The organism is Dehalococcoidia bacterium, assembly GCA_041649635.1.
In the GTDB taxonomy this organism is placed as follows: Bacteria; Chloroflexota; Dehalococcoidia; order E44-bin15; family E44-bin15; genus JAYEHL01.
The window spans coordinates 1-57,671 of the sequence record JBAZMV010000003.1 but is presented as its reverse complement, the minus strand read 5'-3'; the positions used below and the strand labels follow the sequence as shown (position 1 = coordinate 57,671).

The window sequence follows — 57,671 nt, the reverse complement described above, 5'->3', positions numbered from 1 at the left end:
GCGGCATCAGCGGATTCGGCAAATCAATCGACCCGGAGAGTCTGAGGAAGAAATCCGTGCGCAACGCCCTGTTCGAGATCGCGGCCATGAACGACGGCGTGCTGGTGGCGGCCAACGCCACGCAGATACTACTGGAGGCGGGTATCTCAAAAGACCGCGAACACATCCGCGGGTTGATATATTCGACAATCTATCACAACAAGCGCTTCTTCAAAAAAGAACGCCCGGGACATTATAGAGTGGCGTCGGTGCCGGATGCATCTTCAAATCCTGAGTAGGGGCGAGGTCATCTCGCCCGCCTTTTTTACCGCGTAGGGATTGATTCGCACTACCCATGAATCATCATTAGTGGGCGTTACCCGCCAGACCGTCTTTCTTAGGCACCCGCCAGACATGCAAATACCAGTAGAAGGGAAAGACGAAGAAGTTTCCAAAGAAAAATAACGCTATCCAGAGGTATTTCCCATCCTTAGCGATGTACTTATTCCTACAAACGTGAATAAAGTAGAGAATAGGTGCTCCAAAAACTGAAATAGCTGCTAATATGATCAGTATTGTAAAGAATAAGGCCGTGCTTATCTCACCAGGCTCAAGCATTATGGAGAAGCATGCGGCACAAATGAATGGAAACAGCCCAAATAGTAATAAAGCAATCTTAGCCGTTTTTTTAACTAATATAATTTTTCTTTCCATCGATGTTGTCCAAACGCTGCGAAATTTTAGCTCGGCGTGTCCTTCCATGATCAACATTGTATGGAAGGATTCACCGCGCCGGGATATATGAGAATTATTGAAAAGGGTAACTATATGGATTTTATTATAACACGATCATAATCTCCGTAGGGGCAATTCATGAATTGCCCCTGCACGATTGAATCGATGGTCGACAGTTATTGAAGGTTTGTCCAAAACGGTTGACAACATTTCGCACCTCGGTTATCATATCCGCTACCTGACCCGTTTCATCCCGACCGTCACAGGCCGCATTAATTATCGACATTAAATATGCGGTGGCGGTGAGACAAAAGTCGCATACATGGTCGGCGACACATTATAGACTTACTCCCGTAAGCTTGAATTTTACCAGAAAACTGCTGTATGTAAGGAGGCTATAATGGCTAAAGAGGTAAAGGTCTATTCAACCCCCACGTGTCCCTGGTGCAAGAAGGCCAAGCAGTGGCTTGACGCCAACAAGATCGCCTATCAGGATTTCAATGTGGCGCAGGATCACGCCGCGCGCGATGAGATGGTCAAGAAGTCTTCACAGACCGCGGTGCCTACCATTTTCATCGACGGTGAGATAGTGGTTGGCTTCAACGAGCCGGCATTGAAAGAGAAGCTGGGCATCGCGTAATCAAATCGAAATAATTATCGGTGAAACTATGCATGAGTTGTTAATAATAGGCGGCGGGCCCGCGGGCATGACCGCGGCGGTGTACGCGGCGCGTAAGCGGCTGGACGCAGTGCTGATAAGCAAGGATATAGGCGGCCAGCCCATGTGGACGGGTCGCATTGAGAACTACATGGGCTATCAGTATATCGAGGGGTTCGAGTTGATGGACAAGTTCGAACAGCAGGTCAAGCAGTTCCCGCTCGAGCAAAGGATAGGCATGCAGGTAGCGTCGCTTGCGCGTATCGACGGCGGTTTCGAGGTTGTCGTTGACGGCGGCGAGAAGTTCCAGGGCAAGGCTGTCATCGTCGCCTCTGGCAAGAGGCCGCGCCAGCTCGGCGTCCCCGGGGAGGAGCAGTTCAAGGGGAAGGGGGTCACCTATTGCTCGGTGTGCGACGGCCCTGTTTTCTCCGGGCAGAAGGTGGCGGTCATCGGGGGCGGCAACGCGGCGCTGGAGGCTATCGACGATATGGTGAAAATCGCCGAGCATGTTTATGTAATATCGGTCACGCCGTTCACCGGCGATCAGATATTGATCGACAGGGTGCGGTCTGCCAAGAACTTGACTGAATTTCTGGAATACGAGGTATTGTCTATATCGGGTGATAAGCTGGTCAACGGCATCGAGATAAGGGACTTGAAGACCGGGGAGAAGAAGAAGCTCGATCTCAGCGGCATATTCGTCGAAATTGGATTGAACCCGAACTCGGAACTGGTCAAGGGCATAACGAAACTGAACGAGCAGGGTGAGATAGTGGTCAACTGTCGTAACGAGACCGACGTGCCGGGGCTCTTCGCCGCAGGGGATGTGACCAACGTGCCGGAGAAACAGATAGTGATATCTGCGGGAGAGGGCGCCAAGGCCGCGCTGCAGGCGCATAAATATCTACAGCGATTATGATATCGTTGCTTTTATTGAGAAGTTCAACGGAGTACGGATGAAAGTTCTGGGAATCATGGGCAGCCCGCGTGTCGGGGGCAATACGGATATTCTCATGGACGAGGCGCTCAGGGGCGCGCGCGAAGCCGGAGCCTTTGCCGAGAAGATCGTCGTCGATGAGCTCGATATCTCTCCCTGCCGCGAGTTCAACGACTGCATGAAGAGCGGCAACTGCGCCATCCGCGACGACATGGACGATATATATCTCAGCCTGGAGGAAGCCGATGCGGTTATCATCGGCGCTCCGGTCTTCTTCTACGGTCTGCCGGCACAGCTCAAAGCCCTGGTGGATCGTTGCCAGGTGTTCTGGGCTAGGAAGTATATCCTGAAGGAAGTGCCGGAGAGGCAGGGGCGGAAGGGAGCGTTCATCGCAGTGGGGGGTACAAAAGGCGGCGACCTGTTCGATGGATCGAAACAAACGGTGAAATGTATGTTCGATGTCATGGGTGTCGATTACTCTGATGAGCTGTTTGTCCGCGGGGTCGATAGTAAGGGCGAAATAAAGAAGCACTCTACAGCTTTAGAGGATGCTTACGAGCTGGGGAAAAGGATGGCTGAATAGTCATCGCAGGAGGGAATATGAGCACAGTAATCGGTTCGCTGAACACAATGTATAACATAGAGAGGGCGGCTACCGCGATCTACAAAGCGCAGGCGGGGGCTTTTCGCAGCGCCCCGGCTTATTATGAAATATTGAAAGAGGCCACGGCCAACGAACAGGAGCATGCGGACGGCTTAAAGGCCAGGGTCGCCGAGCTTAAGGGGAAGGGCTCATTCATGGGGTGGTTCTTCGCGCTGGGCGGCATGATGATAGGACTGACAACCCGGATCATGGGCAAGAAACGGATCATGAAAACCAATATCTGGGTTGAGCAGAAAGCGGTTAAAGACTACGGCGCTTTTTTGGAAAAGGTTAATTTCGATGACAAGTCCGCGGCTCTTATCAAGAAGAATATCGGCGATGAGCAGCGGCATGTGAATAACTGGACGCGTATACTCGGCGAATTGAACAAATAGAAATAATAGAGAAATTCAAGGAGGTAGTTATGTCCTACGCTGCTAAAGAGTATGAGAAGCTGATAGGGATGAGCGGCTTCAGCGAGGCGCTGCTCAAGAACCACTTCGCACTCTATCAGGGATATGTTACAAATACCAATAAGGTCTGGGAACTGCTGCAGGCGCTGCTCAAGGATGGCAAGGCGGCTACACCGGAGTACGCTGAGCTCAAGCGCCGTTTCGGCTGGGAGTTCAACGGCATGCGGCTGCACGAGCTTTATTTCGAGAACCTGGGCGGGAAGGGTGCTATGAGCAAGGCGGGGAAGCTGGTCGGGCTGCTGCCAGGGGCGTACGGCAGCGTGGAGGCGTGGGAGAAGGATTTCAGGGCCACCGGCGCCATGCGCGGCATCGGCTGGGTGGTGCTGTATCAGGACGATACCAACGGCTGGCTGTTCAACCAGTGGATCAACGAGCACGACGTAGGGCACCCGACGGGCTGTCGTCCGATTCTCGTGATGGATGTCTTTGAGCATGCCTTCATGCTGGACTACGGACTGAAGAAAGCCGACTACATTGATGCGTTCTTCAAGAATATAGATTGGGCTGCGGTCGAAGCGCGGGTAAAATAGGGACGAGCCCTCGCCCTTATGGATTCCGGCCTACGCCGGAATGACGGATGAGAGAGCAGGAGATATTCTCCTGACGGGGTTCTAGGGGTGTCCCCTATCTCTTTTTTAAATTCCCCCATGATTGGGGGATAGCAGGGGGTTGATGCAGCTTAGTGATGAGCAGCATCTAATGGAAAAGGAGTTGTAATGGATACAAAGGCTTTATACCTGATCAGCTACGGCATGTATATCGTATGTTCCAAGAAGGGCGATAAGATCAACGGCCAGACGGCCAACACCGTGATCCAGGTCGCCTCCGAGCCTCCGATTATATCGGTGTGCATCAACAAGCAGAACCTGACACACGAGTTCATAACGGAAAGCAAGGTCTTCACCGCCTCCATCGTCGCGCAGACAGCGCCGCTGAAGCTGATAGGCGGCTTCGGTTTCAAGTCGGGACGGGACGTGAACAAGTTCGAGGGCGTGAATTACAGGCTGGGGCAGAACGGCGCCCCTGTTATCCTCGATAATACGCTCGGTTATGTAGAGGCGAAAGTAATCGGTTCTGTCGACGCGAAAACACATACCGTATTTATCGGCGAGGTCACCAACGCCGAGGTGCTGGCGGAGGGCGAGCCGATGACCTATGCGTATTATCATCAGGTCAAGCGCGGCACAACACCCAAGTCCGCACCTCATTATCAGAAGGATTAAGGAAGGAGATCACAGGAAATGGCCAAATATAAATGCGGCGTTTGCGGATATGTTTACGATCCGGAGCTCGGAGATCCCGAGAGCGATATTCCTCCCGGAACCGCATTTGAGAAGCTGCCCGAGGATTGGGTGTGCCCCGTATGCGGAGCCGGCAAAGACGAGTTCGAAAAGGTATAGTGTTCAAGTTTCGATAGGAGGTGGCGCATATGGCTAAGAAAACGTGTCCTGCCTGCGGCTGCGTTATCGCTTCCGAGGGCTACGAGACGGGCGGCATAACGTTCTGCTGCGAACCTTGTGCCATCGGCAGTGAGAAGAAGAAGCCGGTAAAGAAGCCCAAGAAGAAGTGCAAGAAGTAGATTTTTCATTCACCGTTTAGCTTAGAAAAAGAGGTGCAGGATTCTTCCTGCCGGGGTTCTAGGGGTGTCCCCTAACCTCTTAAAAATCCCCCAAGAGTGGGGGATTGCAGGGGGTTGATTAGCTCCGACCGGAAAATTCACATATTCAAAGAGGTTTTATTATGACTAAAGTTCAACTGGCACAAGGCGTTTACTGGGTGGGCGCCATAGACTGGAACGTACGGAACTTTCACGGGTATTCTACTCATCTCGGAACCACATACAACGCGTATCTTATCATCGATGAGAAGGTCGCCCTGATCGATACGGTCAAGGCGCCTTTCTACGATGAGATGGCGGCGCGGGTTCGGGAGATCGTATCATTCGATAAAATCGACTACGTTATATCGAACCATGTGGAGATGGATCACTCCGGCTCCCTGCCGATGGCATTGCGGGACGCGAAGAACGCTAAACTGGTCACGCTGGAGAAGTTCGGAGAGAACGGGCTGGCCAAGTCCTACCATCAGAACTGGAATCCGATCGCAGTGAAAGAGGGCAGCACGGTCGATCTTGGCAAGCGCAAACTCAGCTTCATCCCGACGCCGATGCTGCACTGGCCCGATTCCATGTGCACCTACCTTGCCGAGGATAAGATATTGTTCTCCATGGACGCCTTCGGCCAGCACATAGCAACCTCCCAGCGCTTCGATGACGAGGTCGATATGGGGATAGTAATGCAAGAGGCGGCCAAGTACTACGCCAACATTTTGATGCCCTTCGGGGATCTCATCGTCAAGGCGGCGAACAAGCTCGGCGGCATACCGATAGATATGATCGCTCCGAGCCACGGCATTATCTGGCGCTCGCATATAAAGGACATCGTAGATTCCTACGTGAAATGGGGTAGGGGCGAGACTGCGGCCAGGGCGCTGGTTATTTACGACACCATGTGGGGCAGCACCCAGAAGATGGCGAATGCGATTGTGAAGGGCTTGATGGAGGAAGGAATCGACACGAAGCTCTTCAACCTGACGGCATCGGATAAGAGCGATGTTATAAAGGAAGTACTCGAGGCCAAAGCCCTCATCATCGGCTCTCCCACACTGAACAACGGCATGTTCCCCTCCGTCGCCGAGTTCCTTTGCTACCTCAAGGGGCTCAAACCGAAGAACAAGATCGGGGCGGCTTTCGGCTCGCACGGCTGGGGAGGCGGTGGGGTCAAGGCCGTGCAGCAGGAGATGGAACAGGCCGGCATCGAGTTGGTCGATTCCAAGCTGGCGTTCAAGTTCGTGCCGGACGAGGGCGAGATACAGAAGTGTGTCGACTTCGGCAGGGAGATAGCGGCGAGGATTAAGTAACTCGCTCGAAGCAAGCTTGAAGCGGGAGCAGAATATTTATCGGCCCCCGCTTTTTTGTTTTATTTCCTGAGAGAAGAGGAATTTTTTTGACAATCACGCCGCGTGAGTAACGGCATTTCACGCAGCTAAATATTGATAAAATAATATAAATAAATGAATTGACAGAGCATAGCATTATTCGATATACTATCCCAATATTTTAAAAAGTTGCAGGACAAGTCTATATTTTATGTATTTTTATCAGGAATGGAATAATTAGTTGAGTAAAACAGTAGTTGTTTATTGCGGAGAATGTGGAAACAAGTTGTATAGCCTTACGGGCATTGCACAAGATAAAAAGAATCCCTGTCCCCATTGCAAATCCAGAAGCCGATCCTATGTTATGTATGGAGCTCCCCGCGAGCATAACGCGATGAACGCCTATACATCAAGCGTGTTAAGGAATCAAGCTCCAGAAGAGCCTTGTGCCTGAGAAGCGGTTTCCTTAATATTACCCCTGATGCCTATAACCACTTCTTTCAATGGAATCTCTTTCCCGCTGATTTCCAGGGCTTGTTTTGCCATAGCGGTCAACCCGGAGCAGCAGGGCACCTCCATGCGTGCCACGGTTATGCTTTTGATGGTCGAACCGCGCAGTATCGAAGTCAGTTTTTGTATATGAGCCCGAGCGTCGTCGAGCTTGGGACAGGCCACAAGTACGGATCTGCCGTTGAGGAAATCGCGATGGAAGTCGGCGTAGGCGAAGGGCACACAGTCCGATACCAGAAGCAGGTCCGTCCCTTCCAGGAACGGCGCGCCGGGAGGGACCAGCGCCAGCTGCACCGGCCAGTGTCCTAGCATGGATGGGTTGTGTTCGTGGTTACCCGCGATGCCGGACTTCCTCTGAACCTGCTCTATACGCATGGAAGGGCAGCTGCATTTCTCAGTCTCGGCAGGCTTCTCTTGCGCTTTATGATAATCGGCGCTGTCGTCATACGGCTCCGCACATTTCTCTTCCAGAGTGATCGCTCCACGCGGGCACTCCCCTATGCAGGCGCCGAGCCCGTCGCAGTGAGCCTCGTTAATAAGCCTGGCCTTGCCGTCGACCATCTGAATCGCCCCTTCCGCGCATGCCTCCGCGCACAGGCCGCAGCCGTCGCACTTATCTTCATCGATACGGACTATCTTCCTGACTGTTTCCATCTTTTCTCTCCTAGACACTCCCGCGCCGACGCGCACCACTCAGCACAGGATGGGATCTTGTCTTTATATACCATCGAGCCGCATATATGGCATTTCACCTTGGTCTCGTTGGAGAATATTTCGACATCGGCGCCGCAGTCCGGGCATTGGTTTATTTGCGCACTCAGCTTCCTGAAATCCTGTCCCGGGCATCTTTGTTTCATTATCACGCGCTCCTTCTTCGATGTCTTCCAGAATAATAAACGATGGACGAAATGGCAGCTATGACTTAGGTCACAAACGGGAGAGAGTTACTTATCAACGTTCAATCGACGGATTCGCCATGTGAATTTAAGCCGCCATGGTCGTTGCACACACATGCCAATTGGTGTCTTTCGATGCGCTACCTCTTGACTTATTCCTATTTTACTGCTAATCTCTTGCCAAATACAGTTAGAGGAGGGACTAAATGCAGGCTTATTGCATGAAGTGCAGGAAAAAGGTGGAGATCAAGAGTCCGACGCAGATCAAGATGAAGAACGGTCGGCCGGCGACCAAGGGCTCGTGTCCTAGCTGTGGAACAAAGGTCTTTCGCATCGGTAAGTAAGACGATCAGGCAGAATACAAAGAATAGAGCCACATAACGTGGCTCTATTTGTTTTTTCAAGACAGCCCTTATCGTAACAGCGACTATATCTGGTGTAATATGTTAGTAGGAGTGCTCGTAAATGTCGAACAGTGTTGATATTACGATAATCGGCGCCGGAGTTATCGGGCTGGCGTTGGCTGCCGAAGTAACACGCCGCGGCAGGAGTGTGTACGTGCTTGAGAAGAATGAGACGTTCGGGCGTGAGTCCAGCAGCAGGAACAGCGGCGTTATCCACGCCGGTATCTATTACCCCGAAGGCTCGCTCAAGGCCGGGCTATGTGTCGAAGGAAATCGCATGATGTATGAGACATGCGAACGTTATGGTATTCCGCATAGACGCACGGGCAAGCTTATCGTGGCTGTGAACAACAACGAGATCGCTCAGCTTGAGTCGCTGCTGGATAATGGCCTGCGCAACGGAGTCGAAGGATTACGCATGGTGTCGCGGAGAGAATTGAAGTCTCTCGAACCGGAAGTGGAAGGTGTCGCCGCGTTGTTTTCTCCAACGACGGGCGTGATGGACGCCCACGCGCTGATGCGTTACTTCCTGTCGATGGTTCAGGATGCGGGCGCGCACATCGCGTTCAACACAGAGGTTGTCGCCGTCGAGCGAGCCGTTGATGGATATCGGGTATCGATAAAAGACGAAGCAGGCCGCTTCTCGATTGAATCGGAGATAGTGATAAACTGTGCCGGACTGAATAGCGATAAAATCGCTGCGATGGCAGATATCGATATCGACGCCGCGGGATACCGACTGCACTACTGCAAGGGAGAGTACTTTAACGTGAGCGGCGGCAAGTCGAAGTTGATTAGTCATCTCGTCTACCCGGTGCCGCTGCCGAAGATTACCGGCGTCGGCATTCACGCCACACTGGATATGGATGGGCGCATGCTGCTTGGGCCCAGCGCCAAGTACGTCGATAAAGTCGATTATGCTATAGATGACCGCAATCAGCAGCTTTTTTACGAGTCGGTGAAGCCGTTCCTGCCGTTCATCGAATACGAAGACCTCTCTCCTGAGATGGCGGGGGTGCGCCCCAAGCTGCAGGGCCCTGGGGAGGATATCCGCGATTTCATTATCCGCGAGGAGGGCGATAAGGGCTTGTTTGGTTTCATCAACCTCATCGGCATCGAATCACCGGGATTAACCGCGTCGCCGTCGATAGCAAAGCTAGTGGCAGCTATAGTCGATGGCATACTATAAGCCTGGAGTTATTATATTTTCGGCTTGGTGTGCTATGATATTTAGGTAAGGTTCGACGATAAAATCATGTTCCAGTGGTCTACAATATTGGATACACTAGTCAGCGGTAAGACGAGTCGGGAGGATTTTCCCAGCTATACTCCCTGTGCCGACCACCTGGAATTTCCCCAATTGAAATCGTGGTCCCAAGGTAAGATCTCCGCCGAGTTCCATATTTCAGAGAAGTACCACAACAGCCGCGGCCACCTCTTCGGAGGCTACTTTGGCGTGCTGGCCGATATGACGTTCTGTTATACGGTGATGACGGTATTGAAAGACGAAGGTTATAGCACAAGTGATCTCCGCATTACCTACTTCCGGCCGGTGTCGAGCGGGACGTTGCACATCGAAGGGCGGGTTCTGCACCGCAGCAAGAAATCGGTTCATGTAGAAGCATTGTTCAATGATGATGAAGGACGGCTTGTGGCCAAAGCCGATGGCGTCATGTCAATCATACCGATGTCCACAATATATCCCAAGAAAGAATAACGTTGAACTGCTCTTATCCGTATCGCTGGATTGCCTTTTCGTATAACCATATTTCGTTCTAAAGGTAACCCTTATTTCATATTCACTTTTATTAATCGTATTTTCCTGTTCAACGAAAAGTTATTGCCTAATGCCTGTGATGCTGTTATACTGCTATAACTTTTTAAAGGGGGTCAAATGAAGGCAGCTATAATTCACGGCCCGCGCGATATTCGATTGGAATCCGTCGACATGCCTGTCATAGGTGACGGCGACGTTCTGGTAAAGGTTAAAGCCTGCGGCATCTGCGGCACCGATCTTCATGCCTATCGCACCGGTATTGTGCCGAGCCGTATCCTCGGCCATGAGTTCAGCGGCGAGGTAGTTGAGATCGGTAAGGACGTGAAAGGGTTGAAAAAAGGGGACAGGGTTCTGGGCACCGGCTATCAGATCGACAGCAAAGGTGTGGCCGTTCCCGGCGAGGGTCTCGATGGCGCCATGGCGGAATATGTGGCCGTGCCAAATCCTCTCGTCGGCGATTCATTCCTTCATATCCCTGACAACATGGACTGGGAGGAGGCGGCCACCGTGGAGCCGACATCGATCGCCTGTTACGCCTTCGAGCAGGCGAATCTCAAGCATGACGATATAGTGGTGATACTTGGATCGGGGATGATCGGGCTCGGGCTGGTGCAGGCGTGCAAGGCCTTCGGCATTCCCAAAGTCATCGTCAGCGAGCCGTCTAAGGGGCGCAGGGAGATGGCGGCAAAGGTCGGGGCCGACGTGGTCATCGACCCGTCGAGCGTCGACGCCGTATCCGCCGTCATAGAGGCTACCGGTGGATGGAAGGCCAACGTCGTCTTCGAGTGCTCGGGCTCGCCCGTGGCTTTCACCCAGGCGCCGCGCATGCTTAAGTTCCTCGGCACCGTGATGCAGGTCGGCTTCTTCGAGCAGGGAGTCGAGATGAGCCGGGAGCTGATCAGCGAGGTTGTCATCTGGCATAACCTCACCATAAGAGGCTGCGGCGGCCAGAAATGGGATATGGCTACGGAGCTTATGCATCAGGGCAAGATCAAGACTAAGGAAATGATATCTTACAGGTTCCCTCTCGATGAAGTGAAAGAGGCCTTTGAAACACAACTGAGATCGAACGACGTGATAAAAGTAATGCTGGAAATATAGTTTCCGGAGGTGGTTCGATGACCGGTGGGAACGAAGCGCTCGCCCAGCTTAATGACAGGTTTCTCGACCTTGATATGGAAGGCACGATTGAGGTCGCGGCGTCTCTAGCCGACGGAAGTCACGATATAGATGCCAGGAAGGCGATAGCAGTGGTGTCCGGCGCTCTTGACACGGTAGGTAAAAGATTTCAGAGCGGCGAGTGGTATCTGGCGGAGCTGGTATATGCGGGGGAGATCGCCGGCAAGGTATTGAAAATCCTTTCGCCGCTGATGACCGGAGAGGCTTCCGATCAGATCGGCACTATCGTTGTCGGCACCGTGGCCGGCGACCTTCACGACCTTGGAAAGAATATCTTCATCAACCACGCGCGCAGCGTCGGGTTCAATATTATCGACCTCGGTATCGATGTTCCGACCGCCAAGTTCATCGCTGCAATAAAAGAGCACAAGCCTGAAGTTCTGGGCATGTCCTGCATCATGACCACGATGACTAAAAGCCTGGAAAAGGTCGTCCGTGAAATGGAGAAGGAACTCTTGAGGAGCAGCGTTAAGATAATCATCGGCGGCGCGGCCATGACGGAGAAGTACGCGAAGGAAGTAGGCGTAGATGCCTTCGCTCCCGATGCGGTTACCGGCACGGATATAGTAAAGGGTTGGATGGCGGGGCGATGAATTTTAAGGAGCGGATTTTAACCGCTATGAACCACGAGGAGCCGGATCAGGTGCCCGTTATGGGGCTGATCATGGATCCTTCCACCGTTAACCAAATAAAGGGTAAAAAGCCCGTCGACTTCGCCGGCCTGCTGAAGAAGCCCGTGCTGGGGCAGGTGGTCAAGGGACTCATGAACGCCAACTGGTTCTGGAGCCGGATGTACGGCGGCAACTTCGCCGGCGCCCTCGAGTGTGCTATTCAACTGGGTTTTGACGCCAACTGGATCATATATGCGTTCATGCAGCTTCACAGGGATGCCGAGAGTTCGCTGGGATTGGTTTGGCATGACGTCTACGGCCGCGTCTGGGAGCTGGGAACAGCCGAAGATGGCGGACTGACGGTAAACTACAGCCGCGCGCTGTGTCCGACCGAGGAGCAATGGGATAGGTGGGTCGAGGAGAACGCGCCGCTATGCGACAGGCTTGTGCAAAACGTGGCCGACTTTCATAAGAAGCTGACCGAGCGTTACGGCGACAAGATACTTCCTATCGGCTACGCCGCTCCGGGGATATTCGAGAACAGCTGGCAGCCAATCGGTTTCGTGAATTTCACTAGCCTTGTTTATCAGAAGCCTGAGTTTGTTAAGAAGGTTATCGAATATCAGACCGATCTGTATATCAGGTGTCTGGAAGCGGTAATGGAATGCGACGTCGATATAGTGCTCGGCGGCGATGACCTGGGACAGAAGACCGGCCCGATGATGCGTCCCGAAATGATAGAGAAGTTGTTGGGCGAGAGCTACAGGCGTGTCTCTGAACTGGTGCACAAGAGAAATAAGAAGCTAATCTGGCACTCATGCGGAAACATCTACAAGCTGCTGGACATGTTCATCGATTGGGGATTCGACGGTATCATAACGATGGAGCCGACGGCGGGCATGGAACTGGGAAGGGTGAGGGAGCAGGTGGGGCACAAGCTGGTTCTTGTCGGCAACCTGGACGTATCTTACCTGCTGGTGCGGGGGACACGGGAGGAGATCGAAGAAGCCGTGAAACAGGCGCTGAAGGATGCGGCCAGGGGCGGCGGATACATTTTATCGGCGAGCCACTCTCATCCCTATGTAGATGGCGACAGGCTCGGGTGGATGGTCGAGGCGGTGCACAAGTACGGAAGATATCCGATCTCCGTCTAAATTAATCGTCCGGAATATACGGGCCTCGCTTGACGCCTTTATCCACCGGCGATATCATGCCGGTATTATCGGGCAATCCAAAGGCATGTTCGATTGGCACTATAATGAAAAAAACAGGCATATTCTTCCACTATCAAGACGGCGAGCGTCTGCGCGATTTCCCCGACGCGCTCGAAGGCATTTTGTCCCGGGACAACGTCCTCTATTACGACGCGTTCTACCCGGGCAAGCCGCCGACCGATTACGATCTTGAACTCGTTCCGCTCGACCTGGTGCGCCGGGTGCACAGCGACAGGATGGTCGAGAGCGTCAGGCGCACGCATGATTTCGACGGCGTCATGCTCTCCGTGTCGGGCACGGTGGCCGCGGCGCGTCGCATATGGAGCGGCGAGATAGACAACGCCTTCGTTTTCACCGGCTACGGCGATCATCATGCGGGTTTCGATTCCTTCGGCGGGGGCTGCTATTTCAACGGAGCCGCCATCGCCATAAGCGACCTTCGCGCCCTTTTCAACGCTAAACGTTTCGCCGTTATCGATACCGATGCGCATCACGGCGACGGCTCGTGGGAGATATTTAAGGATGACATCAATGTGCTGTATATGTGCCTGTGCCACGGCGGCGATTTCGAGGAGAACAATAATGTGAACGTCAACGTATCGTGGCAAGTAAGCGACGCACAATACGTCGACCTTGTAAAAAAGAACTTCGCACCGCGCGCCGCCGCGTTCAGGCCGGAGATCATCTTCTGGAACTGGGGCTACGACGGTACGCAGGGCGAGTACGGCGATATGGGGCTGAGCACCGGGGCGCATACGATGATGGCGCAAGAGCTTAAACGTATCTCTAATGAAGTTTGTCGCGGGAGGCTCATCGTCGTGCTGTGCGGAGGCAGCCGCCGCGATATGGCACAGAGCCTAATCCCGCCGCTGATCAGGGTGCTGGCAGGGGAGTGAACCGTTGCTTGTCCTGTCGATTCTATGTACAATACGTCTCAGAATCGTCTTTTACCCGCGATGAATGTAGAAATGGAGAGAATCAAGATGAAATCCGACGTTGTTAGCGCTGACGAGGCTTTAAAGAGGCTGTCCGAGGGAAACCAGAGGTACGTCGTCGGCAAGTTCATAAGGCCCCATCAGACGTCCGTGCGCCGGGCGGAGTTGATTGAGGGGCAGCATCCGTTTGCTATAGTCCTGGGCTGCTCCGATTCGCGGATACCGGTCGAATTAGTTTTTGACCAGGGTGTCGGCGATATCTTTGTGGTCAGGAACGCGGGTAATATAGCCGATGACGTTTCGCTCGCCAGCATCGAGTATGCCGCCGCGCACCTGCACGTATCCCTGGTCGTCGTGCTGGGACATGGCAGCTGCGGGGCCATCACCGCCACAGCCGCGGGCGGGGAGATGGAGGGGCACCTGCCGGCCATCGCCTCGGTTATCCGCCCCGCTGTCGAGAAGGTAAAGGATCAGCAGGGAGACCTGGTGAACAATGCGGCCCGGGCTAACGCCGTCATGGTTGCCGAAAAGTTGAAGTCCAGCAAGCCGGTGCTCTCCGAGCTGGTGAAATCCGGCAAACTGACGGTATCCGCCGCCTTCTACGATATCAAAAGCGGCAAGGTGGAATTTATCTAAGAATCGAAGATTGGTCTCTTACAAAAGATTTCTATGAAGATAGTTAAGTCCTCTATAGCTCTGCTACTAGTGTTGTTGCTTGTTACCACTTTCGCGTGTGGTGGCTCGGGGCCACAATCGAATCCGACGCCTCTGCCTGGTTGGTCTACATATTCCAATAGTAGTCTTGGCATAAGCATGCAGTATCGTCAGGATTGGACGAAGGTGGAAGGACAGTTTGATGTCGTAGAATTTTTCTCCCCATTGACTGGTGAATCTAGCCCACAAGGAGTACTTATGATATATGTTCACGATGCACTAAATATGACATTGAGTGAACGTGTTGATGAATGGATTAGTTATCGGGAAAAATCAGTTCAAGACTTCAATCTTTCTGAGTCGAATGTGACGACTATCGCTGGTATACCTGCCCATAAGGTTGTTTACACTTGGGAGGATGAAGATTATGGCTTTCTTATGAAGAATATGGAGATTCATGCTATCAAGGATAGTACAGAATACATAATAATCTATATGGTATATGAGAGCGCTTATGCCAATTATTTGGATACTGCGCAGCAGATGATTGACTCGTTTGTAATCTACTAATCTTTATCTTCTCTTACTGTCTTGACATCTGCTCCGTTATCAACTATATTATCCTCCTCTTACTGTATTGCACTCGTAAACCAGGGGTTGTGTCGGATATAAAGTGAAAGCCGAAGCATATCGGGCAAAATATGCAAAAGGAGGCATCATTATGAAGGCAGGGATTTTTTTTACAGGCTCGGGTCCCATCTTGATTCTGGCTTCTTATGAGTCACTGACGGACCACAACTTCATCAAGAAGCTGGCGGTTAAAGGTATAGAGAAGTTCATCGCCTATGAAGTTCCCCTGGCTATCGCGGAGGAGAAGTACGTAACCCGCTTCAAATCGGTAGCGAACGACCTTCAGGATAAGGACGACCTGCGTGTCCTTGATTGGGACGGACATCATGTCTTCTCCAACTTCTCCATTAAAGACCTGGGAGCGCCCATTTACCACGAACCTTAGGATGAGTTTCACTAAACTTATCCGATATGTCGCAGCAGGCGGGTGTCGCCCTATGGCCCTCGCCTGTTGCTTTCGGGTATGAGTTGTTGTAATATCCCCTGAGCAGTTGTCTAAGCCAAAGTCGATTTCTGAATTACCAGTCGCGGAATGTGAATAACCAATGAAGATTACTATTACCCTCGGCCAGATGAAAGTCCTGCGCGGCCGGCCCGAGGCTAACGTTGAACGCGTGCGTGAGTGGACGCGCGAAGCGGCAAAACGGGGCTCGTCGCTTGTGCTTTTCCCGGAGCTATGGCATTCCGGCTACGACCTGGAGCATCGGGAGCGATACGCGGCTCGCGTTGGCGAGGGTATTTTCGCTCAAACAAGCGAGCTGGCCCGCGAGCATAAGATCGCTATCGGCGGTTCGATGATCGAGGAGCGCGAAGGCAGGTTCTATAATTCATTCCCTCTCTTCGATGCGGAGGGCCGGTGCCTGGCCGTCTACAGCAAGACGCATCTCTTTTCCCTGATGAACGAGGTGCAGTGGCTCACGCCCGGCGAGCGCTTCGTCACGGCGGATGCGCCCTGGGGGCCAACCGGATTGAGCATCTGCTACGATATACGTTTCCCGGAGGTCTTCCGCCACTACGCCTTCTCCGGCGCGCGCATAGTGCTGATGGTCGCCGAGTGGCCGGTGCGCCGCATCGAGCACTGGAAGACGCTTCTTCTGACGCGGGCTGTAGAGAACCAGATGTTCATTGCGGCTTGCAACTGTCTCGGCGAGTTTAAAGATGAGAAGTTCGGCGGCTGCTCGGCGATAGTGGACCCGTGGGGTAGATATGTTGTCGAGTCCGGCGACGAGGAAGCGCTGCTCACCGCCGATATCGACCTCGACTTGGTCGAAAAAACCCGCCGGCAGTTTCCCTTCTTAAAGGACAGCCGAAGAGATTTGTATTAGAACCGACCGCACCCGTTGTTATAGCGTCTCAAGATATACTTAGTCGTCGCGTTTTATTTCCTTCATCTCATGAAAGAACACTTGACCGGAACGGCGGACTATTATACAATTAGAAAACTATTAAGGGTCATTATAATATAGCAATAGTTGCTACACTCGATAATATTTATTAGTTATATCAATATAAATAAAGGGTAGATAGCAGGTGTCTGCTAAAAATAATAAGGGGGTTGGCAAAGTGACGGAACTTGATCGCGCGTTTGAGACTATTCTGGAATGGAAGGCCAGGAAACTTTTGGGGTCGGATTACAGGGAGAAGGTTTTCATCGACTCCGACGAAATGTCGTTCAAGCTCGGTGCCATCGATGCCATGATATATGATATGGCGTCGCTGGTCGGCCTGACCAAGAACAGCGATGAGCATAACTGCTGGACCGCCCGCGCCGTGAGAAAGCAGTTCCTGGCGAGGATAGCTGACGGTTCAAACAGGGTACAGGCGGCGGTTCCCGAGCCGGAAGTAGCGCAAAGCCCTGAAAATAACTGAGCGGTTCGGCTTTAGTAGTTCGGGTAATTTAAGAAATAGCTCACGGCCAGCATGATGAATCGCGGCGGCAGTTTCGCAATGGACTCCCGCCGCGATGTCTACATAAAGAGTGGCTTCATCTTTCGTGAATCCATCACGTCTCTCGACACGAGAAGTTCCTCTTGTGCCTAAGTTAACGTCAACTGGGCCTAATCGATATTAATTTCAGCCATTGTTCGCACTGTCTGTTTAGGGGTGGTCGTTGGGCTTTGTGTTGACTGAGTTGTCGGAATCATATACAATATGGCACTCAGAAGAGTTATCATGCTGCAATCATGGAGGAACATAGTGAGCGATATTGATAGCAAGGAAGTCGTGGCACATTTGAACAAGATGCCATATACGCCCAAGAGCTGCAAATTCTGCGGCGCCAATGACTGGGCTGTAGTCGATAAGGTGTTTGAGTTAAGAGAGTTTCAAAATAATGCCGCCGGGTCACCCATTATTCCTGTAATACCCGTTACCTGCAACCAGTGCGGCAATCTTCTGCTGTTCAATGGTATTGCAGCGAAGCTGGTTAAGTAGAAGAAACGTTCAATTTTCACGACCCGTGGGTCGGCCTGTTTCACACCTGATTATCAAAAATTAAGGGGCGTGCACAATGGGTTTATCGCGAGAATTTGTTTTGTGCCGATTGCGGCAGCCGCTGGCAGGGAAGCTTTGGGCGTAGAGGTCCGAGTGCATGCCCGCAATGCGGGGGCGCGAAAATTCAGAAACTGGCGCAGGGCAAGGGGTGGGCCAGATTCCGCAAGGGAAGCAGCAGAGACACGGGGCGGAGGTGGATACGATAAGGCAGTTTTTCTCGTGATTATCGATTAAGCGCTATTCTCTACTTCAGACGCTTAACGTAGATCAGCATGTCATCGCCCGGCGAGTAGAAATCAGCGATGCGTCCCACATTCTCGTATCCCCTGGATTCATGGAAGCGCCTTGTCTGTTCGTAGTTGGGTTTTGAAGACGTCTCGATGACAGCCAGCCTGCCGCCGTCATCCTTGATATCGTCCTCGGCTTTCTCCCACAGCGCTTTTCCGATACCCTTGCCGCGCATCTTGCGAGAGACGGCGGCCCAGTAGAGGTCCCATGTTCCCTGCGTCAGCGGCGTCGGCCCGTAGCATATGTAGCCGCAGACGGAGGAAGCTTCTTCAGCGACAAGTATCCTGTAACCGGAGCCTATAGGGTCGTCGAGATAGCTGTCTATGAGCTCCTCTGCGATAACAACCTCGGGTGGGGTGAACTCCGGGGTGTCGCGCAGTATGCTCATGAGCGAGGCCTTATCCCGCTTCGCCATTTTCCTGATTCTAGTTGCCATGCGACTCCTCTACGGCGATGCTGATGATACGCTCTATGAACTGGTTGTACGAGAGCCCGGATACCTCGGCCTGACAGGCGGCTCCGGCATCAGGGGAGATGTCGGGATTTGGGTTTACATCGATGACATTAAGCGTTCCCCGAGAATCTTCTCGGAAATCCACGCGCGCGTAGCCCGACCCGATGCACAAATTAAAAACCGACAGGGTCATGTCCGCGACGGCGCGCCTGATTTCTTCTTCCACCTCGGCCGGGCATTGGCGTGAGGCGCAATTGTAGTAGTCGTTCTCGGGATCCCATTTTGAGGCATAGGTCAATATGCGAGGTTTGCCTTCCGGTGTGGTGAATATAATCTCGGATATGGGGAATACTTCTGTCTTGCTTTTACCCATAACGAGGGCGTTGAACTCCCTGCCGTCCGCGTATTCCTCGACCAGGGCCTCGCCGCCGAAGAGGCAACTCACCTTCGCCGACTGGATCTCAAGCTGCCTCATATTATGTACTACGCTGTCCTCCGACATGCCGTGGCTAGCGTGCTCGGAGCGTGTCTTAACGATGCAGGGGAACGTTAAATCGAATGAAGGGGGCGGTTTGCCGCTGACGAGCAGGTGACGGGGTGCTTTTATGCCGTTAGCCGCGAGGATATCCTTGACCCTGATCTTGTCGGTGCACAGCCTTATCGCGTCAGCCGTGCAGCCAGTAAAAGGAAGGCGTGTTTCCGAAAGCATTCCAGCGATTGCAGCCTCTGTTTCCGGCTGCCCGTCGAACCCTTCAAACAGGTTGAAAACCAGCTCGGCTTTAAGGTTACTTATGATATCGCGGACACGATTCATCGGAGGTGATAAAGGAACGCGGAAACAATCGTACCCGAGTTCTGCCAGGGCTTTTTCAACGGCGTCAACTTCTTCGAGCACACCCGCGATGGCAGCCCCCTCGCCCATGTCGGCATATCGGCTGCGTTCCGGCTGATTATAGACTATAGCTACTTTAGCGCACATTCAGGGTACCTCGACAAGGCGGCGTTCAGCGCTGCCGCGATAAGTTCCTGATATTTATATCCCATCTTACCCGCCATTATCGGCAAATCCCCGCTGTGGGGATTAAGCCCCGGCAGCGGATTTATCTCCAGAAAGAAGGGAGTACCCTCAGCATTAACCCTGAAGTCGACCCTGGAAATATCGCGGCAGCCGAGCACTTTGAATATCTTCAAAGCCTCATCGGTTACGGTTTGAATAGCGGCTTCGCTCAGTTTGGCGGGACATTCGTATTCCACCAGCCGCTCCCAATCGCGCTTGACCTCCAGCGAGTATATAAAATGGTCCGTTTTTTGACGGGGTGCTACCCTCATGATTCCCACTATTGCGGGCGGATGGTTACCTACTATGCCGACAGTAACTTCATCGCCGTCGATATATTCCTCAATCAGAACCGGCTGGTTGTAGCGTTCGAGCAGATTTATCACAGGTTCCCGTATCATCTTTTGTTCCGTTACCCTGCAGCCGCCGAGAATGCCCTTGCTGGAGCCCTCATATGCCGGTTTTACGAAAGCGGGAAAACGAAAGCCTTTCCAGTCGATATATTCCATATCCTCTCTGTTCGAGACTACTCTCCAATTGGGGGTGCTTATGCCCGCGTTCGATACTATTGTCTTGGTCAGCGGCTTATCCAGACATACGGCCAGGCATTGCGGATCGGAACCAAAATATGGAACGGACAGCATTTCCAGTATCGATGGTATCTGGGCCTCCCTGCTCCTGTAGCTGCCCCGGCCCTCGGCGATGTTGAAGACAAATTCGACATGTTCACGCAGGATATTACCGATGAACTCTTTCCCGCCGCCGAGGGGGAGAACCTGATGCCCCAGCGAACTTATGGCGTCGGCCAGGGCATCAACCGTTTCCTGCGAGTCGTATTCTTCAAGACGGTCGTCTGCGCCGGAGGTTCCGATCTCATTGCGCACCGCCTCTTTGAGGTCGTATGCAAGCCCTATCCTCAAATCAGGCACCTACTGGCAGAGCCATTTGTAATGCCTTCTCAGAATGCTGATGGGACGAGCCGTTTTTCCGCTTTCCGTTCTTGTGGCCGTTCCCGTTGCCGGACTTGCCCTTGGGATTCCGGTACTGGAAGATATGGCCCTGATAGTTCCTAAGCAGAAACCCATCGTCATTGAAAGACATCACGTAGTTAGGCTGCAACGGTATCTTGCCGCCGCCATCGGGAAGGTCGATCACGAAGGTTGGGACGGCCAATCCGGAGGTGTGTCCGCGCATTCCTTCCAGTATCTTCAACCCGGTCTCTACGGGTGTGCGCAGGTGCTCCGTGCCCTGTACCTCGTCGCACTGGTACAGGTAGTACGGACGCACTTTTATCTTCAGAAGCGCGTGGCACAGTTTCAGTTGTGTCTCCACAGTGTCGTTTATGCCCTTGAGCAGAACAGACTGGTTGTTCACCGGCACGCCGGCGCGCAGCAGACGGTCGCAGGCCTTAGCGGCCTCCGGCGTTATCTCGCGCGGGTGGTTGAAGTGGGTGTTAAGCCAGATAGGGCCGTATTTGGAAAGCATCTCGCACAACTCGTCGTCGATTCGCTGCGGCAACACCACGGGGAACCGTGAGCCGATACGTATTATCTCGACGTGGTCGATCTGTCTCAGTTTGGCGATGACTTTCTCCAAACGCTTCGTCGATAGTGTCAGCGGGTCGCCGCCGGAGATGACTACATCTCTCACGGTCTTGTTGCCGCGGATGTACCCGATCATCGCGTCGATCTCTTCGTTGCTGCGGACCCAGCCGCCGTTGTGCCACTCCCTCTTCCTGGTGCAATGGCGGCACAGCATGGGACATATGTCGGTCAGCACCATGAGTACGCGGTCGGGATACCGGTGTACGAGGCCGGGCATGACGGATTCCCTCTGTTCCGCCAGAGGATCCTCATAACCGATATCGTTCATGGATATCTCTTGAAACGAAGGCACAGCCTGTTTCATTATGGGGTCTTCTGTGTCAAAGGGATTAATCAGCGAAAAGTAATAAGGAGTAATAGAGAGCGGATACTTCTGCGCTACCTGTTTCAACTTACCCTGCTCTTCAGCCGTCAAGGGAATCAGGCTGGAGAGCTGTCCAACCGTAGTGATCCTATTGCGGAAATGCCATGTCCAGTTGTTCCAATTGCTTTCGGACACATTGGCGAAGAACCTCCGCCCTTGTTCGGACGGGATTCGGCCTGGAGGATCCTCCTCTTCCTTCTGGGAGAAGGACTGGTGTGGAGGTTCCTCCTCCAGTATGCTTGAGACTTCTGTCTCTGCTCCTGACACTGTATTCGTCTTCATCTTCCTTCCTTATCTGTAGTTTCCGGTTTTTGCTTTCTTCTAAACACAAACGGAGTGACACAACACTCCGCACTCAAATTATTCTTCCATCAAATTAATCACTTTATTCTGTCACAAATGTAGGCCATTTTTTCTCGCTTGTCAATAGGTTTTCAGGGCAATTTATCCACAATTTAAAATGTATTTTTCCTAAGGCCGATTTACGTCGTTTTTTATATTGACTGATATAGCAGTCGATTACGGTTGCAACGCTGGTCTGACGGCCGGATAATAAGGCAATGAGATGTCTATCAACGGAGGCGTATATTTGACCGGGCTTTATGTCCATGTGCCGTTTTGTGTAGAGAAGTGCGCGTACTGCGATTTCTACTCCGTACCGTCGCGGTTAGGAAATATCGAATCATATGTCGATGCGGTGCTTGCCGAATGCGGGGCGTACGGTCATCTGTCGTTCCATACGCTATACCTCGGAGGCGGCACTCCGAGTATCCTCGGTGCCCATAGTCTGAAGAGACTTATCGAAGGGCTGCGCCGGGCATTTGATCTATCGCGGCTTGAGGAAGCTACCTTTGAGGCCAACCCTGAATCGGCTACCGAAGATTTTCTTGCGGCGGCGCTGCTCTCGGGGTTCAACCGCATATCGATAGGCGTACAGTCGCTCTCAGATGACGAGCTTAAAGCTGTCGGCAGGATTCATAACGCGGAGCAGGCGGTCGCCGCGATCGAATTGGCAAAGAGTATCGGCTTCAGGAATGTTTCAGTAGACCTTATCGCCGGTCTTCCCGGCCAGACATGGGACTCGCTGCATAACTCGATCGACAGGCTGATATCGCTCGGTATCGCCCATCTCTCGCTGTACTGCCTTTCGCTGGAGAAAGGAACTCCGCTGGCTCAGAACCCGCCGGCAAACCTGCCGTCGGACGACGAGCAGGCCGAGCTGTTCGAATCGGCGCGGTCGTTGCTTATCGGCTCTGGGTTCATCCATTACGAGATATCCAACTTCGCCGCCGCCGGACGCGAGTGTCTGCACAATCTGAACTACTGGCGCGGCGGCGAGTACCTCGGCCTCGGGCCGGCGGCGGCCTCGCACCTGGGGGGCAAACGTTTCAAGAACCGCGCCGACCTTAAGTCTTATCTCGAGAATCCGGCGGGAGTCGTCGAGGAAATCGAGGAGCTAAATGCAGAGGAGAAGGCGGCTGAGGAGGCCATGCTGCGTCTGCGGCTGCTGGAGGAAGGGCTCGACATCGACGAGTTTACCAGGCGGCATGGACAGGAAAACATTCGTCGCCTACTGGCAAGGCTTGACAGGCTGTCGCGGGAAGGATCATTACTCTTCGACGGCGCGAAATATCGGTTGGAGCCGTCGCTGGTGATGACATCGAATCCGATACTGGCGCGGGTGTTAAGGGACTAGAAGAGATCGTCGAAGAAATCGCAGCTACTACTGGCTTGCTGCAGCAGGCCGCTGACGCTTTTTCACCTTGATTCTTTTACGCACGGATCGTTTCTGAGCCGCCGGCCCAGCCGCTTTGCCGAACTCCTTCACGCTTACGTCCATTCCGCGCGTCCAGCCCAGCTTCCTGACCCAGAGCCATACCAGATATGTAGATATGATGGTCGACCCCGCCAAGAGCACGATATACCACCACATGTCCTCCGTCTGCAAATCGAAAGCGGAGCTGCTCATTATCGTGGCTATGGTGTTAGGCACCAGCAGGGCCGTGCCGGCCACCGTGAGATAGGCCATCACGCGCGCCAGTCTGTTGTTCAGCGCCTGGAGCTGGTTATTGTATATCGTCTGCAACACCTCGAGCCCCGACGCCATCACGTCCGACATGTGCTCGGCCAGTGAGATTTGATGGTTGACGTCATCGGCCTGCAGGCTCATACGGTGCAGGAGGCGCACGTTATCAGTTATGAGATCGGCGTCTCCGTAACGCAGGGCATGAAAGACATCGACGGTCTGCCACAGTGCGTTCAGATAGACCACCAGGGCATGCTTCATCTCGTAGATCTTCGGCCCGAGCGTCTCCCGCGGAGTGGCCGGGTCCATCATATCCTTGTTGAGCTCGTCGCTATAGTCCTCGATCTGACGAAGGTGCTCAAAGTTCCTCTCATTGGTTTCGTCCGTGATTCGCAGCAGGAGCATAGTGATACGGTCCTCCGGGACGGCGGCGATCGGTATTTTCTTGAGGAAGGCGTTGGCGTATCTGCGCAGGCGCATGAACCTGCGGTCTATGCTGCGCGGGTGTATGGTCAAAATGAACGTCTTGTTGATCAGAAGAAGCAGGGGGTGTATGGTGACATCGAACTGCTTGACCTGGACCGAGGCCATCTTTATCCCCATCTCAACGCCGAAGTCCTGGTAATTCTCAAGCGTCTGGCTCACCAGAGGCCCCACCATCTCTTTGCTGAAGCCAAGCTGTACGGCTGCATCGATGGCGTTCTTATCAAAGTCATCCGTCCAGCAGTCGACCCACGCGATAACTGCATCGTTTAATATATCCCTGAAAGATTCCGGGGACTCCGCATCCTTGCGATATGTTGTTCCCGAAGGTAGCAGGGCGGCGCAGAACCAGTGCCTTGTATATATATCGGGCTCCACTGCCTGTCCTGTAGAATTGGCCGAGACGGCGTTGTTCTTTATCTCTTCCATTAATTAGACCTTATCTCAAACGTATCATTAATAGGAAATTAGCTATTCTACTCCCTTTTTTGCATTTTGTTAATACCCCCGATAGATATAAACAGATAAACTGGTCTGGGGTTTGTTGCATGATTGGCGAGAAGAGTTCGCATAGTGTCGGAATCCCGGCGGCATTTACGGCGAGGTATTGGTTGTTACGAGGTCACCTTATTCCTGCGATTGCGGATTACCGATGCGACTATGGCGAAAACTATCACTACGGCGACCACGCCCAGCGCGATGCCCGTCGGTATGTGATAATGCTGCGCCAGCAGCATCTTGATGCCAACGAATATAAGGACGACGACGAGGCCGTATTTGAGGTAATGGAACAGCGGCATGATGCCGGCCAGCGCAAAGTAGAGCGAACGCAGGCCGAGGATGGCGAAGATGTTGGACGTGTAAACTATGAACTTATCCAGTGTTATGGAGAAGGCCGCAGGTATTGAGTCCACGGCAAAGACCACGTCCGTGGTCTCGATGACAATCACCGCGATAAACAGCGGCGTAGCCACGTACTTGCCGCACCTCTTCACAAAGAACCTGTCGCCCTCATAGTTGTCCGTGGTGCCGAATATTTTGCAAAAGACCTTGAGCACGGGGTTTTTCTCCGGGTGCATCTCCTTCTCTTTCTGTAAGGCCATCCTCAGGGCGGCGATGATGAGAAAGGCGCCGAAGATATAGAAGACCCAGTCGAAATTCTCAAGCAGCGTCGCGCCGAGTTCGATAAAAGCCAGGCGCATAAATATCGCGCCGATGATGCCCCAGAAGAGGACTTTGTGCTGGTAAGCGGCGGGCACGGCGAAGAAGGAGAAGACCATGAGAAAGACAAAGAGGTTGTCGATGCTGAGCGACTTCTCGATGAGGTAGCAGGTGAGGTATTCCGTCGCCGGCACGGGGCCCTTCCATATGAAAATTCCCAGGTTGAAGAGGAGAGCCAGGACTATCCAGAATGCGGTCCACAGCAGCGATTGCTTTATCGTAATGACGCCGGACTTGCGGTGGAAGACCTTCATGTCCAGCACCAGCAACACGGCGACAATTGCGCCGAAGGCCAGCCACGCCCACAGCGGCATCTGGGTTGAGGTTACAGCTTCAGCAGGCATAGTATATCTGTATTAGCAATTTCGACAATTATGGATTATTCCGGGCGGAATGGCAAGGTGAGTTGAACTCGCAATGTTCATGAGATTTCGTGTCGGCGTCCCGTGCTGCTAAGGTCGACTTGAATTGGAGGCGGAAACAAAGAGCGCGTTTTTTAGCGACATAATTAATATCAGCCTGTTTCAAGATAACATCAAAGCTTTAACTCGATTGTCTCTCCCGGTTTAAGAGTATAATTTGTATCCCTGAAAGTGAACTCAACTGGTGTAGTGTTGCGGCGGCGGGTGTTTATCCTGAGGTGTTCACTGGTTATCTCAAAGTCGAGCCAGTGCCGGCGGTAGACGATATTGAAGCGCATACTTTTGAGCTTTTCGGGCAGACAGGGGTTAACTATGAGCCTGTCCTGGCGTGTTTCGATGCCGGTGTAACAGCGCTGAATGATATCAACCGTGCCTGACATGGCGCCCAGGTGGATGCCCTCGGAGGTTGTGCCTCCCTGTACGTCGGATATGTCGCTCTCAAGGGCCTCTTGAAAGAAACGCCAAGATTCCTCTCGAAGGGAGCGGGCCAGTACCCATGCGTGAACCACCCCGCTGAGAGTAGAGCCGTGTGATGTGCGCGCCAGATAGTACTCGGTGTTTCTGCGAACAGCATCATAATCGAAAGGATAGCCAAGCTGGCAGAACAGTTCACACAGCTCGTCGGCGGAAAGCAGGTAGAAGAGCATAAGCACGTCCGCCTGCTTGGACACCTTGTAACGGTTGGGCGTATCACCCTCCGCCTCAAGGATGCGGTCCAGCCTGTGTATATCGCCGTATTTATTGCGGTATCCCTCCCAGTCAAATTCATCGAGCTTATCATAGCCCTCGAACTGACTGATGATATTATCGTCGTGGAAAAATATGCACATCTTATGGCTCATATCGTCCCACCGCTCCATCTCTTCTTTGCTCAGTCCGAGTTTCTCGCGGATGGCTTTGCGGCGGTCGTCGGGAAGAATGTTGATTACATCGAGAGCACGGCAGAAAGTCCATGCCGCCATCACGTTTGTATAGGCGTTATTGTTGAGGCCGGGTTCATCCGCATCTGGATAAGAATCATGGTATTCATCCGGCCCCATAACCCTGAGTATCTCATAGCGATTCATTGATTGGTTGTAGCGTGTTGCACTGGCCCAGAACCTGGCTATCTCGATGATCATCTCTGCTCCGTAGAAAGAGAGGAAATTGATATCCGCTGTGGCCTGATAATACAGCCAGATATTGTAGGCAATAGCGATGTTGATGTGGCGCTGGAGGTGCGAATTGTCCGGCAACCATCGCCCGGATTTAGGGTTAAGGTGAAGCGTTTGTGTTTCCTCGCGGCCGTCGCTGCCGCTTTGCCAGGGGTACATGGCGCCTTCATATCCTGCCTGCTTTGCGGCCCAGCGCGCCTCGGGTAGGCGACGGTAACGGTATAGCAGAAAGGCGCGGGAGATATCCGGGATGCGCAGATTAAGTGAGGGAAAAACGAACAGTTCATCCCAGAAGATATGGCCGCGGTAAGCCTCTCCGTGCAGACCGCGGGCAGGCACGCCGGCATCGCGATCTATTGTATTTAGCGATAGCGTTTGTAACAGGTGAAAGATATGCAGATTCAGGATCAGAGAGGTGCGATGGGCATCCTCGATGTCGATGCCGCAGCGGCGCCAGAGATGGCTCCATCGGAGTACATGGTGTTCCTGCATCAAGTCGAATCCGGGAGCGCGCTCGATCTTTTTTATCGCCTCAAGGCCGCTTTCCGAAATAGCGCGGTCTCTGGAGGTGGTAATGGAGACGATCTTCTCAACCGTTATTGCCTTGCCTTTCTCCGCCGGTACCGAAAACTCCTGACCGATATAGTCGCGAGATCTGGTCAATTTACGCTTAGCTTTAATCTCTTCGCCGTCCCGAAGTAACCTCGTTCTCGCCGCCTCCGCAATCCGTATACGCGACTGGCTGGTTTCCATCTGCAAAAAAACAGTGTTTGCGTTCACCTGTCGGCTTTTAACCGGAAGCAGGTGTTTATTGTTCAGCTGGCGGTAACGCTTTACACCGCTGTTGGTCACTTGTCCATCAAGCGCGGAAAGTATATCCAGTTGCCCCGACCAGTTTTCCGGAATGATTGTAGTTTCCAGCCCGGCCAGCCCGGAGTCAGCCATATCGATAAGGCGGCGCTCGAACACCTTTGTCTTCCGTCCCTGCTCGTCACTGAAGTATATATATCGTCTGAGTATGCCGCGGCTCAAGTCAAGCTCCTGCCGGTAGCTGAGCAGCTCCGCCTCCCTTGGGTTGAACCAGTTTCCTCCTTCTAAACGGAATGTGAGCGGCAGCCAGTTCGGCATATTCACCATGCATTCGTTTTCGACTACTCTGCCGGCGATTTCGGTTTTTAGCCGGTTATAGCAGCCGGCGATGTAGGTTCCCGGATAGTGAACGCCATCAGCCCTGGATTCGGGGGCGGCGCCGCGGGTGGCAAAGCACCCATTCCCCAGCGTGCAGAGGGCCTCCCTTAGCTGCTCCTGTTCCGGATCGAAACCTTTATAGACCAGAGTCCATGCCGCGGTCATCAGGCCCTTTTCAACCAGGAACTCGAGGAATTCCCTTACTTCATCGGGGTCGCGCAATACATACTGCGCCACGGTCGGGCGGTCTTCGCATCCGACGATGATGCTCACTCCCCTGTCCTCAATAGCGCGGAAGGCATCTTCATCTGTGGTATCGTCGCCGATGAAAAGAGGAACGATCTTTCTGCTATCGACAAACAGCGTGTCAAGCAGTGAAAGCAGCGCTTCTCCCTTGTTCCATTTGATGTTGGGCACGAACTCAAAAATCTTTTTACCGGTCGATTTGCGCAGTTCCGGCTCCCGGGCAAAAATACGATCGACCCTCTCCTCCAGCACGCCGAGCAGTGAATCGTCGACCTGCCGGTAATGCACCGCTATGGCGAAACGCTTTCGCTCGACACGGGCGCCCGGTATATCCGCCAGCGTTTCATACAGTTCCGCCTCGACACGGTCAAGATGCGGCAGGAAGCGCTGCCCGATATCGTTTTCCTGTTTCACTATAGAGGGGCCGACTATGTCGAAGCCGTGGCTGCCGGCGTAGACGATATCATCGATTCTGACCATTTTGCGCACGTCGGGCAGGTCGCGGCCGCTCAGGATAGTTACAGTCCATTGCTCGGCAAGCCGCTTCACCACCCTGCGGGTCTCTTCTTTCAATATGGCGTCTTCGGGATGGCTTACGATTGGTGTCAGCGTTCCGTCATAATCGAGAAAGATGGCCGGGGTTCCCCTGTGCAGGAATTCAAAGATCTCAGCTCTATTTTCCAGCGCGGAGGGAAGGTCGCAGAGGTTTTTCGCCGCGGCTTTCTTAGTACCCGCTTTCTCCGGCCAGCGGATTTTCAACCCGGAAAGATCGCTTACTACAACGTTGGCGCCCATGACCTTCAGTTCCTCGGCCTGTCCCACCCTGTCCACTCCTATAACCAGACGGAAACCGCCGAGTCGGCCGGCTTCGACCCCAGACTGTGCGTCCTCTACTATCGCAGCGTTGCCCGGTTCGACGCCGAGGAGGCGGGCGGCTTCAAGGAAGAAGGCGGGGTCGGGCTTGCCTTTGAGCCCGAGACGCGATGCGTATGTGCCATCGACTTTGATTTTAAACAGGTCTCCCAAGCCTGCCGCACCCATTATCTCATCGTAGTTAAGGCTCGACGTTATGACGGCGGTGGCCAGTCCGTGCTCTCTCAATTCATGTACCAGGTCTACCGTGGAACTATATACATCTACTCCCTGGCTTTTAATCATTTCCAGGAAATAGCGGTTCTTGAGATTGCCAAGGCCACAAACCGTTTCCCTGCCCGCCCTGTCGCCCGGCTTTCCGTACGGCAGCGAGATGCCGCGCGATTCGAGAAAGCTCATTACTCCATCCTGGCGGGGCTTGCCGTCCACATAGCGGTTATAATCCGTGTGGATGTCAAATGCGCGAAATTTAGTTCCTGAAGAGGAGGCGTGTTTCTTCAGATAATCATCGAACATCCGTTTCCACGCCCCGGCATGGGTCCCTGCCGTATCCGTGACAACGCCGTCCATATCGAATATGACCGCGTTTATGCCTTCAAAGTCCACGGTGATTTTGCGACTTCTGCTCATACAGCACTCCTTCTTAGCCGTGTTTTTCCCCTGGCTGCGGCATCCGGAGTAATAAAGTCGTAAATCGGATAACCAGGTTCATTATAACAATGGCGTCAGGATTATGTAACACTTACATGGGACAGCGGTATAAATCGTCGTTCTGTGAATAGCTAACTGCGACTCGCCGGGTATGCGCAGCAGAAGACTATTGATGCCGGGCTTTGAGGTCAATAGGGAATTCTAATGAATGTGTGAATGGGTCGATATGCATTGTCGAAGCCTACGGCATGAAGATAACTGGTGGAGCGGACGGTACAAAACGCAGAATTTTTCTGCTCGCCTTCGATTTGACCTTCTAGATCACGATTCTCGGCTTCCCGCCATAGCTTTATATATTCTAAGTAAAAGTGCAATCATGAGCAATTCAGATCACATCTTGTGTATCAAAGCATATTACCTAATAATCTGTGAAGGGCATCTAATGACAGATAGCAGAGTGCAGCAGCTCAAAACGGTTACTTGATGAGTTTCTTCAAATATTCCCGTAGTTCACTTAATGTAAACATGCAATCAGAATGCAGACCATAACCAGCAAAACTTGAAACAAAGAATCTGAGATCAAAAAATTCAGAGTCTCCGTATGCGATTACTTCCTTGTTTTCTAAAATTGAGCGTAGTTTCTTGCTTCTTGGATTGTGATTAGCCAGGACAAATATTACCTCTGGTTTACCTTTAGTATTTATTTTTACACTTGTCCCTTTACTGCTCCGTTTAAAATTCAGCAGGCCGAGTTGATCCAACTGGTTGAACTGGGCTTCCATTACTAGCAACAATTCTTTGTAACGGTCACTATTCATAATGAGTGCACTTATATCTTCAAGGTGTTTAAGCAATCCGGCGCTGCCATCAAGAGCGCCATCGCCGTACTTCATTTCAATAAACGCGGCTCGACACTTGCCGCCATCTCTGCGCTGTGATGCCGGCCAGCGTATTGCCAGCATGTCAAAACGGGCACCAAGGTTCGCATCTGACGCTTCAATGTCTGAAGCGAAATACTCAGTTTCGTTTGAAATGGTCGAGTGATTGTTTTCACGCGCGACGAGCTGCTGAAATTCACGCTCGGGCTTGCTATTAATTGAGAAGGAAATATCCATGGTTTGCTTCAATATAGGAAGCGCATTTATCCATTTCTCTACGAGGTCAGAAGTGTTAATAGATTGCTGCAAATCAGGTAGACTTATCGCAGTCTTTATATATCTTTTATCAAAATAAGCCTGATACAATCCTTTCTTTCTTTCTTTAAGTTTTAGAATATTGCCGCCGCGATAGTAGATATTGATGTAGTTATCGCGAATAGCAAGCATAAGAGTATCGTCTTGTCGTACACGTTCAAGTAAAGACTTGAGCAATCCTCCCTTTAAGTCGTCAATAAAATTCTCTGACAGAGCTCTCATTTATACCTCCAACGTTTGGCCATCGTTAAGCAGAACCACATTCGGGAATAGTTCCTTAAATTGATCAGGATGGAAAGTGTGAATCGGAATGACTTTTCTCGGGTTTAAAGCTGTGACAAATCTCTTCAAATCTTGAGGACTCGCATGGCCCGAAGTATGTATGCTTATCTTTGGAATACCACGTTTTATCAACCATTCACGCAAGTAAGCATATGGCTCCTTTTCCCAATATCCCTCCCACTGTGAATAGATATATACGGCTTCCTTTATACAATCAGCTTTTTCAAGGTCACGAATATGCAAAGGACGAAACAGTAATACAGACTGATTTGCGATGTTCTGTAAATCTTCGATGAATATTCTATTCTTTGAGTGCCTCTTCAAGGGCTCAAAATACTCAAGTTTCTTTATCTTGATACGTTGAGAGTTGGGAACATAAAGAGATATCTCCGGCCAATAAGATTGAGGCAAGTTGAGATTCCCGGTAGCTTCAAGTACAACAGCTGTATAGAGGTCAATTATCAGCCTTCTCCCTGTTTTTTTACATGCTCTGAAAACAGATACGATGCGGTCAATATTCTGAGATGATGCATGAACCATTACGAGTCCTGTGCTTGTTTTAAATGTATTTACCAGGTACTGCTCCACATCGGATTCGCTGGGGAAATTATCGTCATGTTCCAGTCTGCCGAGAGAAGAACCCTCAAGCAACATAGCATCGATATGCGCTGGCGGATTCGACATTAGCCGCTCAAGCAACTTAGACTTTCGTCCATGCATTCTAAAATCACCGCTGTAAAAAAGCCTCTTCCCATCAGCATCTACCATCAGAGCATAAGCGTCGTAGGCGGCATGATCTATGAGAAATGGAGTGATTGTAAACGGGTCTAGTTCCACCGATGTCTCGTTTTTGAAATCTCCACCGATAGAGGGCACAGGCCAGTTACTTGGAAGAAACGGGGAGGCGGATTCTATCATATGACGTGCATCAGCACCCATATAAACAGGTATGCTTTTATTGATGTGTTCGAGCAGTCCGAAGTGATCCAGGTGTGAATGCGAGATAAGTATAGCCAGCAGAGATTCATCGTCTCCATCCAGGCCGCAGATTGACGGAAGATACTTTTTATCGTTGTCTTCAGCATCCAGTGGCAATCCGATATCCAGAATGAGCCGTTTACCGCTGGACTCTATTTCCACACAGCTTCCGCCTATTTCATGTGTGCCGCGATGAATGACTAATTTCATTTAGCCTATTCCCATTTGCCAATCGGGCGGAGGGTCAACTTTCTCATCCTCCCCCGGCCATCAAATTCCCATCCCCACGCCTTTCCATCGGCCTCTATGCTATGCAGCACTATACGTCCGCCCTTCTCAGAATACTGTTTCATCCAGCAGGCGATCTGCTCTGCTTCATACCACTTCCCATATAAAGCGGGCACTGTTCCGTCATCCGTATCTGGTACATACGGATCCAAGCCATCATCACTCGATTTAAATACCAGAAAACCATCGCTGTTGAGCATAGCTCTTCCCAGAAAATACCGAATGGGAGCCAGACTGTGTCCACTCCTTGTTTTCAGCACCCGAGTTACTTCAGCTACAGAGTCAGCTTTAATCTTCACGTCTATCAAGTGTAATGAACTTTCATATCCCATGGAATGCTCCTATCTCTTATAGCCGTTGATTCAGTGCCCATTTTCTAAGTCTATTATCCTGATCTCAGTAAACTTTCCGGTTGACATTATATGTTCTCCTATGAACACAGGGCAGACATATAATAAAATTCTTGCATAGTATCCTGCATCTTCAATTCCTGTAGCGCTCACTTTCCAGATGGGCCGCCGATTAGTCCCTCTGTGGCTAGCTTGTCATAGAATGCTCCTTCATTTACACAATCATATTTATCTCTCATAGTCACATATCCTCCGAATCGATAACGGCGCCAACACTTAATCCCGTCAATAAATACAGGATTATCGCCACAGTCATCCATAGAGTCCCAATATGGTTTTTCGCCAGTTTCTGTAACTGCTTTTGCAGAACAATTGCGGCATACGCGGTTAGGCCAGCCTATATCACTCATTAGACTAGAATCAGACTGATGACAGATACTGCATTCGTTTTTCATCACATCATCACCTAAATCATCTTCTTGTCTCATCAAGTATTTGAAACAGCCTGACCATGGCCTCGGTATCCCGCCCGCAGTACGCCAGCAGGTTCTTGCGTATCTCCCTGCGCCGCTTCGCGCTGGTCTCCGGCTTGATCATCTCGGAGTAAGCCAGAGACGCCATACTGCCCTCCTGAATCTCCAGATCCCCATAGCCCAGCCCGGGTACCAGCGCGGGGAGCACGGCTTTGATGGAGAATGAGCCGTGGAAATCGGGATGATAGCAGTTGGCCTTGATTATCTTCAGCAAATCCACAATGCGGCCGTTCAGCACCGCGGAAAGCTCATACGACAGATGCGGCAGGTCTCTGATAAGGCCTTTTATTTGACTAGCCTCGAACGAGGAGTAGACGACTATGGAGCCGCTATCATTCAGAACGTCGATGAGACTCTCCGCGAACGGCTCGCGCGGGTCGTCGGAGCCGTCGTGCAGGAACTCCTCGTGACTGAGCTTGCCCTTCTTGTCCATGATGTGGCAGGACCACTGTATGGGCAGCACCTGGTACGGGCGTGTGCCGACATACAGCGGCAGCGCCGGGTTGAAGGTCTCGAAATCGAGGAAATAGACGGGATACTGAATACCAGCAAGCTGCCCGCTCAGTTCAGGACCCATGAAGACGCAGCCGTCCACGACGCAGTCACGCACCCGCTGCTGCAGCGGATTGAGGCCGATGAAATCATTAGGTATATTCCTGATATCGTCTACGCCGGCCTCTGCCAGCACTCTGAGCAGCTTCTCCCTTGCACCGGGCAGCTGGCCCACATAATGCTCTGGGAACACCCGAAAACAGTGGCCGCAGAACTCGCAGTCATACGGCTTGGAGCAGTGTTTGCCCGGCGCTATGTCCGGCGGCTCGGATAACGCCAGCGCCGCCCGCATTTCAGCCAGCATCTCCGGCACATCTGGCAGGAACTCCCGCACATCATCCGTTACGTCCTCCACCACGAACAGCTCCTGCAGGTCGTATTCCCCGCCCGGATAGATGTATTCCTTGTTGAGGTGCGCCAGGCAGGCCTTTCGCACACGGATTCCGCAGCCCTCAAGCACCCAGACCTGTACAGCCGCGTCCGGGATATGCTCCGGCTTTACGCTGTTGCCCGATTTGACCTCGACGAGGTCGAACATGCCCCTGCCAGCCCTGACCAGGATATCCGCGCGGATACGCACATCATCGTGCATGAACGCGGCCTCGTAGAGCGCCGGTATCTTTTTATCCTTGAGCAGCTCCACCGTTTGAGCCATCGCTTCCTTGTGATGCATGTAGTCCTGGTCAAGCAGCACGCCGCCGGGAAAAATACCACGGGCCAGCACGCCGACCTCAGCGCCTGCGTCAAATATCGCCTGCTTAGCCTCGCCGATCTCATCAGCCAGCTCCGGCTGGAACAGCATCAGATAGAGCCGCTTGTGGCATTGCAGCCCGGCCATGAAGCGAGATTTGGATAGTAAGGGCAATTTTTCTATCATATTTCTCCCAGTAATTTCCTAATTTAGTAGCTTATCCGTCTTAGGATATTGGCTCAAAAGTTCTTGTGCTAATTTGTTATATTCTAAACAAGCTTTCTGCCCTATTTGTTTATTATGGTCTGGCCAATACTTGGATACAAATTGACCCCAGACTCCACGAGATATAAATAATTTCCTATACAGTGCTCTGATGTACTTGCGCCATTTTTTTGGCCTACTACCAGGATAGTTAAATTTAACTATATTACGAAAACTCTCTATCTCAGCTACTTCTTTGCCATAACCTTTGGATAAAGCAAAAGACTTGGCTTCACGCATGGGTAACCAGGCTGATTTCTTAGATGGCAATGTATTTGTAACCGCTTGGCGAGTTTTCCTGGTTGTGTTGGTCGAAACTGAGTATAAACGACATTTGTCGAATACCCTTACTAGTGTAGTGTATTCATCCGTATCCAACTTGAGCAAACCTCTAGTATTGCCCCAAGCCTGTAGTTCTTGCAGACAGCAAAGCATAGCTTCATCCCAATAAGTATCAAAGTTATTATATTGCCACCTTTTCTTGCGATAACCATTGTGCCATAGGGCTTCGGCCATAACACTATCTAATATCACAAACAAATTTGGATAAAGTAAATGCATTATCTTGGTTGCCCCAACACAGAATGAATTACCATTTGCAGATAATCCCCCTGGTCCAGGTGAAGACAAATGATCATATAACTGTTTAGCGTCTTTTCGATACGATGTTATATTAACCGAAAGTATATCAACGTTTGTAAATTTTATTAAGATTGACTGGACATTATTATCTGTTAACTTTACTTCCAGCCTAGAAGTGAATCCTTCTCTTGTTCCCATTACACCAAACTTGTTCATTCCTAAGTAGTATCTAAGAGCCTTATATATAAGTTGAAGGTTTGAATCACTCACGTTACCTTTACTATCTACAAGTGTCTGAGGCTTCCCTGCAGCCACAAGACAATCGAGGTAATATTTTCTATTCGGAGATTTCTGTGAATTGTAGCTCTGCAATTTCTGTTTTGCACCGTTAAGAATTCGTGTACTATTCAAAACTCTCTCCTAATCTCTCTCTCAGCACCTTCAGATTCTTCACATCTTCCTCGTTGTACTTGAGCAGCGTCCTCAGCGCATCCATATCGTTGTCATTTACGTATCTCCACCATAGTATAACCGCCTGGAAACCATCCACCCCCCTCAGCTCCCTCCCTATCCCCAGCTGCTGCTCCACCGCCTTGAGCCCCCCGAAGAGTTTTCTCCTCCAGCAATCATACATCAGGTCGTGATGTTGATAGGAGGCGGAGATATCCACCCCAACGCGCGAGTCGATGAACGGCAGGTCGAAGCGGCTACCGTTGTAGGTATAGACGGTTTCGACATCCTTGAGAGCGTTGAGCAGGTTCTCCTCGCTGACAGCATCGCCGACGAGCTGGATCAGCCTCTCTTCGCACTCGTTGACCAGATAGACGCCGATAACGGTGACGTCATCGATATACCTGGAGAGGCCCGTCGTCTCTATGTCGAGGTATGCATCGTACATGACAGTTTCTTGTTAATCGATATGTACGTATTGTCGCATATATGCGTGACAGCGTTCTGTCATTTTCATCTGATACTCTAAATCTTATAGATCCCGGCCATGGCCTTGACGGCTGCCTTCACCCGGTCCTTGAGCTCACGGGGCGCCAGAACCTCAACCTGCTCACCCCAGCCCAGAACCCAGTTGACCAGCTCAACACCCGGCACCACCTTCATCGTCAGGATCAGCCACCCGTCCTTGCGCGTCTCAACCTTCTGCGTGGGATGATATACGGCCTCGCTGAACAGCTGCGCCACGTCGGGGCTGAACTTCAGCTTCACTGTCTTAACCTCTCCACCAGCGATGACCCCGAATGCCGGAGCCAGGTACTCGTCGGCGTTGAAATCCTCCCGTATCTTGTACTTCTTAGCGGTTATCTGGAGCGATTTAATCCTCTCTATTCGGAAAACCCGGACCTCCTTGTGAGTGTGGCAGTAGGCGATGAGATAGCTGGCATGTCCCACATCCGTGGGCTGGATGAAATAGGGGTCCACCTCGCGATAACCGGGCTCTTTGCCGTATGTCTGGTAGTTCATCCTGACCGTGCGCCCGTCCGCCCAGGCCTCGGCCAGCAGCTCTACGTGTCGCGTGAGCTTGTCGTTGCGGGGCAGCTTCTCCATCCACTCCAGCGTGTTCAATATCTGCTCCTTGATCGGGCTGGGAACCACGCAATTCAGCTTGTAGAATGCGGACTTGATATACTGGTCGGAGCGGCTTGCATAATGAACCATGAGGCGCACCGCGAGGAATATGCTTATAGCCTCGGGGCGGCTGAAACGCACCGGCGGCAGATAGTACGCCTGATTAACGCACCACTTATCGCCGTTCTTGTAGACGGGAACGCCGGCGTCTTCGATGGCCTTCAGGTCCCGCCGCGTCGTCCTCTGGTCGACATCGCATTTGTCCGCAATCTCTTCCAGGGTCCAGCCGTACCTCTTCTGAAACAGCAGGTGCTCAACCAGGTAGAGGCGCGCCAGCCGGTCCGTTTCCTTTTCCTTGGTTTTCATAAAAAGACCTCCGTGCGGCGATTAGCAGGTTGCATCATTATACCAGTGGACAAACTATCTTGAAAGTTCACCGGCCCCGATTTTAACCGGAGCCGTGATTTTTGACAGATAGCTGTCACAACCAGGCTGTATCATAAAATCATCCCAAATAATATCAGGAGGTAATTCTATGTTTGATGAATGTAAAGATAATCTGGAGAATGAAGGTTTGGAAGAAGACGAAGAGCTCGTATACTTAAGTGACGATGATCCCGACGAATACGAGAGATTGAGCAGGATGCATCGCGCCAGGTATAAGCAGCATGAGAAGAAGCACAAGGAGTTCATCGCGCGCGTCCTGGGCGGAGAGACCAATATCGAGTCGACGGTCATCGTGTCCAGCTACTACAAATTGCTGCTGAGCTGGGCCCTGCACACCCATATCGCCGAGGACGGCTGGAAGATCATAATGAAGGAAGGCTATCACAAGGCCAAGCCCCAGTACAGCGATGTTGATACGCGTTTCGGAGAAAAACAGAACCTCCTGGTGCACGGCGTGCTCGTCCTGGAGAAGGATGAGAACATACTGGTCGCGGCACTTGATCAATCCAGCCCCGGTCCCGGCCTGCTCATCGTCACCGGCCCGGAGCGCATAATACCTGTGATCGAAGCTTTCAAGGATGCCGTAGAGAAAATAACCAAAGAGCGCAACTTCTATCGCGGTCAGAAGATACAATACTTCGGCTTCATCATGTTTCTGGACGTGTCCAATAAGTCCTGGGGCGACCTTATCCTTGATTCCGATACCAAGGATAGCATCTGGGCTAACAGCGTCGGTTTTTTGAGAAACCAGGAACGTCTCAATGAATTCAATATACCCGCCCGGCGCGGCGTGCTCATGGTGGGCGAGCCCGGCACCGGCAAGACCCTGGCCTGCAAAGGAATCTTATCGGCGGCGGAAGGCATAACCTGCATCACCACCAGGTCCGGTGTGCTGGAGGACTCCGTGCAGCTTTCGCTTCTATACGAGCTGGCCCAAGACCTCGCGCCCAGCATAGTCTTCCTCGAGGATATAGACCTCATCGCGCAGGATAGAGATGGATTCGGGTATGCGAGGGGTTCCGCCCTGCTGACCCTGCTCTCGGTACTGGACGGCATCGAGGAGTGCAGCGGCGTTGTGACCATCGCAACCACCAACTGCAAGGAGACGCTGGATAAGGCCATCGCCAAAAGGCCCAGCCGCTTCGACCGCATCATCGAGTTCCACAAGCCGGCGCTGAAACAGCGCACCGATCTTATCTCGTTACTGTGCAAATCGATACCGCTCGACGCGAAGGCGCAGGAATACCTGGCGATCAGGACGGAGAACTTCACGCCGGCCCAGATACAGGAGGTGGTCTACAGCCTGGCCATCGATTACTGTCAGAGTAACGAAGGCCCGAGGCCGTCCTGCATCATCTGCAGCAAGCAGGATGTGGATAACGCTATCATCAAGATCGACCGCGACAACAGGCAGCAGACGATAGGTTTCAGCCTGCCGATTAACGGAGGTGTGAAGAAATGCGGTATAAATATCTCTACTAATAACGAGAGGAAGCTGTGACATGGAAAAGGCAAATAAAAAGCTGAAGCCCGTAAAAAAACGTGAAGATGCTTGCCCCGGATGGCGGCAGGATTGCCCCTGCGTCCCTGTGCCAATGTTCACACATCACGGAAAGAAAGCAACATACAAACTTACGGGCTTATATGAAACGGAGGAAGAGGCTTATAAGAAGACCTTGTGGATTATTTCTATGGACGGTGTTCAGGCGGCACAGGGGCATATAACCGTCGATGATTTCGATATGTGGGCTGTGTATAGGCAGATGTAAAGAGGGATAGGTTACAGGAAGAGGCGCGAAAATTGAACTTTTCTAATACAGGTTGACACTCTTTCTGACAGGAGCTATATTGAGTTAACCTTTTCGTACGCCCCATACTGGGTTGAATAGGTCATTTCAATAAGCAGAACAAGAGCGGATTAAATAGATGGCTATAAAGAAATCTGAACTCTACTCAAAGCTCTGGCAAAGTTGCGACGCGCTGCGCGGCGGAATGGATGCCAGCCAGTATAAGGACTACGTTCTAGTCCTTCTTTTTATCAAGTACATCAGCGATAAATACGCCGGTCAGCAATATGCCCCTATCGTCATTCCAAAGGGCGCGAGCTTCAAGGATATGGTCGCGCTTAAGGGTAAACCAGATATCGGGGACCAGATAAACAAGAAGATTATCGCGCCACTGGTAAGTGCAAACAAGCAGCTTTCTCATTCGGACTTTCCCGACTTCAACGACTCCGTAAAACTTGGTGATGGCAAAGAAAAGGTAGAGCGCCTCACTGACCTTATCAGTATATTCGAAGATGCCGCCATGGATTTCTCCAGGAACCACGCCGAGGGTGATGATATCCTCGGCGACGCTTACGAGTATCTTATGCGACTCTTCGCCACCGAGAGCGGCAAGAGCAAGGGACAGTTTTATACCCCTGCTGAAGTCAGCCGTGTTATAGCGCAAATCATCGGTATACGCGAGGCTAAGACCAGTCCCGACACCACGGTATACGACCCTACCTGCGGCTCAGGCTCGCTATTGCTCAAGGTCGCCGACGAGGCGCGCACTCCGGTAACAATAAGCGGGCAGGAGAAAGACGCCTCCACCGCAGGCCTGGCCCGGATGAACATGATACTGCACAATAACCCCACGGCGTTTATATGGCAGGGTAACACGCTCACCGATCCCAAGTTCAAGGACGGAGATACACTAAAAACCTTCGACTACGTGGTGGCCAATCCTCCCTTCAGCGATAAGCGCTGGAGGACGGGCCTCGACCCGCTCAACGACCCTTACGATCGTTTCAAATCCTTTGGTATTCCACCTTCCAAGGGCGATTACGCCTATCTGCTGCACATCGTACGCTCGCTGAAGAGCACCGGCAAAGGCGCGTGTATCCTACCGCACGGCGTACTTTTCCGCGGCGCTTCCGAGGCGGATATCCGGCGCAACCTGGTGCGCAAGGGCTATATCAAGGGCATCATAGGCCTGCCCGCCAACCTGTTTTACGGTACCGGCATCCCGGCTTGTATTGTAGTCGTGGACAAGGAGAACGCCTACAACCGCAAGGGCATTTTTATGATAGATGCCGGCAGGGGCTTCATGAAGGACGGCCCCAAGAACCGACTGCGTTCGCAGGACATTCACAAGATCGTGGACGTCTTCACCAGACAACTGGAGATACCCAAATACTCGCGCATGGTCAGCCTCACGGAAATCGAGAAGAACGAGTTCAACCTCAATCTGCCGCGCTATATCGATAGCACCGAGCCGGAGGACATGCAGGACATAGAAGGCCATCTCAAAGGCGGCATCCCCGTGGCGGACGTGGAGGCGCTGGAGCGCTACTGGACTGTCTGTGCGGATCTGAAAAAGGCTCTGTTCAAAACCAACCGCCCCGGCTACATGGACCTTGCCGTGGACAAGACGGCTATCAAGCCTACTATTCACCAGCACCCCGAGTTCGTCGCCTATGCCAAGCGTATGAACACGGTATTTGCCGAATGGAGGAAAAAGAGCGCTAATACATTGCGCCAGTTGAAAGCCGACTGCAAGCCGAAGGAAATTATCTTTAACCTGTCCGAGGATTTACTAGCCCACTATAAAGAAAAGCCGTTGATTGAGCCCTACGATGTTTACCAGCACCTGATGGACTACTGGGCGGAGACCATGCAGGACGATTGCTATATGATTGCAGCCGAAGGCTGGAAGGCCGAGACCTATCACAAAAAGGACAAGAAAGGCAAAGAGAAGGAAAAGGATTGGGCCTGCGACCTTGTGCCCAAGAATCTGATCGTGGCCCGCTATTTTGCCAAAGAGCAGGATAATATCGACCGGCTGGAGGCAGAGCTGGAAAGCGTCGCCGCCGAGTTGAGCGAGCTTCAGGATGAAGAAACCGGTGAGGACGGGGCTTTTTCCGATATGGACAAGGTTAATAAGTCTAATGTAACCTTTCGCATAAAAGAGGCCAGAGCGGTCTACGCTGCCGAGAGCGATGCCGCGGAGGAAATTGAAGCGCTGGATAAGTGGCTGAAATTGAGCGGCAAGGAATCCGACCTGAAGAAGAAACTGAAGGAAGCCGAGTCTGCCCTCGATGCCAAAGCCTACGCCCACTACCCCAAGCTAACCGATGCCGAGATAAAAACACTGGTGGTAGACGATAAATGGCTGGCCGCGCTGGAGCTTGCCGTCTATGGAGAGATGGAGCGTATCAGCCAGACGCTCACCCGGCGCATTAAAGAACTGGCTGAACGATATGAAACCCCGATGCCTCAGCAAGTTTACCGTGTGGTAGAGCTGGAAAAGAAGGTGAACGGGCACCTGAAAAGGATGGGGTTCAAATGGGATTGAATCCCTGTTATAAGCAGACAGAGGCGGGAATGATTCCTAGCGAATGGCAAGAAAAACCCCTTAGAGAAATCAGCTTGATGCATGGTCGTATAGGCTGGCAAGGCCTAACTCAGGCTGAATTCACGTCAAATGCTGAAGATCCATTCCTTATAACCGGCGTCGACTTTAGAGATGGTGGTATCGATTGGGATACAGCCTATCACGTGTCCCACGAAAGATATGATGTTGCCCCTCAGATTCAATTACGTTCCGGCGATGTCTTGATGACAAAGGACGGAACAATAGGCAAAATGCTATATGTCGAACATATCCCATATCCAGGATTGGCAACACTAAACAGTCATTTGCTTGTCTTACGGCCGATACACAATTCATATATCCCTAGTTTCTTATTCTACCAGATGTTATCCCGTCGATTCTCAGAGTATATTGAGCAGAACAAATCAGGGTCAACGTTTTTTGGTCTTAGTCAGGAGGCAACTGGTCGTTATATGACACTGTTGCCTCCTCTCGCCGAGCAGGAAGCCATCGCCGCAGCTCTCAGTGACGCGGACGCCCTCATTGAGGCGCTGGAGCAGCTCATTGCCAAGAAGCGCCAGATCAAACAGGGCGCCATGCAGGAGCTGCTCACGGGCAAGAGACGGCTGCCGGGGTTTTTCAGTCATGCAATGAGTAAGACCGAAATAGGAGATTTTCCATCTGATTGGTCAATAGTATCACTTGGATTTATTGTGGATCAAAAAAGAAGGATACGTTACGGTATTGTTCAACCTGGTATATTTTATCCAAATGGGCGATATATGATTCGTGGTCAAGATTATTCTGAAGCTAAAGGATGGGCTGCCCCCGAACATGTGTTTAGGGTATCCCCTCTGATTGAAGAAAAATACAGAAATGCCCGCGTGAGAGAAGGCGATCTTATAATGACAATCGTAGGATACTGTGGTCATGTTGAAATGGTGCCAAGTTGGCTTGATGGCGCAAATTTGACTCAGACTACGGCACGAATAGCAATAGATTCTGCACGTGCTAACCCAATTTTCTGCAAATATACTCTACAGAGCCAGGCAGTAAGAGGACAGGTAGTAAATTTTCTTAAAGGTGCTGCACAGCCGGGATTAAACTGTGGTGATGTTGAACAATTTCTAGTTCCCCTTCCGCCAATTAAAGAACAAACCGCCATCGCCACCATCCTCTCGGACATGGATGCAGATATCGTCGCATTGGAGAAGAAGCTGGCCAAAGCCCGCCAGGTCAAGCAGGGCATGATGCAGGAACTGCTCACCGGGAGGATCAGGCTGGTATGAAACCCAAGCGCATCTTCATTAGCAGCGTGCAAAAGGAATTCGCGGCGGAGCGAGAAGCTCTGCGGGATTATCTGCGCGGCGACGCGCTGCTAAAGCAGTTCTTTGAGCCGTTCCTATTCGAGGAGGTCCCCGCCGCCGACCGCCGGGCGGATGAGCTTTACCTCGATGAGGTCAAGCGTAGTGATATTTATGTAGGCCTGTTCGGCAACGAGTATGGGGCTGAAGACGCAGAAGGCCTCTCGCCAACGGAACGCGAGTTCGATCAAGCCACTGCGCTGGGCAAACTGCGTCTGATATACATCAAAGGTGATGACGACAAATCGAAACACCCCCAAATGCGGGCTTTGATCCGGCGAGCGGGCAGCGAACTTGTGCGCCGCCGATTTAACACGGCGGAGGAACTTTGCTCTGCGCTGTATGCGAGCTTGATCGACCATCTGAGCAGAACGGGAGTGATTCAGAGTCTGCCGTTCGATGAGCAGCCTTGTCCTGAAGCGGCGCTTGAAGACCTGGACGAAGCAGCTATGCAGCAGTTCTTGCGGGAGGCGCGCAGCCGCCGGAAGTTCCCCTTGGCTGAATCAACTCCGGTGGAAGGTGTCCTCGCACATTTGAACATGATCAGGGAAACACGCCCCTCGCAGGCAGCCATGCTGTTATTCGGCAAGCAGCCTCAGCGGTTCATTCCCTGTTCGGAAATTCGTTGCATGCATTTTCACGGCAACGCTGTTCAGCGGCCTGCGCCTTATTATCGCATTTTCAAAGGCACCCTCTTTGAGCAAGTAGATCAAGCGGTGGATTTCGTTCTGTCCAAGATGGATATGAGTATCGGCACTCGTTCTAACGGAATCCAAGCCCCCACACGATATGAACTACCGCCGGAAGTGATTCGCGAGGCGGTCGTGAACGCTGTTGCCCATCGGGATTATACTCAACCGGGGGCGGTCCAGGTTTCAGTGTTTGCGGATCGTCTGGAGGTCTGGAATCCCGGAGAACTCCTTCCGCCGCTAACCCCACCGCAACTGCGCAAGCCGCACCTTTCGGTGACCCGCAATGCGCAGGTGTGCGAAGCGCTCTATCTGGCCGGCTACATTGAGAAGTATGGCACCGGCACGCTGATGATGATTAAGGAAAGTATCGGTCATGCCCTGCCGGAGCCTGATTTTATTGAGGCGCCGGGTGCGTTTATAGTCACTCTCTGGCGGGACTGGCTTACGGAGTCGGTTCTGTTAGGCCTAAGCCTGAATGAACGACAGACCGCCGTTATTCCGCATCTGAAAATCAGACGCCAGATCACCAATGCCGATTATCGGCAACTGACCGGCGTGACCGACAGGACGGCTGCCAGGGATCTCGATGAATTAGTGAAGAAAGGGCTGCTGGTCAAGACCGCGAAAACCGGACGTAGCACGGCTTACCGTCTGCCTGCTAAACCTGCCATAAACCCGACAAACCAGACAGATGCAAAACCAGACAAAAAGCCGACAAACCCGTCATCGCCTGAAGCGGCCAGTAAGAAAAATGGCAGGAGCCGAAAGAAACAATCATGAGCACGATCGGCAAGCCTGAACGCGCCACACAGAATCGTGTCATCTCTCTGTTCCGCGATGAGTTAGACTATCGCTACCTGGGCGACTGGACCGACCGCGACGGCAATAGCAACATCGATGAGAAGCTTCTCACCGATTACCTGCTCAAGAACGATTACACACCTGCGCAGATCGGCACCGCCGTGTATAAGCTGCGCGCCGAGGCGGACAACCACAGCCGCGGTCTTTACGATAACAACAAAGCCGTCTATAGCCTGCTGCGCTACGGCGTGCCGGTTAAGATTGAAGCGGGCAAGGTAACGGAGACCGTCCACCTCATCAACTGGCGGGAGCCTGAGAAGAACGATTTCGCCATAGCCGAGGAAGTCACACTGCGAGGCAATCATGAGCGCCGTCCCGATATCGTCTTATACGTCAACGGCATAGCCGTGGCCGTGCTGGAGCTGAAACGCAGCAGCGTTTCTATAGGCGACGGCATTCGCCAGAACATATCCAACCAGCGCCCGGAGTTCAATGAGTGGTTCTTCTCCACCGTGCAGTTCGTTTTCGCGGGCAGCGATTCGGAAGGGCTGCGCTACGGCTCGATAGGGACTCCGGAGAAATACTTTCTCAAGTGGAAAGAGGACGAGCAAGACGACACCAGATTCAAGCTGGACAAGTATCTGATAAAGATGTGCAGCAAGAAGCGCCTGATCGAGCTGATGTATGACTTCGTGCTCTTCGACGGCGGAATCAAGAAGCTGCCGAGGGCGCACCAGTATTTCGCCGTTAAGAAAGCACAGGAACACGTCAGGCGGCCGGAGGGCGGCATCATCTGGCACGCGCAGGGCAGCGGCAAAAGCATCGTAATGGTGCTGCTGGCTAAATGTATATTAGAGAACAACCCCAATGCCCGCGTAGCTGTCATAACCGATCGGGACGAACTGGACAAACAGATCGAGCGCGTATTCAGCGAAGCGGGCGAGACGATTTATCGCACCGGCAGCGGCCGCGACCTGATGCGCCAGATCGGACAGGCCAAGCCGCGCCTGTTGTGCTCGCTGATTCATAAGTTCGGCAGAAAAGACGTTGACAACTTTGATCAGTTCATCAAAGAGCTGGAGGCGGAACCTATCAAAACGGCGGGTGAAATCTTCGTCTTTGTCGATGAGTGCCATCGCACCGAGAGCGGCAAGCTGCATCGAACGATGAAAGCCATGCTCAAGAGCGCCGTCTTTATCGGCTTCACCGGAACGCCTCTGCTTAAAAAGGACAGCAAGACCACGCTCGAAGTGTTTGGCAGGTATATACACACCTATAAGTTCAACGAGGCGGTGGAAGACGAGGTAGTGCTGGACCTGATTTATGAAGCGCGGGACATCGACCAGCGGCTAAGCTCGGTAGACAGGGTCGATGCCTGGTTTGAGGCCAAGACCAGAGGACTTAACGACTGGCAGAAGGATGAATTGAAAAAGCAGTGGGGAACCATGCAGAAGGTTCTCAGCTCGCGTTCGCGCATGGAGCGAGTGGTCAGCGATATAGTCTTCGACTTCAGCGTAAAGCCACGCCTGTCCAGCGAACGGGGCAACGCCATGCTGGTGGCCGCGAGCATCTATGACGCGTGTAAGTATTTCACACTCTTTAATCAGACCTCGCTGAGGGGCAAGTGCGGGCTGGTTACGTCCTACGATCCCAATACCAGGGATATAACCACTGAGGATACCGGCGCAGACACCGAGACGGATAAGGAGTTCATTTATAACACTTACACCTCTTTGCTTAAGGATTTCGCAGCCAAGTCGGGAATGACAAAAACCGAGACCTATGAAGAACTGGCGAAGCAATTGTTCGTAAAAGAACCTGTGAAAATGAAGCTGCTTATTGTCGTGGATAAGCTGCTGACTGGCTTCGATGCGCCTCCTTGCACCTACCTATATATCGATAAGTCCATGCAAGACCACGGCCTGTTCCAGGCCATATGCCGCACTAACCGGCTGGATGGAGAGGATAAGGATTTCGGCTATATTGTGGATTACAAAGACCTGTTTAAAAAGATGGAGAACGCGATCGCAGTTTATACCTCAGAGTTGGATAACAGCGCCGGAGGCACCGATCCAGAAGTGATGGTTCAGGACCGCCTCAAAAAGGGGAGAGAACGGCTCGACAATTCGATTGAAGTCCTTGAGTTGATGTGCGAACCGGTGGAGCCTCCCAAGGGGGAACTGGAGCACATTCACTACTTTTGCGGCAATACCGAGATTCCCTCCGACTTGGAGGAACGGGAGCCGCAGCGGGCAGCGCTCTACAAGACGACCGCTTCACTGTTACGCGCCTACGCCAACATAGCAGATGAACTTGAGGCCGCGGGCTATGACAATACAGATATCGCGCGAATCAAGCGCCAGATAGACAGTTATCTAAAGCTCAGAGAAATCATACGCAATGCCAGCGGCGAAAGCCTCGACCTGAAAGCCTATGAGGCCGACATGCGTCACCTGATAGACACCTACATCCAGGCCGATGAACCCCGCAAGATTTCCTTCTTCGACAACGTAAGCATCTTGGATTTGATTGTTAAAACCGGCATCGCCAATGCCATCGTTAGCAAACTAGGCAGCCTTCAGCATAATAAGGATGCTATTGCTGAGACCATCGAGAACAACGTCCGCAGCAGAATAATGGTAGAGAATCTGAGCGATCCCGCCTACTACGATAAAATGTCTAAACTGCTGGATGAGATAATCATCGCGCGAAAGACGAAAGCCATTGAATATGAGGAATATCTCAAGCGCGTCGCGCAGCTTGCCAAGCAGGTGGCTATAGGGAAGGCCGATGATACCCCGTCTTCATTGGACACGCCGGGGAAACGCGCGCTTTACAACAACCTCAATAACGATGAAACGCTTGCACTGCGTATAGATGAAACAGTAAAACGTGTTCGCCCCGCCGATTGGCGCGGCATCGAAACGCGAGAGCGAGTAATCAAGCAAGCCTTGTTCGATATCATCCATAATGTAGACCAAGTGGAACTTATCTTTAGAATAATCAAAGCGCAGAAGGAATTTTGATGGCAGCGCAACTGCTGTTAGGCGACATCCGCATAGACGTTGTATTTAAGGACATCAAGAATATTCATTTGAGCGTCCTTCCTCCGGCAGGGAAAGTGCGTATTTCAGCACCTTTGCGCATGAATCGCGAAACCGTTCGCATCTTTGCCATCTCTAAGCTTGGCTGGATCAGGAAACAGCAGAAGAAGCTCAAGGAACAGGAGCGCGAGACTTTACGTGAATATAGAGACCGTGAAAGCCATTATATTTGGGGGAAACGTTATCTGCTTCAGGTCTTAGAGAGTGACCAGGCGCCTTCCATCGAGTTGCGGCACAACCGCATGATTCTGACCATTCGACCTGAAACAACTCAAGAGAAGAGACAAGCCATTATCGAAGAATGGTATCGCAACCTGATCAAACAAGCCTATGTTCCGTTGATTAGGAAATGGGAACCTATAATAGGTGTTAAAGTCGAGCATTGTTTTATACAGCGAATGAAGACTAAGTGGGGCAGCTGCAATCATGAAGCATGTAATATACGCTTGAACACACATCTCGCTAAGAAGCCCTCCCAGTGTCTCGAATATGTTTTGGTACATGAGGTGATACATTTACTAGAGCCAAAACATAACGACCGTTTCATCTCTATGATGGACAAATATATGCCTCGTTGGCAGCAGTATAAGAATGAACTCAATAGTGCTCCACTGAGTTTTGAGCATTGGAAATACTAGTCTAAAGTATCATTATGAGGGTGTAACATATGAAAGAGGACATTCTGGAACAAATTGTCGATGACTACCTGAATTTACGTGGATACTTTACTTTAAGCAACGTTAAGTATAAACCATCACCCAAGGATCCCGAATATGATAGTAAATTAGACTCAGTTAATAGTGATATTGATGTTATTGGCTTCAAACCGGGTGAGACCGGGCCCAAATCGGTCTATGTTGTCAGTTGTAAAAGTATGCAGAATGGTTTTTGGGCTGAATGGGAATGTGAAGCCATTTCCAATAAGAAAATAGCTGGCGGACGTGAAAGATGGAAAGCATATAGAGAGTTGGCCAACGATAAATGGGCTCGCGCACTCAAACGAAAAGTAAAGAATCTAACCGGATCGAGCGATTTTACATATGTGATTGCATGCACTCGGTGGAGAGATCCTGAAAACGCCAAATGTTGGATTGATAATAAGGAATTTAAAAAACGTCTAACTAGAAATATTGAAATATGGACTTTAGAGGAAATGTTCAAATATATCTACAATACCTCTACTACTACACCTGCTAATAGCGACATTGGTAGATTAATACAAGTATTAAAAGCAGCAAAGATTAAAGTTGATTTTGAAAGTAACATTTAAGAAGTAATTACAATCACAATTGCCCATATAAAAAAGGCTGTAGGTTTAGCAATGGCAGAAATAAATGATACTTTAATTAAACTGATCGACCTAAATCGAAAAGATCCAAACCTTCCTCTCAGCGGTTTTATTGCTTTTGATCTGGGTGTACAGATTGACAAGAATTACGTTAATTCAGATTTAGCAAATAAAGACGCTGTGAACGTTTTTTGGAGTTTTTATGAGCCCAATAAACCAAGTGAAACACGTTGGGTATATGGAGACTGGTGGTGGAATGTCTTTTCAGCTATAGATGAACCAGTCCTAACTCTAGTTCTAAAAGAGTTGGAAGACATTGAATACACTCTACGTGTTCCCTATGAACCAGATAAAGAAACAGACTCATTTGTATATGTACATGTCGCCCTGCTTCGGGCTCTGTTATTAAGAAAAAGAGACGGCTACTCGGACGACGTAATGCAACTCCTAACCCAGGTACTACATCATATCAATCGATTCCATCTAAGCCAACAGTTCACATATGCAATACCTGACAATTTTACTGCTGAACTCTGCTATGGTCTTTCATGGGGATCTTTAATAGGCTTAGGCTTTATTGAAAACGCAAAACTAATGAATTTAGATGGTAAATACCAAAAAGCCTTTCACACTTTCGCCTTAGGAATGTCCTATATATCAGCAGTGTTCTTAGGCAGTTTTTCTGAGGATTGTATTTGGGAAGAGCAAGTAGTATTCAAGGATTATCTTCCAAGACTAGATGTTAAGCCTCAAGAACTGGTCGATTTGTTTGAGAATATTCGTGACAGCGACAAGCTTCTAGATTTGCGTCAAGTAATACAGGATTGCGAGGTCATTTATTTGACGTGGGTGGATTGTCTCAAAGACGATGAGGAGACGGTTCATGATAATAAAGGGAAACTATGGCCATGGAGAGGATACTGGTATTTTACAGCAGGTTGGGCAGAAGCTAAGATGGAGCCGGATCAATTACTTGAAAAGCTGAAGGAACATGAGGACGAACAAGCTAAAAAGCGTATCATCAGGTATTTATTGGAGCAGGAACTATGGGATAGACTATCCCCACGTGCTCAGAGTTCCCTGATAGAGGCGGACAAAGCATGGTTCTCAACTAAATCTGGGAGAAGGGAAAGGCTCCTTAACGAACTGAGACTCGCTATTGAAGACATACTTTATCCTTTAGTATGGCAAAATCTATCTAAGTGGTCTAAAGATACTTCGATTAATGACCCAAAGCTTATGGAATTTGAAATGATCAGAAAAAAGCTTGAAGAAGAACATAAGAACCCATCACTTTACGAGTACGAATCTATACTTAAAACGCAATCCCTCAAAGATATGATAAAATCATGGGCACTTTCTGATAGAGAAAGAGAATTCTTGTTGAAAACTTTACCTCTAGACATTAAGAATCTACGCCGTGGTAGAAAAAGCGCGGAACATCCAGATCAAGAAGAACCAAGTATCATAGCCCCAACTGAAATAGCGCGTCTATTTAAGAAGACAATGGGAATTGGCTGTAATGGAATAATATATCAATTGCTTAAGTTAAGTGAAAAAATAAGCAATATGTCAAACTAGATACTTAATAGAGTTGTTAAGAATGAAAAGAAATACGTTCACTTACAATACCAACCTCGCATCTGAGTTCTGGGTGCTGGCAGCGCTCTACCGGCTTGGTATTGATGCCCAACTAATTTAGATTAATCAAAAGCAACTGAGGAGAAACACATGAAAATCTCAACAATTCTTGATCACATTGACAGTGGACATATGGCCTTGCCTGAGTTCCAGCGCGGATATGTCTGGAATCGCGACCAGGTACGAAAACTATTCACTTCACTTTATCTTCATCGTCCGGTGGGTGGTCTACTAGTCTGGGCCACGGAATCTAAAACCGCTGTGCATCGTGGTGATGGACCGCTAGCTGCCGGCGTGGTGAAACTGCTACTCGATGGTCAACAACGCATTACGAGTATATATGGAGTAGTAAGAGGTAAGCCGCCGAAGTTCTTCGACGGAAATAAGGAGACATTTACAAGTCTATGTTTCCATCTTGACACTGAAACGTTCGCTTTCTATCAGCCGTTTAAAATGCAGGATGATCCTCTCTGGATTGATATTACCGACTTGATGAAAAAGGGAAATGCGGGGCTGGGCGAATTTGTAAACCGCTTGAATGCTCAGCCATCTTTGGGAACAAAAGTCGGTGATTATGTAGGCAGGCTTGGCCGTCTGCTTAGTATCACCGATATAGATATATATACTGAAGAATTAACAGGAACAGATAAGACTCTAGATGTTGTGGTAGATATTTTCAATATAGTAAATAGTGGCGGGACAAAGCTCTCTAAAGGCGATTTGGCTATGGCCAAGATTTGCGTCGATTGGCCTGAGGCACGTGATACGATGAAATCCAATCTTAAGGAATGGAAAAACATAGGATATGATTTCAACCTAGATTGGTTATTGCGTTCAGTAAATACAGTACTCACCGGTGAAGCTAAGTTTCAGTTTCTACACGATAAGAGTGGTGAGGAAATTCAAGACGGTCTTAAGCGTGCCACCAAACATATCAATACCACACTTAATATGATTGGCGGAAGGCTTGGATTGGATCATAACCAAGTCTTCTTTGGCAGTTTTGGTGTTCCGGTTATGGTACGTTATCTTGATCAAAGACAAGGTTCTATGACTGACACTGAGCGCGATAAACTTTTATTCTGGTTTGCACAAGCGGGAATGTGGGGCCGTTTCTCTGGTTCTACAGAATCTTTTATCGATCAAGACTTGGCAGCTCTGGAAGGCCCAGATGGAGGGCTTGACAGATTACTAGAACAACTACGTCTCTGGCACGGTGGATTGCGTGCGGAACCAGGACATTTCACTGGTTGGAGCCTAGGCGCCCGGTTTTACCCGGTTTTATATTTACTCACTCGTATGGGCGAGGCGCGTGACTGGGGCACTGGCCTCCCACTGAAGGCCAATCTGCTCGGAAAGATGAGCAAGCTAGAGGTGCACCATATCTTCCCTAAAGCTCAGCTCTACAAGTTGAAATACAAGCGGCCTGAAGTCAATGCGCTTGCGAATTTCTGCTTCCTCACAAAGGATACGAATCTCGACATCAGAGACCGGCTGCCAGAGAAGTATTTTCCAGAGGTTGAGAAAGCCCATCCTGGCGCGTTGGCATCGCAGTGGGTTCCCACAGACCCGGCACTGTGGAAGATCGAACATTTTCGCGAGTTTCTCGAAGCTCGTAAAGTGCTTCTTGCCGAAGAGCTCAATAAGCGTATGGAAGATCTACTACGTGGTGACATTCGCTGGCTTGCCGGTCCTGCGGGGGCTGTACCCGCAGCCGTCGCGGTATGCGGCGGTATAGCCAGTGAGGAGGAAGAAGAGCAACTGGAAACCCTCAACGACTGGATGGAAGCACAGGAGCTCTCCCGCGGTGTAATGGCTTATGGTTTCGCAGATGCTGTAACCGGAGAGCAGAAAGCAGTGTTTGACTTAGCGTGGCCAAATGGCATCCAGGAAGAACTCAGCCAGCCGGTTGCCGTCCTTTTAAATGAAAACACCGACGTAATCGCTATCGCCAGTCAAGCGGGATATCGGTGCTTCACATCCACAGATGAGTTTAAGCAGTATGTGGAAAGCGAGATCCTGGGCCGAGAGGTTCCTGCCAGGTGAATATCAAAGATGTGACTCTGTCCAAGCTGGCTATTGCCTGCTTAATGTATAATTCTCTAACACCGTTCAATGAATCACTTAAACTCTTAAAAGAGTCTACCGATGGTTGTATAGACCTGACTAATCCTACCCATCGCGAATCTCTCTTGCAATGGCTGAATGATTGGGGCTGTAGGAACCTTGCCCGGGACCAGCACAAACTCGCCTCTAAAAGCATCTTAATATGGCAGCAGAAATATGGTGCCAGCCTGTTTTCAGGCAGGAAACCGATCTGGAACCTGAAGGACAACGAGCTGGAAGCAGCCGCTCATTCATATGGAGCTCTGAAGGATATGCCAGGTGCTGAGCGTATCCGCAACGGAAAAAAACAAATGGTTAGCATAGGGGAAACCGCAGCCTCCAAGATTCTCTTCGCTATAAGGCCTGAGGCATTGATGCCCTGGGATGAAGCAATGCGAAAGAGGTTCAAGTGTGACGGCAGACCTGATTCTTATTTCAATTATCTGAAAATAATCCAGGGATTAACCTGCCACATAGCGGATTTGTGTCAAGCAAAAGGTTTCAAGATTGACAACCTGCCCAAGAAGCTGGATAGGCCGGATGCCACGGTGCTGGCGCTTGTCAATGAGTATATCTGGGTAACAGTAACCAGGGGGCGCGCGCTGCCCCCGGCGTCTATACTTAAGCAATGGGCTGAGCTGGGGTGATACGAACACTTTTATATAGACAATAAAAAAATAGAACCAGTTCTTGATTATCTTTATGCCTAAATCTGGGAGGAGAGAATTCATGGAAGTATCATCAGATGCCAATAATGAAAGTAATAGATTTCGTGAATTATTAAAGCAAATAATGGATGAAGATAAACTTGTCTATTTAAATATTAAAAACAGTATGACAGCTATAAAAGAGGGGGATCTGTCTTGGCAAGCACCTTTTACGATAGCACTCTATGCGCTTGGTTTACTGCTTCGTAATATCAATGTGTATGAAGGGAAAATGAATCACCCGGCTCTGTTAGATTTAGTATTCTTTTTATCATTGGAAATCCTTTCGGATAGCAAAGATTTGGACCTGGTCGAACCAGCGTATGAGTCCATAGAACCTCTATATCGAAAACTTAGTGATGAAGAAAAGCTATCAGAGGCAGATACTCAAACGCTATTCCACACAAGCTTGGCATTGCGCACACTTCTTCTGCTAAAAGGAGAGGAAGAACGCACTAAGTCAATAATTAGAACAAACTTAAAAACAGATACAGTAGGGGCAATGCAAATCGCTGAGGTTCTTTTCGCAATAGTCCTACAAGCTTACTATGTTGAGAGGCAAGATTATGATTCTGCATTTCGTCTATTGACAGAAGCGCTTTCATCTAATAGCCCGGGGAATTTCTCTGAAGGTCTAATGGAAGCAGTGCCTGATCTCGTAGAATTATTCGCCGTAAAATGCGAAACTATTAATGACGCAGAAGACTGGGTTTGCCTCTTTGATAGAGTCTCCGATGTTATTGAAGTTTGCGGTGAAGCAGATATATCAGGAGTCCATCCATCAAACAACAAGGTGACTTCTCCGCAGTTTTTAGCATGGAAGTTTGGGAATCTAATAGCCCGTTATGCGTTAAGAAATAAAGCTGATCTGTCTGGTAAAAACTATAAGATTATATCTAATGGTTGGAAAGATAAAAAGACTTCAATAAAGCTATTTGACTATGGGGGACTAGGAGATGATTGGCTTAATGGAACATTAGTAGCTGCAATTTTGTTGGAATACAACGAAAACCGAAATTGGCACAGCCTACGTGAACAGTATTTGTCCATGTGGGATTCCTTGCCTCGATACAAATGGACTAGCTTATCTGAAGCTGGGACCAATAATGATCTTTATTGGGCTGTTAAGATAGGCTTTGCGGAAGCATTGATTGACCCTGACTCAATAAAGCCTAAGATAGAGCCTATTGATCTGGAAAAGAGCCTAAATCCAAAATTGCAGGAGGACCTTAAAGAAGTCTTATCTACGAAGTCACCAGAAGAGAAATTATTTGAAAAGTTTAGGGAAATGATGGATATATCCGTTAAAGACAACTTGAGCCCTATAAAATCTGCTATGGGAGAAGAGATAAAAAAACTACGCGATGGAGACTCTCAACAAAACCTCCTAACAACCCAACAAAAGCTTGTAGATAAATATGGAGATTGGATTCGACAACTGGCTAACCCGGGCTCATTGACCAACGCTGAGTATTTATTCGATAGTCTCAATCAGAATGAGTTATCTTGGGGTGAATCAATAGTAGGCTATTCAAATGCCATAGAAGCTGAGCTTAGAAAGCGATTCTTAGAACCTCTTGTTAAATTCATGGTTTCTCAGAAAACTAAATCTATTGATTTTGGTGATAGAAGAATAATAATAGATATGAGTATCGACCTAGAACAAATTGAAAGGCTACTTCATGGTATCAAATCTCACCCACTGCTAAAATCATTTATCGCAGGTTATGATATTGATATTGAATTTCTATCTAATAGATTACCAAATGATCTTGAGATTATAAGGAAGTATCGAAACCCTTCTGCTCACGGTAACATTGTATCGAATAGTTCGATTGGGCGACAAATACAAAAATCGGTTCTTGGCACACCACAACGCCCCGGAATATTAAAGTTGATATTTGATATCAACTTTCACTCTGATTCATAGTGACCTACCACCTAAATTAGTGCACTACTATTCATAGTGCCTGAACCAGATACTATCGCAGGCAGCGGTCAAGATGGAGAAGAAACTGGCGGCGGAGTTGCGGCGAAAGGGGTACACAGTAACCGGGGGGCGCGCGCTGCCCCCTGCGGCTATACTTACTATTCAGTAGGCAAAAAACATGCCGTACAGACTATACGTAATCGAACTGAATAAAAAAGTACTTTCAAACAAAAAGTTCATGTCTGATAATCCAGACTATATCCCGGGCAAACCATGCCTTTACGTAGGACAGACGGCACGCGCACCTGAAGTGCGGTTTCAGCAACACCTCAATGGCTACAAAGCCAATAGATATGCCCGTGATTACGGCATCCGGTTATACCCCAATATCGTCGACCTGCTGGATCCGTTCAAGACTCGCGCAGAGGCTGAAGAAGCTGAGGCAAAGCTGGCAAAGAGCCTGCGTAAATTCGGCTATGCTGTCTGGTATGGATAGAATAAATAATTGATTATGTACCAGCAGCAACTCCCCATATTTGTTCAAATTGACAGACAGTTGTCGAAAAGCTACGTTAGAATTGTCTGACATACAAATCCTTTTATGCTTGAATACTTATTTCGTTTAACTAAGCACAAAAAAAGGACCGGATATCTCTCGACACCCGGCCCCCTTATCTTGAAGCCTTCCCTTATTCAGTTTTCTTGACGGGCATTATAACTATCCTCCCATCACCGGCAGTCACAGTCACCTTATCCCCAACGGTGAAACCCAGCCTCTCCAGCCATCTGCCCTGCAGTCTAATAAACGGATAAGGCTTCTTGTTGCCGTTGCTGTACAGATAATTCACAGTCAGCTTACGTTCCTGCAATCGTCTCTCCTTTCCGGGCACATCTCGAGGATCGTTGGCCGCCCCAACTTAAGCATGGCCTTATTAACAGTCGCTCATTGCCTTTCTGCGCTCTTCCTCGACTGCGCCCATCTCTTTGAAGTCCCCGAAGATTTCGGCCAGCAACTCATAATCACGCCCGCACAGTTTTACCCCGGCACCGTCGAACCAGTCCAGGTACCAGTACTCGATTTCTACAGGGTCCAGGTTTTCGTCCGTGAAGAAACGGAACTCGTCCTGAGGGCCGCCGTATGAGAGTTGCCAGCGGAAGAAGCCGCGCTTCTGGTCGCTGAAGGTATCTCTGGGCACATAATCGAAGCACAGGCCGTACTCATCGAACCGGCCCAAGTCCTCATCACACGCCTCGGGGTCTTTGCGGTACAGCCGCCATAATTTCCGTATGTCCGATATGCGATCCCTGAGTTCGTCCCGAACCTTGTCCTTACAGGTATTGACCACGTTAATCACCCCCTTCCCGCTCGGTGTTTCGGTCAAAAAAAGGGGCTATGCATCCCACGCACGGGGAGACATAGCCCCTTTCTCTTCGGAAAAAGCAAAAAAGCGGGGACACCCCCGCTTCCTTGCGTGATTGTTGTTTCGGGCTAAACGCTCTATAGGCTTATGCTGCTACCGGCTCTTTGGCTTTGCGATGCTTCTTCTTCGGCTTCTCGGCATGGGTTTTGGCTTCCCTCTCGGCCTTCGCTTCGGCCTCTCTCGCTATCGCTTCCGCTTCGGCTTCGATGTGAACCTTCGGCTTTGACGGCATGACTACTGGCATAACCGCCAATCGATAGCCGTCAACGGCGAACAGTATCGGCGTTTTGGGGTTGCTCAGCTTGACCTCGGCCATTCCGCCCAGCGCCTTGAGCGCTTGCGTAAGATATGCGCCGCTTAGGGCGGTTTCCGCTTCCCCTTCAATCTCGGCCTCGACTTGAGCGCTTCCCCTGTCGTCCGTCGCCGACAGCGTCAACTTCCCATCCATCAGAGCAAGGGTTATTGCCGATGTCCTGTCCAGCGACAGGGCGCTGAGGCTTGCTCCCGCCTTCATCATCTCCCGTGTATCGAATCGAGCCGCCGCTTTGAACTCGGCGGGGATTACTTTTTGATAATCGGGGAATGTGCCGCTTTCACCCGCTAGTTTGTAGCGGATGGCCTCGGTCTCGATGATAAGGCCGTTGCAGCCGTTGCCGTTGGGCTCAATTGCCAGCCGAACCCTGTGCGCCTTCTTCAGCGCCGTGATTAATCCCTTCAGCTCCTCGACGGGAATCAGCGCTTGCGCTTCCCCGTCCTCAAAGTCGAGGGTTATCTCGGCAAGCCGATAGGCGTCGGATGTCGCAAGAGTAAGCTTCCCGTTGCCTTGA

At 50.7% G+C, this 57,671-nt stretch carries 59 protein-coding genes (1 of these 59 running past the window's edge); 37 read left to right on the top strand and 22 right to left on the bottom strand.

Annotation, left to right across the window (positions count from 1 at the left end; genetic code table 11):
- Positions 1 to 278 carry the end of a hypothetical protein gene (locus tag WC562_05630; protein ID MFA5055638.1) on the top strand. The gene continues 325 nt to the left of window position 1, outside the view, so 278 of the gene's 603 nt are visible here — the last part of the coding sequence; its start codon lies off the left edge, out of view; its stop codon occupies positions 276 to 278.
- A gap of 67 nt (positions 279 to 345) precedes the next feature.
- On the opposite strand, the gene WC562_05625 is transcribed toward WC562_05630, so the two are convergent.
- Positions 346 to 693 carry a hypothetical protein gene (locus WC562_05625; GenBank protein ID MFA5055637.1) on the bottom strand — a complete coding sequence of 116 codons (348 nt, stop codon included), beginning with the start codon at positions 691 to 693 and terminating at the stop codon, positions 346 to 348.
- A 421-nt stretch (positions 694 to 1,114) separates the two neighbouring features.
- Between WC562_05625 and WC562_05620 the strand changes: the two genes are divergently transcribed.
- From WC562_05620 to WC562_05580, 9 genes are all read left to right on the top strand, one after another.
- Positions 1,115 to 1,354, top strand: a complete 240-nt coding sequence (locus WC562_05620) for a glutaredoxin family protein (GenBank protein ID MFA5055636.1) — start codon at positions 1,115 to 1,117, stop codon at positions 1,352 to 1,354.
- 28 nt (positions 1,355 to 1,382) lie between these two features.
- Entirely contained in the window at positions 1,383 to 2,291 is a 909-nt protein-coding gene (locus tag WC562_05615; GenBank protein ID MFA5055635.1) for an FAD-dependent oxidoreductase, read from the top strand.
- A 37-nt stretch (positions 2,292 to 2,328) separates the two neighbouring features.
- The gene (locus WC562_05610) at positions 2,329 to 2,892 is read left to right on the top strand and encodes a flavodoxin family protein (GenBank protein ID MFA5055634.1); all 564 of its coding nucleotides are present in this window, start codon (positions 2,329 to 2,331) and stop codon (positions 2,890 to 2,892) included.
- A gap of 17 nt (positions 2,893 to 2,909) precedes the next feature.
- Positions 2,910 to 3,347, top strand: coding sequence for a demethoxyubiquinone hydroxylase family protein (locus WC562_05605; protein ID MFA5055633.1), 438 nt, complete (start codon positions 2,910 to 2,912; stop codon positions 3,345 to 3,347).
- Between the two features lie 29 nt (positions 3,348 to 3,376).
- Entirely contained in the window at positions 3,377 to 3,955 is a 579-nt protein-coding gene (locus tag WC562_05600) for a Fe-Mn family superoxide dismutase (protein ID MFA5055632.1), read from the top strand.
- Between the two features lie 186 nt (positions 3,956 to 4,141).
- The gene (locus WC562_05595; GenBank protein MFA5055631.1) at positions 4,142 to 4,648 is read left to right on the top strand and encodes a flavin reductase family protein; all 507 of its coding nucleotides are present in this window, start codon (positions 4,142 to 4,144) and stop codon (positions 4,646 to 4,648) included.
- Positions 4,649 to 4,666: 18 nt separating this feature from the next.
- Positions 4,667 to 4,825: a rubredoxin gene (locus WC562_05590; GenBank protein MFA5055630.1), complete on the top strand. Its 159-nt coding sequence runs from the start codon at positions 4,667 to 4,669 to the stop codon at positions 4,823 to 4,825.
- 29 nt (positions 4,826 to 4,854) lie between these two features.
- On the top strand, positions 4,855 to 5,004 hold the full coding sequence (locus WC562_05585; GenBank protein ID MFA5055629.1) for a hypothetical protein: 150 nt from the start codon (positions 4,855 to 4,857) through the stop codon (positions 5,002 to 5,004).
- Between the two features lie 161 nt (positions 5,005 to 5,165).
- A complete protein-coding gene (locus tag WC562_05580; protein ID MFA5055628.1) occupies positions 5,166 to 6,344 on the top strand; it encodes a flavodoxin domain-containing protein in 1,179 nt (392 codons plus the stop codon).
- Positions 6,345 to 6,788: 444 nt separating this feature from the next.
- On the opposite strand, the gene WC562_05575 is transcribed toward WC562_05580, so the two are convergent.
- Both WC562_05575 and WC562_05570 read right to left on the bottom strand, forming a co-directional pair.
- On the bottom strand, positions 6,789 to 7,526 hold the full coding sequence (locus tag WC562_05575) for a 4Fe-4S binding protein (GenBank protein ID MFA5055627.1): 738 nt from the start codon (positions 7,524 to 7,526) through the stop codon (positions 6,789 to 6,791).
- A complete protein-coding gene (locus WC562_05570) occupies positions 7,505 to 7,729 on the bottom strand; it encodes a phosphohydrolase (protein MFA5055626.1) in 225 nt (74 codons plus the stop codon). Before WC562_05570 ends, WC562_05575 begins: the two co-directional genes overlap by 22 nt.
- Positions 7,730 to 7,974: 245 nt before the next feature.
- On the opposite strand from WC562_05570, the gene WC562_05565 reads away from it, so the two are divergent.
- The 13 genes from WC562_05565 to WC562_05505 all read left to right on the top strand — a co-directional run bounded on the left by WC562_05565 (position 7,975) and on the right by WC562_05505 (position 17,605).
- The gene (locus WC562_05565) at positions 7,975 to 8,112 is read left to right on the top strand and encodes a DUF5679 domain-containing protein (protein ID MFA5055625.1); all 138 of its coding nucleotides are present in this window, start codon (positions 7,975 to 7,977) and stop codon (positions 8,110 to 8,112) included.
- A 121-nt stretch (positions 8,113 to 8,233) separates the two neighbouring features.
- On the top strand, positions 8,234 to 9,361 hold the full coding sequence (locus WC562_05560; GenBank protein MFA5055624.1) for an NAD(P)/FAD-dependent oxidoreductase: 1,128 nt from the start codon (positions 8,234 to 8,236) through the stop codon (positions 9,359 to 9,361).
- A 171-nt stretch (positions 9,362 to 9,532) separates the two neighbouring features.
- Positions 9,533 to 9,889, top strand: a complete 357-nt coding sequence (locus WC562_05555) for a PaaI family thioesterase (GenBank protein ID MFA5055623.1) — start codon at positions 9,533 to 9,535, stop codon at positions 9,887 to 9,889.
- A 177-nt stretch (positions 9,890 to 10,066) separates the two neighbouring features.
- Positions 10,067 to 11,050 carry a zinc-binding dehydrogenase gene (locus tag WC562_05550; GenBank protein ID MFA5055622.1) on the top strand — a complete coding sequence of 328 codons (984 nt, stop codon included), beginning with the start codon at positions 10,067 to 10,069 and terminating at the stop codon, positions 11,048 to 11,050.
- Positions 11,051 to 11,067: 17 nt separating this feature from the next.
- A complete protein-coding gene (locus tag WC562_05545) occupies positions 11,068 to 11,721 on the top strand; it encodes a cobalamin-dependent protein (GenBank protein ID MFA5055621.1) in 654 nt (217 codons plus the stop codon).
- Complete coding sequence (locus WC562_05540; protein ID MFA5055620.1) at positions 11,718 to 12,893, top strand: uroporphyrinogen decarboxylase family protein; 1,176 nt, start codon at positions 11,718 to 11,720, stop codon at positions 12,891 to 12,893. Before WC562_05545 ends, WC562_05540 begins: the two co-directional genes overlap by 4 nt.
- Before the next feature lie 29 nt (positions 12,894 to 12,922).
- A complete protein-coding gene (locus WC562_05535) occupies positions 12,923 to 13,849 on the top strand; it encodes a hypothetical protein (protein MFA5055619.1) in 927 nt (308 codons plus the stop codon).
- Positions 13,850 to 13,936: 87 nt separating this feature from the next.
- Positions 13,937 to 14,524, top strand: coding sequence for a carbonic anhydrase (locus WC562_05530; protein ID MFA5055618.1), 588 nt, complete (start codon positions 13,937 to 13,939; stop codon positions 14,522 to 14,524).
- 33 nt (positions 14,525 to 14,557) lie between these two features.
- Complete coding sequence (locus tag WC562_05525; protein MFA5055617.1) at positions 14,558 to 15,112, top strand: hypothetical protein; 555 nt, start codon at positions 14,558 to 14,560, stop codon at positions 15,110 to 15,112.
- Positions 15,113 to 15,263: 151 nt separating this feature from the next.
- Positions 15,264 to 15,557 (top strand): hypothetical protein, encoded by a 294-nt coding sequence (locus tag WC562_05520; GenBank protein MFA5055616.1) that lies wholly within the window; start codon positions 15,264 to 15,266, stop codon positions 15,555 to 15,557.
- Positions 15,558 to 15,717: 160 nt separating this feature from the next.
- Positions 15,718 to 16,497, top strand: coding sequence for a carbon-nitrogen family hydrolase (locus WC562_05515; GenBank protein MFA5055615.1), 780 nt, complete (start codon positions 15,718 to 15,720; stop codon positions 16,495 to 16,497).
- A 238-nt stretch (positions 16,498 to 16,735) separates the two neighbouring features.
- Positions 16,736 to 17,041: a hypothetical protein gene (locus WC562_05510; protein MFA5055614.1), complete on the top strand. Its 306-nt coding sequence runs from the start codon at positions 16,736 to 16,738 to the stop codon at positions 17,039 to 17,041.
- A 327-nt stretch (positions 17,042 to 17,368) separates the two neighbouring features.
- Positions 17,369 to 17,605 (top strand): hypothetical protein, encoded by a 237-nt coding sequence (locus WC562_05505; GenBank protein ID MFA5055613.1) that lies wholly within the window; start codon positions 17,369 to 17,371, stop codon positions 17,603 to 17,605.
- Between the two features lie 304 nt (positions 17,606 to 17,909).
- On the opposite strand, the gene WC562_05500 is transcribed toward WC562_05505, so the two are convergent.
- The 4 genes from WC562_05500 to WC562_05485 are packed head-to-tail and all read right to left on the bottom strand — an operon-like array spanning position 17,910 to position 21,714.
- Positions 17,910 to 18,389, bottom strand: a complete 480-nt coding sequence (locus WC562_05500; protein MFA5055612.1) for a GNAT family N-acetyltransferase — start codon at positions 18,387 to 18,389, stop codon at positions 17,910 to 17,912.
- On the bottom strand, positions 18,379 to 19,386 hold the full coding sequence (locus WC562_05495; GenBank protein ID MFA5055611.1) for a hypothetical protein: 1,008 nt from the start codon (positions 19,384 to 19,386) through the stop codon (positions 18,379 to 18,381). The genes WC562_05500 and WC562_05495 overlap by 11 nt, the downstream gene beginning before the upstream one ends.
- On the bottom strand, positions 19,371 to 20,384 hold the full coding sequence (locus WC562_05490; GenBank protein MFA5055610.1) for a D-alanine--D-alanine ligase: 1,014 nt from the start codon (positions 20,382 to 20,384) through the stop codon (positions 19,371 to 19,373). Before WC562_05490 ends, WC562_05495 begins: the two co-directional genes overlap by 16 nt.
- Position 20,385: 1 nt before the next feature.
- Entirely contained in the window at positions 20,386 to 21,714 is a 1,329-nt protein-coding gene (locus tag WC562_05485; GenBank protein MFA5055609.1) for a KamA family radical SAM protein, read from the bottom strand.
- Positions 21,715 to 21,997: 283 nt separating this feature from the next.
- Here WC562_05485 and hemW point away from each other — a divergent pair, with 283 nt between their 5' ends.
- Positions 21,998 to 23,128, top strand: a complete 1,131-nt coding sequence (hemW, locus tag WC562_05480) for a radical SAM family heme chaperone HemW (GenBank protein MFA5055608.1) — start codon at positions 21,998 to 22,000, stop codon at positions 23,126 to 23,128.
- 27 nt (positions 23,129 to 23,155) lie between these two features.
- Here hemW and WC562_05475 read toward each other — a convergent pair whose 3' ends face one another.
- The 12 genes from WC562_05475 to WC562_05420 form a co-directional block, all read right to left on the bottom strand.
- Positions 23,156 to 24,370, bottom strand: a complete 1,215-nt coding sequence (locus WC562_05475; protein ID MFA5055607.1) for a CorA family divalent cation transporter — start codon at positions 24,368 to 24,370, stop codon at positions 23,156 to 23,158.
- A 185-nt stretch (positions 24,371 to 24,555) separates the two neighbouring features.
- Positions 24,556 to 25,506, bottom strand: coding sequence for a TerC family protein (locus tag WC562_05470; GenBank protein ID MFA5055606.1), 951 nt, complete (start codon positions 25,504 to 25,506; stop codon positions 24,556 to 24,558).
- Between the two features lie 191 nt (positions 25,507 to 25,697).
- Positions 25,698 to 29,675 (bottom strand): trehalose-phosphatase, encoded by a 3,978-nt coding sequence (gene otsB / locus WC562_05465; protein MFA5055605.1) that lies wholly within the window; start codon positions 29,673 to 29,675, stop codon positions 25,698 to 25,700.
- Positions 29,676 to 30,172: 497 nt separating this feature from the next.
- Complete coding sequence (locus tag WC562_05460; GenBank protein MFA5055604.1) at positions 30,173 to 31,111, bottom strand: hypothetical protein; 939 nt, start codon at positions 31,109 to 31,111, stop codon at positions 30,173 to 30,175.
- Positions 31,112 to 32,359 (bottom strand): MBL fold metallo-hydrolase, encoded by a 1,248-nt coding sequence (locus tag WC562_05455; protein ID MFA5055603.1) that lies wholly within the window; start codon positions 32,357 to 32,359, stop codon positions 31,112 to 31,114.
- A gap of 5 nt (positions 32,360 to 32,364) precedes the next feature.
- The gene (locus WC562_05450) at positions 32,365 to 32,769 is read right to left on the bottom strand and encodes a hypothetical protein (protein ID MFA5055602.1); all 405 of its coding nucleotides are present in this window, start codon (positions 32,767 to 32,769) and stop codon (positions 32,365 to 32,367) included.
- Positions 32,770 to 32,799: 30 nt separating this feature from the next.
- A complete protein-coding gene (locus tag WC562_05445) occupies positions 32,800 to 32,940 on the bottom strand; it encodes a hypothetical protein (GenBank protein ID MFA5055601.1) in 141 nt (46 codons plus the stop codon).
- Positions 32,937 to 33,275, bottom strand: a complete 339-nt coding sequence (locus WC562_05440) for a hypothetical protein (protein ID MFA5055600.1) — start codon at positions 33,273 to 33,275, stop codon at positions 32,937 to 32,939. Before WC562_05440 ends, WC562_05445 begins: the two co-directional genes overlap by 4 nt.
- The gene (locus WC562_05435; GenBank protein ID MFA5055599.1) at positions 33,259 to 34,749 is read right to left on the bottom strand and encodes a DUF2779 domain-containing protein; all 1,491 of its coding nucleotides are present in this window, start codon (positions 34,747 to 34,749) and stop codon (positions 33,259 to 33,261) included. Before WC562_05435 ends, WC562_05440 begins: the two co-directional genes overlap by 17 nt.
- Before the next feature lie 18 nt (positions 34,750 to 34,767).
- On the bottom strand, positions 34,768 to 35,820 hold the full coding sequence (locus WC562_05430; GenBank protein ID MFA5055598.1) for a hypothetical protein: 1,053 nt from the start codon (positions 35,818 to 35,820) through the stop codon (positions 34,768 to 34,770).
- Positions 35,813 to 36,307 (bottom strand): ribonuclease H-like domain-containing protein, encoded by a 495-nt coding sequence (locus WC562_05425; protein ID MFA5055597.1) that lies wholly within the window; start codon positions 36,305 to 36,307, stop codon positions 35,813 to 35,815. Before WC562_05425 ends, WC562_05430 begins: the two co-directional genes overlap by 8 nt.
- A gap of 77 nt (positions 36,308 to 36,384) precedes the next feature.
- Positions 36,385 to 37,353, bottom strand: a complete 969-nt coding sequence (locus WC562_05420; GenBank protein ID MFA5055596.1) for a WYL domain-containing protein — start codon at positions 37,351 to 37,353, stop codon at positions 36,385 to 36,387.
- 169 nt (positions 37,354 to 37,522) lie between these two features.
- Between WC562_05420 and WC562_05415 the strand changes: the two genes are divergently transcribed.
- The 13 genes from WC562_05415 to WC562_05355 all read left to right on the top strand — a co-directional run bounded on the left by WC562_05415 (position 37,523) and on the right by WC562_05355 (position 55,919).
- Complete coding sequence (locus WC562_05415; GenBank protein MFA5055595.1) at positions 37,523 to 38,935, top strand: ATP-binding protein; 1,413 nt, start codon at positions 37,523 to 37,525, stop codon at positions 38,933 to 38,935.
- A gap of 1 nt (position 38,936) precedes the next feature.
- The gene (locus tag WC562_05410; GenBank protein MFA5055594.1) at positions 38,937 to 39,203 is read left to right on the top strand and encodes a hypothetical protein; all 267 of its coding nucleotides are present in this window, start codon (positions 38,937 to 38,939) and stop codon (positions 39,201 to 39,203) included.
- Between the two features lie 157 nt (positions 39,204 to 39,360).
- A complete protein-coding gene (locus WC562_05405) occupies positions 39,361 to 41,772 on the top strand; it encodes an N-6 DNA methylase (GenBank protein MFA5055593.1) in 2,412 nt (803 codons plus the stop codon).
- Between the two features lie 29 nt (positions 41,773 to 41,801).
- Positions 41,802 to 43,079: a restriction endonuclease subunit S gene (locus WC562_05400; protein MFA5055592.1), complete on the top strand. Its 1,278-nt coding sequence runs from the start codon at positions 41,802 to 41,804 to the stop codon at positions 43,077 to 43,079.
- On the top strand, positions 43,076 to 44,626 hold the full coding sequence (locus WC562_05395) for a DUF4062 domain-containing protein (protein ID MFA5055591.1): 1,551 nt from the start codon (positions 43,076 to 43,078) through the stop codon (positions 44,624 to 44,626). Before WC562_05400 ends, WC562_05395 begins: the two co-directional genes overlap by 4 nt.
- Positions 44,623 to 47,673: an HsdR family type I site-specific deoxyribonuclease gene (locus WC562_05390; GenBank protein ID MFA5055590.1), complete on the top strand. Its 3,051-nt coding sequence runs from the start codon at positions 44,623 to 44,625 to the stop codon at positions 47,671 to 47,673. Before WC562_05395 ends, WC562_05390 begins: the two co-directional genes overlap by 4 nt.
- Entirely contained in the window at positions 47,673 to 48,389 is a 717-nt protein-coding gene (locus WC562_05385) for a SprT family zinc-dependent metalloprotease (protein ID MFA5055589.1), read from the top strand. Before WC562_05390 ends, WC562_05385 begins: the two co-directional genes overlap by 1 nt.
- Positions 48,390 to 48,418: 29 nt before the next feature.
- Entirely contained in the window at positions 48,419 to 49,021 is a 603-nt protein-coding gene (locus WC562_05380) for a hypothetical protein (protein MFA5055588.1), read from the top strand.
- Positions 49,022 to 49,072: 51 nt separating this feature from the next.
- Positions 49,073 to 50,620, top strand: a complete 1,548-nt coding sequence (locus WC562_05375) for a hypothetical protein (GenBank protein ID MFA5055587.1) — start codon at positions 49,073 to 49,075, stop codon at positions 50,618 to 50,620.
- Positions 50,621 to 50,770: 150 nt separating this feature from the next.
- On the top strand, positions 50,771 to 52,726 hold the full coding sequence (locus WC562_05370; protein MFA5055586.1) for a DUF262 domain-containing protein: 1,956 nt from the start codon (positions 50,771 to 50,773) through the stop codon (positions 52,724 to 52,726).
- Positions 52,723 to 53,433: a hypothetical protein gene (locus tag WC562_05365; GenBank protein MFA5055585.1), complete on the top strand. Its 711-nt coding sequence runs from the start codon at positions 52,723 to 52,725 to the stop codon at positions 53,431 to 53,433. Before WC562_05370 ends, WC562_05365 begins: the two co-directional genes overlap by 4 nt.
- A gap of 82 nt (positions 53,434 to 53,515) precedes the next feature.
- Positions 53,516 to 55,423 carry a hypothetical protein gene (locus WC562_05360; GenBank protein MFA5055584.1) on the top strand — a complete coding sequence of 636 codons (1,908 nt, stop codon included), beginning with the start codon at positions 53,516 to 53,518 and terminating at the stop codon, positions 55,421 to 55,423.
- Between the two features lie 178 nt (positions 55,424 to 55,601).
- Positions 55,602 to 55,919, top strand: coding sequence for a GIY-YIG nuclease family protein (locus tag WC562_05355; GenBank protein MFA5055583.1), 318 nt, complete (start codon positions 55,602 to 55,604; stop codon positions 55,917 to 55,919).
- A gap of 193 nt (positions 55,920 to 56,112) precedes the next feature.
- On the opposite strand, the gene WC562_05350 is transcribed toward WC562_05355, so the two are convergent.
- The 3 genes from WC562_05350 to WC562_05340 form a co-directional block, all read right to left on the bottom strand.
- Positions 56,113 to 56,292 carry a SymE family type I addiction module toxin gene (locus WC562_05350; protein MFA5055582.1) on the bottom strand — a complete coding sequence of 60 codons (180 nt, stop codon included), beginning with the start codon at positions 56,290 to 56,292 and terminating at the stop codon, positions 56,113 to 56,115.
- Positions 56,293 to 56,355: 63 nt separating this feature from the next.
- Positions 56,356 to 56,805, bottom strand: coding sequence for a hypothetical protein (locus WC562_05345; GenBank protein ID MFA5055581.1), 450 nt, complete (start codon positions 56,803 to 56,805; stop codon positions 56,356 to 56,358).
- A gap of 124 nt (positions 56,806 to 56,929) precedes the next feature.
- Positions 56,930 to 57,671 (bottom strand): DNA polymerase III subunit beta (locus tag WC562_05340; protein ID MFA5055580.1); only part of this gene is annotated, 742 nt, incomplete at its 5' end.

What these genes read in the sequence shown, in the direction of transcription:
- WC562_05435 (MFA5055599.1), bottom strand. Translation starts at nt 34,749, where the DNA reads ATGATAGAAAAATTGCCCTTACTATCCAAATCTCGCTTCATGGCCGGG.
- WC562_05405 (MFA5055593.1), top strand. Translation starts at nt 39,361, where the DNA reads ATGGCTATAAAGAAATCTGAACTCTACTCAAAGCTCTGGCAAAGTTGC.
- WC562_05355 (MFA5055583.1), top strand. Translation starts at nt 55,602, where the DNA reads ATGCCGTACAGACTATACGTAATCGAACTGAATAAAAAAGTACTTTCA.
- WC562_05530 (MFA5055618.1), top strand. Translation starts at nt 13,937, where the DNA reads ATGAAATCCGACGTTGTTAGCGCTGACGAGGCTTTAAAGAGGCTGTCC.
- hemW (MFA5055608.1), top strand. Translation starts at nt 21,998, where the DNA reads ATGTCTATCAACGGAGGCGTATATTTGACCGGGCTTTATGTCCATGTG.
- WC562_05440 (MFA5055600.1), bottom strand. Translation starts at nt 33,275, where the DNA reads ATGAGACAAGAAGATGATTTAGGTGATGATGTGATGAAAAACGAATGC.
- WC562_05590 (MFA5055630.1), top strand. Translation starts at nt 4,667, where the DNA reads ATGGCCAAATATAAATGCGGCGTTTGCGGATATGTTTACGATCCGGAG.
- WC562_05385 (MFA5055589.1), top strand. Translation starts at nt 47,673, where the DNA reads ATGGCAGCGCAACTGCTGTTAGGCGACATCCGCATAGACGTTGTATTT.
- WC562_05610 (MFA5055634.1), top strand. Translation starts at nt 2,329, where the DNA reads ATGAAAGTTCTGGGAATCATGGGCAGCCCGCGTGTCGGGGGCAATACG.
- WC562_05420 (MFA5055596.1), bottom strand. Translation starts at nt 37,353, where the DNA reads ATGAAAACCAAGGAAAAGGAAACGGACCGGCTGGCGCGCCTCTACCTG.
- otsB (MFA5055605.1), bottom strand. Translation starts at nt 29,675, where the DNA reads ATGAGCAGAAGTCGCAAAATCACCGTGGACTTTGAAGGCATAAACGCG.
- WC562_05615 (MFA5055635.1), top strand. Translation starts at nt 1,383, where the DNA reads ATGCATGAGTTGTTAATAATAGGCGGCGGGCCCGCGGGCATGACCGCG.
- WC562_05495 (MFA5055611.1), bottom strand. Translation starts at nt 19,386, where the DNA reads ATGTGCGCTAAAGTAGCTATAGTCTATAATCAGCCGGAACGCAGCCGA.
- WC562_05475 (MFA5055607.1), bottom strand. Translation starts at nt 24,370, where the DNA reads ATGGAAGAGATAAAGAACAACGCCGTCTCGGCCAATTCTACAGGACAG.
- WC562_05455 (MFA5055603.1), bottom strand. Translation starts at nt 32,359, where the DNA reads ATGAAATTAGTCATTCATCGCGGCACACATGAAATAGGCGGAAGCTGT.
- WC562_05415 (MFA5055595.1), top strand. Translation starts at nt 37,523, where the DNA reads ATGTTTGATGAATGTAAAGATAATCTGGAGAATGAAGGTTTGGAAGAA.
- WC562_05400 (MFA5055592.1), top strand. Translation starts at nt 41,802, where the DNA reads ATGATTCCTAGCGAATGGCAAGAAAAACCCCTTAGAGAAATCAGCTTG.
- WC562_05595 (MFA5055631.1), top strand. Translation starts at nt 4,142, where the DNA reads ATGGATACAAAGGCTTTATACCTGATCAGCTACGGCATGTATATCGTA.
- WC562_05520 (MFA5055616.1), top strand. Translation starts at nt 15,264, where the DNA reads ATGAAGGCAGGGATTTTTTTTACAGGCTCGGGTCCCATCTTGATTCTG.
- WC562_05380 (MFA5055588.1), top strand. Translation starts at nt 48,419, where the DNA reads ATGAAAGAGGACATTCTGGAACAAATTGTCGATGACTACCTGAATTTA.
- WC562_05525 (MFA5055617.1), top strand. Translation starts at nt 14,558, where the DNA reads ATGAAGATAGTTAAGTCCTCTATAGCTCTGCTACTAGTGTTGTTGCTT.
- WC562_05470 (MFA5055606.1), bottom strand. Translation starts at nt 25,506, where the DNA reads ATGCCTGCTGAAGCTGTAACCTCAACCCAGATGCCGCTGTGGGCGTGG.
- WC562_05560 (MFA5055624.1), top strand. Translation starts at nt 8,234, where the DNA reads ATGTCGAACAGTGTTGATATTACGATAATCGGCGCCGGAGTTATCGGG.
- WC562_05605 (MFA5055633.1), top strand. Translation starts at nt 2,910, where the DNA reads ATGAGCACAGTAATCGGTTCGCTGAACACAATGTATAACATAGAGAGG.
- WC562_05545 (MFA5055621.1), top strand. Translation starts at nt 11,068, where the DNA reads ATGACCGGTGGGAACGAAGCGCTCGCCCAGCTTAATGACAGGTTTCTC.
- WC562_05580 (MFA5055628.1), top strand. Translation starts at nt 5,166, where the DNA reads ATGACTAAAGTTCAACTGGCACAAGGCGTTTACTGGGTGGGCGCCATA.
- WC562_05565 (MFA5055625.1), top strand. Translation starts at nt 7,975, where the DNA reads ATGCAGGCTTATTGCATGAAGTGCAGGAAAAAGGTGGAGATCAAGAGT.
- WC562_05450 (MFA5055602.1), bottom strand. Translation starts at nt 32,769, where the DNA reads ATGGGATATGAAAGTTCATTACACTTGATAGACGTGAAGATTAAAGCT.
- WC562_05460 (MFA5055604.1), bottom strand. Translation starts at nt 31,111, where the DNA reads ATGAGAGCTCTGTCAGAGAATTTTATTGACGACTTAAAGGGAGGATTG.
- WC562_05500 (MFA5055612.1), bottom strand. Translation starts at nt 18,389, where the DNA reads ATGGCAACTAGAATCAGGAAAATGGCGAAGCGGGATAAGGCCTCGCTC.
- WC562_05425 (MFA5055597.1), bottom strand. Translation starts at nt 36,307, where the DNA reads ATGTACGATGCATACCTCGACATAGAGACGACGGGCCTCTCCAGGTAT.
- WC562_05570 (MFA5055626.1), bottom strand. Translation starts at nt 7,729, where the DNA reads ATGAAACAAAGATGCCCGGGACAGGATTTCAGGAAGCTGAGTGCGCAA.
- WC562_05550 (MFA5055622.1), top strand. Translation starts at nt 10,067, where the DNA reads ATGAAGGCAGCTATAATTCACGGCCCGCGCGATATTCGATTGGAATCC.
- WC562_05370 (MFA5055586.1), top strand. Translation starts at nt 50,771, where the DNA reads ATGAAAATCTCAACAATTCTTGATCACATTGACAGTGGACATATGGCC.
- WC562_05620 (MFA5055636.1), top strand. Translation starts at nt 1,115, where the DNA reads ATGGCTAAAGAGGTAAAGGTCTATTCAACCCCCACGTGTCCCTGGTGC.
- WC562_05485 (MFA5055609.1), bottom strand. Translation starts at nt 21,714, where the DNA reads ATGAAGACGAATACAGTGTCAGGAGCAGAGACAGAAGTCTCAAGCATA.
- WC562_05585 (MFA5055629.1), top strand. Translation starts at nt 4,855, where the DNA reads ATGGCTAAGAAAACGTGTCCTGCCTGCGGCTGCGTTATCGCTTCCGAG.
- WC562_05395 (MFA5055591.1), top strand. Translation starts at nt 43,076, where the DNA reads ATGAAACCCAAGCGCATCTTCATTAGCAGCGTGCAAAAGGAATTCGCG.
- WC562_05375 (MFA5055587.1), top strand. Translation starts at nt 49,073, where the DNA reads ATGGCAGAAATAAATGATACTTTAATTAAACTGATCGACCTAAATCGA.
- WC562_05410 (MFA5055594.1), top strand. Translation starts at nt 38,937, where the DNA reads ATGGAAAAGGCAAATAAAAAGCTGAAGCCCGTAAAAAAACGTGAAGAT.
- WC562_05360 (MFA5055584.1), top strand. Translation starts at nt 53,516, where the DNA reads ATGGAAGTATCATCAGATGCCAATAATGAAAGTAATAGATTTCGTGAA.
- WC562_05515 (MFA5055615.1), top strand. Translation starts at nt 15,718, where the DNA reads ATGAAGATTACTATTACCCTCGGCCAGATGAAAGTCCTGCGCGGCCGG.
- WC562_05575 (MFA5055627.1), bottom strand. Translation starts at nt 7,526, where the DNA reads ATGGAAACAGTCAGGAAGATAGTCCGTATCGATGAAGATAAGTGCGAC.
- WC562_05625 (MFA5055637.1), bottom strand. Translation starts at nt 693, where the DNA reads ATGGAAAGAAAAATTATATTAGTTAAAAAAACGGCTAAGATTGCTTTA.
- WC562_05540 (MFA5055620.1), top strand. Translation starts at nt 11,718, where the DNA reads ATGAATTTTAAGGAGCGGATTTTAACCGCTATGAACCACGAGGAGCCG.
- WC562_05600 (MFA5055632.1), top strand. Translation starts at nt 3,377, where the DNA reads ATGTCCTACGCTGCTAAAGAGTATGAGAAGCTGATAGGGATGAGCGGC.
- WC562_05390 (MFA5055590.1), top strand. Translation starts at nt 44,623, where the DNA reads ATGAGCACGATCGGCAAGCCTGAACGCGCCACACAGAATCGTGTCATC.